52 protein-coding genes and 2 pseudogenes (1 of these 54 running past the window's edge) are annotated in these 57671 nt (G+C 65.4%); 35 read left to right on the top strand and 19 right to left on the bottom strand.

The window, feature by feature from the left end:
- The 6 genes in view from CSQ99_RS19395 to CSQ99_RS19370 are tightly spaced (at most 37 nt apart) and all read left to right on the top strand, a layout consistent with a single transcriptional unit that may run on beyond the window.
- Positions 1–19 carry the end of an LLM class flavin-dependent oxidoreductase gene (locus CSQ99_RS19395; RefSeq protein ID WP_099040639.1) on the top strand. Its footprint begins 1091 nt before the window's first position, so only the last 19 of its 1110 coding nucleotides appear in the window; the start codon falls outside the window, past its left edge; the stop codon is at positions 17–19.
- Positions 20–40: 21 nt separating this feature from the next.
- Positions 41–2578 (top strand): FAD-binding oxidoreductase, encoded by a 2538-nt coding sequence (locus CSQ99_RS19390; protein WP_099040638.1) that lies wholly within the window; start codon positions 41–43, stop codon positions 2576–2578.
- Between the two features lie 24 nt (positions 2579–2602).
- Positions 2603–3658: an alpha/beta fold hydrolase gene (locus tag CSQ99_RS19385; protein WP_099040637.1), complete on the top strand. Its 1056-nt coding sequence runs from the start codon at positions 2603–2605 to the stop codon at positions 3656–3658.
- Positions 3659–3669: 11 nt separating this feature from the next.
- Entirely contained in the window at positions 3670–4188 is a 519-nt protein-coding gene (locus CSQ99_RS19380; RefSeq protein ID WP_099040636.1) for a flavin reductase family protein, read from the top strand.
- Complete coding sequence (locus CSQ99_RS19375; protein ID WP_099040635.1) at positions 4185–5282, top strand: 3,4-dihydroxy-2-butanone-4-phosphate synthase; 1098 nt, start codon at positions 4185–4187, stop codon at positions 5280–5282. Before CSQ99_RS19380 ends, CSQ99_RS19375 begins: the two co-directional genes overlap by 4 nt.
- Positions 5283–5319: 37 nt before the next feature.
- Positions 5320–6090, top strand: coding sequence for an SDR family oxidoreductase (locus CSQ99_RS19370; RefSeq protein WP_099040634.1), 771 nt, complete (start codon positions 5320–5322; stop codon positions 6088–6090).
- Here the strand turns inward: CSQ99_RS19370 and CSQ99_RS19365 are convergent.
- Both CSQ99_RS19365 and CSQ99_RS19360 read right to left on the bottom strand, forming a co-directional pair.
- A complete protein-coding gene (locus tag CSQ99_RS19365; RefSeq protein WP_099040633.1) occupies positions 6051–7280 on the bottom strand; it encodes a TetR/AcrR family transcriptional regulator in 1230 nt (409 codons plus the stop codon). The genes CSQ99_RS19370 and CSQ99_RS19365 overlap by 40 nt on opposite strands.
- A gap of 135 nt (positions 7281–7415) precedes the next feature.
- Positions 7416–7808: a limonene-1,2-epoxide hydrolase family protein gene (locus tag CSQ99_RS19360; RefSeq protein WP_099040632.1), complete on the bottom strand. Its 393-nt coding sequence runs from the start codon at positions 7806–7808 to the stop codon at positions 7416–7418.
- 554 nt (positions 7809–8362) lie between these two features.
- Between CSQ99_RS19360 and CSQ99_RS19355 the strand changes: the two genes are divergently transcribed.
- The 8 genes from CSQ99_RS19355 (at position 8363) to CSQ99_RS19320 (ending at position 17730) form a co-directional block, all read left to right on the top strand.
- On the top strand, positions 8363–9136 hold the full coding sequence (locus tag CSQ99_RS19355; protein WP_099040631.1) for an MlaE family ABC transporter permease: 774 nt from the start codon (positions 8363–8365) through the stop codon (positions 9134–9136).
- A gap of 9 nt (positions 9137–9145) precedes the next feature.
- A complete protein-coding gene (locus CSQ99_RS19350; protein ID WP_099040630.1) occupies positions 9146–10000 on the top strand; it encodes an ABC transporter permease in 855 nt (284 codons plus the stop codon).
- A 4-nt stretch (positions 10001–10004) separates the two neighbouring features.
- Positions 10005–11381 carry an MCE family protein gene (locus CSQ99_RS19345; protein WP_099040629.1) on the top strand — a complete coding sequence of 459 codons (1377 nt, stop codon included), beginning with the start codon at positions 10005–10007 and terminating at the stop codon, positions 11379–11381.
- A gap of 63 nt (positions 11382–11444) precedes the next feature.
- Positions 11445–12470, top strand: a complete 1026-nt coding sequence (locus tag CSQ99_RS19340; RefSeq protein WP_099040628.1) for a virulence factor Mce family protein — start codon at positions 11445–11447, stop codon at positions 12468–12470.
- Positions 12467–13822 carry an MCE family protein gene (locus CSQ99_RS19335; protein ID WP_141562703.1) on the top strand — a complete coding sequence of 452 codons (1356 nt, stop codon included), beginning with the start codon at positions 12467–12469 and terminating at the stop codon, positions 13820–13822. Before CSQ99_RS19340 ends, CSQ99_RS19335 begins: the two co-directional genes overlap by 4 nt.
- Positions 13822–15138 carry a virulence factor Mce family protein gene (locus CSQ99_RS19330; protein WP_245908992.1) on the top strand — a complete coding sequence of 439 codons (1317 nt, stop codon included), beginning with the start codon at positions 13822–13824 and terminating at the stop codon, positions 15136–15138. Before CSQ99_RS19335 ends, CSQ99_RS19330 begins: the two co-directional genes overlap by 1 nt.
- Before the next feature lie 44 nt (positions 15139–15182).
- Positions 15183–16292, top strand: a complete 1110-nt coding sequence (locus tag CSQ99_RS19325) for a virulence factor Mce family protein (RefSeq protein ID WP_425437838.1) — start codon at positions 15183–15185, stop codon at positions 16290–16292.
- 1 nt (position 16293) lies between these two features.
- Complete coding sequence (locus CSQ99_RS19320) at positions 16294–17730, top strand: MCE family protein (RefSeq protein WP_099040625.1); 1437 nt, start codon at positions 16294–16296, stop codon at positions 17728–17730.
- 132 nt (positions 17731–17862) lie between these two features.
- Here the strand turns inward: CSQ99_RS19320 and CSQ99_RS19315 are convergent, their stop codons facing one another.
- From CSQ99_RS19315 to CSQ99_RS19295, 5 genes are all read right to left on the bottom strand, one after another.
- On the bottom strand, positions 17863–18321 hold the full coding sequence (locus tag CSQ99_RS19315; protein ID WP_099040624.1) for a TspO/MBR family protein: 459 nt from the start codon (positions 18319–18321) through the stop codon (positions 17863–17865).
- Positions 18322–18415: 94 nt separating this feature from the next.
- Positions 18416–19276 (bottom strand): alpha/beta fold hydrolase, encoded by an 861-nt coding sequence (locus CSQ99_RS19310; RefSeq protein ID WP_099040623.1) that lies wholly within the window; start codon positions 19274–19276, stop codon positions 18416–18418.
- Positions 19277–19314: 38 nt separating this feature from the next.
- A complete protein-coding gene (locus CSQ99_RS19305; RefSeq protein WP_099040622.1) occupies positions 19315–19515 on the bottom strand; it encodes a ferredoxin in 201 nt (66 codons plus the stop codon).
- Entirely contained in the window at positions 19512–19919 is a 408-nt protein-coding gene (locus CSQ99_RS19300; protein WP_176561101.1) for a nuclear transport factor 2 family protein, read from the bottom strand. Before CSQ99_RS19300 ends, CSQ99_RS19305 begins: the two co-directional genes overlap by 4 nt.
- Positions 19916–21151, bottom strand: a complete 1236-nt coding sequence (locus CSQ99_RS19295; protein ID WP_099040621.1) for a cytochrome P450 — start codon at positions 21149–21151, stop codon at positions 19916–19918. The genes CSQ99_RS19300 and CSQ99_RS19295 overlap by 4 nt, the downstream gene beginning before the upstream one ends.
- Before the next feature lie 122 nt (positions 21152–21273).
- On the opposite strand from CSQ99_RS19295, the gene CSQ99_RS19290 reads away from it, so the two are divergent.
- Positions 21274–22461 (top strand): LuxR C-terminal-related transcriptional regulator, encoded by a 1188-nt coding sequence (locus tag CSQ99_RS19290; RefSeq protein WP_099040620.1) that lies wholly within the window; start codon positions 21274–21276, stop codon positions 22459–22461.
- On the opposite strand, the gene CSQ99_RS19285 is transcribed toward CSQ99_RS19290, so the two are convergent.
- The 4 genes from CSQ99_RS19285 to CSQ99_RS19270 are packed head-to-tail and all read right to left on the bottom strand — an operon-like array spanning position 22458 to position 26485.
- Complete coding sequence (locus CSQ99_RS19285) at positions 22458–23420, bottom strand: Gfo/Idh/MocA family protein (RefSeq protein WP_099040619.1); 963 nt, start codon at positions 23418–23420, stop codon at positions 22458–22460. The genes CSQ99_RS19290 and CSQ99_RS19285 overlap by 4 nt on opposite strands.
- 10 nt (positions 23421–23430) lie before the next feature.
- Positions 23431–24312: a sugar phosphate isomerase/epimerase family protein gene (locus tag CSQ99_RS19280; protein WP_099040618.1), complete on the bottom strand. Its 882-nt coding sequence runs from the start codon at positions 24310–24312 to the stop codon at positions 23431–23433.
- Entirely contained in the window at positions 24309–25316 is a 1008-nt protein-coding gene (locus tag CSQ99_RS19275; protein WP_099040617.1) for a Gfo/Idh/MocA family protein, read from the bottom strand. The genes CSQ99_RS19280 and CSQ99_RS19275 overlap by 4 nt, the downstream gene beginning before the upstream one ends.
- Positions 25313–26485: a phytanoyl-CoA dioxygenase family protein gene (locus tag CSQ99_RS19270; RefSeq protein ID WP_176561099.1), complete on the bottom strand. Its 1173-nt coding sequence runs from the start codon at positions 26483–26485 to the stop codon at positions 25313–25315. The genes CSQ99_RS19275 and CSQ99_RS19270 overlap by 4 nt, the downstream gene beginning before the upstream one ends.
- 72 nt (positions 26486–26557) lie before the next feature.
- Here CSQ99_RS19270 and CSQ99_RS19265 point away from each other — a divergent pair, with 72 nt between their 5' ends.
- The 6 genes and pseudogenes from CSQ99_RS19265 to CSQ99_RS31440 form a co-directional block, all read left to right on the top strand.
- Positions 26558–27562 carry a LacI family DNA-binding transcriptional regulator gene (locus CSQ99_RS19265; RefSeq protein WP_099040615.1) on the top strand — a complete coding sequence of 335 codons (1005 nt, stop codon included), beginning with the start codon at positions 26558–26560 and terminating at the stop codon, positions 27560–27562.
- Between the two features lie 314 nt (positions 27563–27876).
- A complete protein-coding gene (locus CSQ99_RS19260; protein WP_425437837.1) occupies positions 27877–29847 on the top strand; it encodes a 2-oxoacid:acceptor oxidoreductase subunit alpha in 1971 nt (656 codons plus the stop codon).
- The gene (locus CSQ99_RS19255; RefSeq protein WP_099040614.1) at positions 29844–30914 is read left to right on the top strand and encodes a 2-oxoacid:ferredoxin oxidoreductase subunit beta; all 1071 of its coding nucleotides are present in this window, start codon (positions 29844–29846) and stop codon (positions 30912–30914) included. The genes CSQ99_RS19260 and CSQ99_RS19255 overlap by 4 nt, the downstream gene beginning before the upstream one ends.
- A 10-nt stretch (positions 30915–30924) precedes the next feature.
- The gene (gene mobA / locus CSQ99_RS19250; RefSeq protein ID WP_099040659.1) at positions 30925–31515 is read left to right on the top strand and encodes a molybdenum cofactor guanylyltransferase; all 591 of its coding nucleotides are present in this window, start codon (positions 30925–30927) and stop codon (positions 31513–31515) included.
- A 1133-nt stretch (positions 31516–32648) separates the two neighbouring features.
- Positions 32649–32882 (top strand): annotated as a pseudogene (locus CSQ99_RS19245) (transglycosylase family protein); the annotation flags it as partial.
- Positions 32883–33209: 327 nt separating this feature from the next.
- A pseudogene (locus tag CSQ99_RS31440) lies at positions 33210–33440 on the top strand (transglycosylase family protein); the annotation flags it as partial.
- A 163-nt stretch (positions 33441–33603) separates the two neighbouring features.
- On the opposite strand, the gene CSQ99_RS19235 reads toward CSQ99_RS31440, so the two are convergent.
- Positions 33604–34770: an FAD-dependent oxidoreductase gene (locus CSQ99_RS19235; protein ID WP_099040611.1), complete on the bottom strand. Its 1167-nt coding sequence runs from the start codon at positions 34768–34770 to the stop codon at positions 33604–33606.
- Between the two features lie 113 nt (positions 34771–34883).
- On the opposite strand from CSQ99_RS19235, the gene CSQ99_RS19230 reads away from it, so the two are divergent.
- From CSQ99_RS19230 to proB, 13 genes are all read left to right on the top strand, one after another.
- Positions 34884–36878, top strand: coding sequence for a S9 family peptidase (locus tag CSQ99_RS19230; protein ID WP_099040610.1), 1995 nt, complete (start codon positions 34884–34886; stop codon positions 36876–36878).
- A 10-nt stretch (positions 36879–36888) separates the two neighbouring features.
- On the top strand, positions 36889–38142 hold the full coding sequence (locus CSQ99_RS19225; protein ID WP_099040609.1) for a saccharopine dehydrogenase family protein: 1254 nt from the start codon (positions 36889–36891) through the stop codon (positions 38140–38142).
- 98 nt (positions 38143–38240) lie between these two features.
- A complete protein-coding gene (locus CSQ99_RS19220) occupies positions 38241–38858 on the top strand; it encodes a DUF937 domain-containing protein (RefSeq protein ID WP_099040608.1) in 618 nt (205 codons plus the stop codon).
- 135 nt (positions 38859–38993) lie between these two features.
- The gene (locus CSQ99_RS19215; protein ID WP_099040607.1) at positions 38994–41645 is read left to right on the top strand and encodes a valine--tRNA ligase; all 2652 of its coding nucleotides are present in this window, start codon (positions 38994–38996) and stop codon (positions 41643–41645) included.
- Positions 41642–43066, top strand: coding sequence for a bifunctional tetrahydrofolate synthase/dihydrofolate synthase (folC, locus tag CSQ99_RS19210; RefSeq protein ID WP_099040606.1), 1425 nt, complete (start codon positions 41642–41644; stop codon positions 43064–43066). Before CSQ99_RS19215 ends, folC begins: the two co-directional genes overlap by 4 nt.
- Entirely contained in the window at positions 43063–43464 is a 402-nt protein-coding gene (locus tag CSQ99_RS19205; RefSeq protein ID WP_099040605.1) for a DUF4233 domain-containing protein, read from the top strand. Before folC ends, CSQ99_RS19205 begins: the two co-directional genes overlap by 4 nt.
- Positions 43465–43473: 9 nt before the next feature.
- Positions 43474–43893: a nucleoside-diphosphate kinase gene (gene ndk / locus CSQ99_RS19200; protein WP_099040604.1), complete on the top strand. Its 420-nt coding sequence runs from the start codon at positions 43474–43476 to the stop codon at positions 43891–43893.
- A gap of 315 nt (positions 43894–44208) precedes the next feature.
- Complete coding sequence (rne, locus tag CSQ99_RS19195; protein ID WP_099040603.1) at positions 44209–47001, top strand: ribonuclease E; 2793 nt, start codon at positions 44209–44211, stop codon at positions 46999–47001.
- Positions 47002–47004: 3 nt separating this feature from the next.
- Complete coding sequence (locus tag CSQ99_RS19190; protein ID WP_099040602.1) at positions 47005–47415, top strand: PPOX class F420-dependent oxidoreductase; 411 nt, start codon at positions 47005–47007, stop codon at positions 47413–47415.
- 164 nt (positions 47416–47579) lie between these two features.
- Entirely contained in the window at positions 47580–47903 is a 324-nt protein-coding gene (rplU, locus tag CSQ99_RS19185; RefSeq protein WP_099040601.1) for a 50S ribosomal protein L21, read from the top strand.
- A 14-nt stretch (positions 47904–47917) separates the two neighbouring features.
- Positions 47918–48187, top strand: coding sequence for a 50S ribosomal protein L27 (rpmA, locus tag CSQ99_RS19180; RefSeq protein WP_099040600.1), 270 nt, complete (start codon positions 47918–47920; stop codon positions 48185–48187).
- 100 nt (positions 48188–48287) lie between these two features.
- On the top strand, positions 48288–49733 hold the full coding sequence (gene obgE / locus CSQ99_RS19175; RefSeq protein WP_099040599.1) for a GTPase ObgE: 1446 nt from the start codon (positions 48288–48290) through the stop codon (positions 49731–49733).
- Positions 49730–50827: a glutamate 5-kinase gene (proB, locus tag CSQ99_RS19170; protein ID WP_099040598.1), complete on the top strand. Its 1098-nt coding sequence runs from the start codon at positions 49730–49732 to the stop codon at positions 50825–50827. The genes obgE and proB overlap by 4 nt, the downstream gene beginning before the upstream one ends.
- A gap of 176 nt (positions 50828–51003) precedes the next feature.
- Here the strand turns inward: proB and CSQ99_RS19165 are convergent, their stop codons facing one another.
- The 4 genes from CSQ99_RS19165 to CSQ99_RS19150 form a co-directional block, all read right to left on the bottom strand.
- Positions 51004–51669, bottom strand: a complete 666-nt coding sequence (locus CSQ99_RS19165) for a hypothetical protein (protein ID WP_099040597.1) — start codon at positions 51667–51669, stop codon at positions 51004–51006.
- A complete protein-coding gene (locus CSQ99_RS19160; protein ID WP_099040596.1) occupies positions 51666–52514 on the bottom strand; it encodes an NAD-dependent protein deacetylase in 849 nt (282 codons plus the stop codon). Before CSQ99_RS19160 ends, CSQ99_RS19165 begins: the two co-directional genes overlap by 4 nt.
- A 15-nt stretch (positions 52515–52529) precedes the next feature.
- The gene (locus CSQ99_RS19155) at positions 52530–53081 is read right to left on the bottom strand and encodes an Hsp20/alpha crystallin family protein (protein ID WP_425437836.1); all 552 of its coding nucleotides are present in this window, start codon (positions 53079–53081) and stop codon (positions 52530–52532) included.
- Between the two features lie 137 nt (positions 53082–53218).
- Positions 53219–53758, bottom strand: a complete 540-nt coding sequence (locus tag CSQ99_RS19150) for a cysteine hydrolase family protein (protein ID WP_099040658.1) — start codon at positions 53756–53758, stop codon at positions 53219–53221.
- A gap of 43 nt (positions 53759–53801) precedes the next feature.
- Between CSQ99_RS19150 and CSQ99_RS19145 the strand changes: the two genes are divergently transcribed.
- On the top strand, positions 53802–55844 hold the full coding sequence (locus CSQ99_RS19145) for an NAD(+) synthase (RefSeq protein WP_099040594.1): 2043 nt from the start codon (positions 53802–53804) through the stop codon (positions 55842–55844).
- Here the strand turns inward: CSQ99_RS19145 and CSQ99_RS19140 are convergent.
- Genes CSQ99_RS19140 through CSQ99_RS19130 form a run of 3 tightly spaced genes read right to left on the bottom strand, consistent with a single transcriptional unit; the run spans position 55841 to position 57416 of the window.
- Complete coding sequence (locus CSQ99_RS19140; protein ID WP_099040657.1) at positions 55841–56455, bottom strand: methyltransferase family protein; 615 nt, start codon at positions 56453–56455, stop codon at positions 55841–55843. The genes CSQ99_RS19145 and CSQ99_RS19140 overlap by 4 nt on opposite strands.
- A gap of 20 nt (positions 56456–56475) precedes the next feature.
- On the bottom strand, positions 56476–57087 hold the full coding sequence (locus CSQ99_RS19135) for a cation efflux transmembrane domain-containing protein (protein ID WP_099040593.1): 612 nt from the start codon (positions 57085–57087) through the stop codon (positions 56476–56478).
- Positions 57087–57416 (bottom strand): ArsR/SmtB family transcription factor, encoded by a 330-nt coding sequence (locus CSQ99_RS19130; RefSeq protein WP_099040592.1) that lies wholly within the window; start codon positions 57414–57416, stop codon positions 57087–57089. The genes CSQ99_RS19135 and CSQ99_RS19130 overlap by 1 nt, the downstream gene beginning before the upstream one ends.
- Between the last annotated feature and the right edge of the window lie 255 nt (positions 57417–57671).

Here is a 57671-nt window from a genome sequence, read left to right as displayed (position 1 = left end):
GGCAACCGCGATCGTCTGAGCTCAGGAAGGGGCAGCTGGCATGGAGACTTGTCAGATCACCATCCGTTATTCGGATGGCACCCAGAAGGACATGCCGGTGCAGCGGGATCAGTCGATCCTGGATGCGGCGGAGGAGCACGGCGTCGCCATCGTCAACGAATGTCAAAGCGGGATCTGCGGCACCTGCGTCGCGACCTGCGTCTCCGGCGACTACGAGATGGGGCGCACCGAAGGGCTCTCCGATGTGGAGCGGGCGGCGCGAAAGATATTGACGTGCCAGACCTACGCGGAAACGGATTGCCAAATCGACCTGCAGTACCCGGTCGACGACAACGCGGCACGGCTGGTCACCGGACACGGCGTGGTGACCACCGTGAATCAGCTGTCAACGACGACCGCCATTCTGCGCGTGGATGTTTCGGGCATGGACGACGCGATCGTATACAGGGCCGGTCAGTTCGCCCAGTTACGGGTTCCCGGCACCGACGCGTGGCGCAACTACTCCTACGCGCATCCCTCCGACGGCCGCGACGAGCTGGAGTTCATCATCCGGCTGCTGCCCGACGGGGTGATGTCGGACTACCTGCGTGACCGCGCGCAACCGGGTGACCGTATCGCGTTGCGGTGCAGCAAGGGCGGCTTCTACCTGCGTCCCGTGGTGCGACCCGTGATATTGGTCGCGGGCGGCACCGGACTGTCGGCGATCCTGGCGATGGCTCAGAGCCTTGACGCCGACATCGGGCAGCCCGTCCACCTGCTGTACGGCGTGACCTCCTCCGATGACTTGTGCAAGCTCGACGAACTCGACGCGCTCACGCAACGCATCCCCGGCTTGACGTCGCAGATCATCGTGTCCCAACCGGCAGCGGACTGGGATGGTCCGGTCGGGCTCGTCACCGACCTACTGGATGCGCGGATGCTGGACGACGGAGATGCCGACATTTACCTCTGCGGTCCGGCGGCAATGGTCGAATCGACTCGAAACTGGCTGGACAACAACGGTGTCCACCGCATCGGCCTGTACTACGAGAAGTTCGTACCCAGTGGTTCGGCGCGCCGGAGAACCCCACCGTATCTGGACTACACCCAGCTCGATCTGCCGGACGTGCGACGACGCGGCCGCGGCACCGCCGTTGTCATCGGCGGCAGCATTGCGGGGATCGCCGCGGCCAAGGTGCTCAGCGACTCGTTCGAAAAGGTGATCGTCCTCGAGAAGGACGGCCGTCACTCGCGCCGGGAGGGCAGGCCCGGCGCGGCACAGGGCTGGCATCTGCACCACCTGCTGACCGCGGGACAGATCGAGCTCGAACGCATCTTTCCCGGCATCGTCGACGACATGGTGCGTGAGGGCGCGTTCAAGGTCGACATGGCCGATCAATACCGCATTCGATTGGGCGGTACCTGGAAGAAGCCCGGCACCAGTGATATTCAGATCGTCTGTGCCGGACGTCCGCTGCTCGAATGGTGCGTGCGGCGCCGGTTGGACGGCGAACCACGCATCGAATTCCGCTATGAGTCGGAGGTGGGCGACATCGTCTACGACCGCGGCAGCAACACCGTCATCGGTGTCGCGGTGGACCGCGACGGCGAATTGAACGTGATACCCGCCGAGTTCGTCGTGGATGCCTCGGGTAAGAACACCCGCATCCCGGAGTTCCTGGACCGCAGCGGGATCGGTGCCCCCGAAGTCGAGCAGGACATCATCAATTGCTTCTATTCCACCATGCAGCATCATGTGCCACCGGAGCGTCAGTGGCAGGACAAGGTGATGGTGATCTGTTACGCGTACCGGCCCTATGAGGACACCTACGCCGCGCAGTACTACACGGACAGCTCGCGCACCATCCTGTCCACGTCGCTCATCGCGTACAACTGTTACTCACCCCCGCGCACCGTACAGGAGTTCCGTCAGTTCGCCGACCGCATGCCCTCGCCAGTGGTGGGTGAGAACATCGACGGACTGGAGCCGGCGTCGCCGATCTACAATTTCCGCTATCCCAACATGCTTCGGCTCCGGTACGAGAAGAAGCGCAACCTTCCGCGCGCATTGCTCGTGGTCGGCGATGCCTACACCAGCGCCGACCCCGTTTCAGGGCTCGGTATGAGCCTGGCGCTCAAGGAAGTACGCGAGATGCAGCTGCTGCTGGACAAATACGGTGCGGGACACCAAGAGCTACCGCGGCGCTACTACCGCAAGATCAGCCGGATGGCCGATACCGCCTGGTTCGTGATCCGCGAGCAGAACCTGCGTTTCGACTGGATCAAGGACGTGGCCGACAAGCGCCCGTTCTACTTCGGTGCGCTCACCTGGTACATGGATCGGGTACTGGAACTGGTCCACGACGATCTCGACACCTACCGAGAGTTCCTCGCGGTCGTGCATCTGGTCAAGCCGCCCGCGGCGCTGATGATGCCGAAGGTCGCCGGCCGGGTGCTCGGCAAGTGGGCTCGCACGAGATTGTCGGGGCAGAAGACACTGATCGCGCGCAACTACTCCGACCGCACCGTGCCGGCTGCCGATCACATGATCCGAACCGACGAAATGGCAGTCGGTTTGGCCGGCACTCCCACACACTGAACAGCAAGCAGAGAGGCGACTGAGATGGGCCAGATTCATCGGATGCTCGACTGCCGCGGCACCCGGATCCACGCCGTGGAAGAGGGTGAAGGGCCGCTGGTGGTATTGATCCACGGGTTTCCCGAGTCGTGGTACTCCTGGCGGCACCAGCTTCCCGCGCTTGCCGAGGCAGGCTACCGCGCGGTCGCCATCGACCAGCGTGGCTACGGGAGCTCGTCGAAATATCGCGTGCAATCGGCCTATCGCATAAAGGAATTGGTCGGCGACATACTCGGCGTCATCGACGCCTACGGCGAGCAGCAGGCGATAGTGGTCGGGCATGACTGGGGCGCGCCGGTCGCCTGGACATTTGCCTGGCTGCACCCCGATAGATGCGCAGGCGTGGCCGGACTCAGCTGCCCCTTCGCCGGGCAGGGTGTGATCGCGTTGCCCGGCAGTCCCTTCGGGGAGCGGCGTCCGAACGACTATCACCTCGAGATCGCCGGGCCGGGCAAGGTCTGGTACCAGGATTACTTCTCGGCGCAGGACGGCATCATCGCCGAGATCGAAGAGGATCTGCGCGGCTGGTTGGTGGGGCTCACCTACACGGTGTCCGGGGACGGCGTGAGCGCCGCCACCCGGGCAGCCGAGGCGGCCGGGGTCGACCTGGCGGCCATGGACCCGCTCGACGTGATCCGTGCGGGTCCGTTGTGCATGGACGAAGGCGCACGGCTCAAGGACGCCTTCACCTATCCGGAGAAGTTGCCCGACTGGTTCACCGAGGAGGACGTCGACTTCTACACCGGCGAGTTCGAACGGTCGGGCTTTGGCGGACCGCTGAGCTTCTATCACAACATCGACAACGACTGGCATGACCTGGCCGATCAGGCAGGTACGCCGCTGACCCCGCCCGCGGTGTTCATCGGCGGGCAATACGACGTCGGTACCACATGGGGCCTCGAAGCCATCGAACGCGCCGACGAGGTGATGCCGAACTACACCGGCACCCACATGATCGACGATGTCGGGCACTGGATCCAGCAGGAGGAGCCAAAGGAGATCAACCGGCTGCTACTCGATTTCCTGCACGGGCTGCGCTGAGATACAACGACATGGAACCCATCAGCACCCGCCCTCCCGATGACGCGGAACTACGCCGGGTCTTCGGATGCTTCCCGTCCGGTGTGATCGCCGTCTGCGCGACCATCGACGGTGAGCCGGTCGGGATGGCGGCGAGCTCGTTCACCTCGGTTTCGGTTGCCCCGCCCTTGGTGTCGATCTGCGTGCAGAACACCTCGACCACGTGGCCGAGGTTGCGGCGTCGTGCGAAGCTGGGGGTCAGTGTGCTGGCCGAGGACCATGGCGATGCCTGCCTGAGCCTGTCGCGCAAGGTCGGCGACCGGTTCGCGGGGGTGCGCTGGAGCGAGCAGTCCGGCGGGGCCGTGTTCGTCCACGGTGCGACGGCGTGGCTGGACTGCCGCCTGCACAGCGAACTTCCCGCTGGCGACCACACCATCGCCCTGCTGGAGATCAGCGGGCTGAGTGCCGATCCCGGCACTCCGCCACTTGTCTTCCACGGCAGCCGGTTTCATCGACTCGCCATGGCAGGCGCGTCAGGTGCGGGCGGATGAGAACCGCCGATATTCGTGTGCGGCGCGCCATTGCGGCGGTCGGCGCAGGCCGCCCGGTCGTCGTCACGGACGGCGCCGCACAGGGATACCTGGTCTTCGCCGCCGAGGCCGCGACGCCCAAATTGCTGGCCTTCACCGTCCGGCATACCTCGGGCTACGTTCGAGTTGCACTGCCGGGCAGCGAGTGCGACCGGCTCGACTTACCGCCGATGTGTCACGGCGGGCGACCGGGCGTCTCCCATCGGGTGGCAGTCGACTCTTCTAGCGCAGGCACCGGCATTTCGGCGACCGATCGCGCCGGCACCATCGCGGCGCTCGCTGCGGAATCTTCGTCGGCCACCGACTTCCGGCGGCCGGGTCACGTGGTGCCGGTACTAGCCGGCGACGACGGGGTGTTGGGGCTGCCGGCACCCGCCGAGGCCGCGGTGGACCTCGCCCGGCTTGCGGGCCGTCGACCCGCAGGAGTGCTGTGCGAGATCATCTCGGGCGAGCCGGGTGGCGCGATCGCCGATGTCGCCGGGTCGATCCAGTTCGCCGACCGGCACCAACTGAGCATGATCTCGATCGCCGACCTCGCGCAGTATCGCCGCCGCACCGAACCGCAGGTCGTCCGGTCGGCCGAGACGATCCTTCCCATGAGAGCCGGAATATCTCGTGCCATCGGTTTCCGCGACGTACACCCGACCGCTGCTGGCGGCGAGCATCTGGTCGCAATCATCGGCGCTGCAGGATCAGATCAGGCGATGCCGCTGCACGTGCACGTCGAATGTGTCACCGGAGATGTTTTCGGGTCGACGGCCTGCCGATGCGGCGATGATCTCGACCGCGCGGTGACGACGATGACCCGAAGGGGCAGCGGCATGATCGTGTACCTGCGTCCTCCGGGGCGCCTGCGGGCGTGCGGCCTGCTCGCCCGTGAAGTCATGGGGGCGGAGCGGGTTTCACAGATCGTGGCATGGATCCTGCGCGATCTCGGTGTTCATTCGGTCAGGTTGTCCGATGACGCACCGGGGTTCGGCCTCGTGATGTTCGGGGCGATACGCGAACACGGCTTGCAGGATGCTCGGCGCTCAGTCTTGGCGGTCGCGGGTTGAGAAACGTTATGGCTCAAAAACAATCGCAAGGGACCTTATGACGCACTCAGACCTGGCCGGAAAGGCCGCGATTGTGACTGGTGCAGGGGCCGGGATCGGCCTTGCGATCGCGCAGCGCCTCGCCGACGAGGGCTGCCTCGTGCTGTGCGCCGACATCGACGGTGGCGCGGCCGAAGCCGCGGCGGTGAAGATCGGCGGCGGCGCAATCGGTCACCAGGTCGACGTCAGCGATGAGGGACAGGTCGTCGGCATGGTCGAGGCCTGCGCCGCCGAGTTCGGTGGCGTCGACAAGCTCGTGGCCAATGCGGGCGTCGTTCATTTCGCCCCGCTCACCGACACCACCGTCGACGACTTCGATCGGGTCATCAGAATCAACCTGCGTGGCGCGTGGCTGTGCACCAAACATGCCGCGCCCAAGATGGTCGACCGAGGCGGCGGCGCCATCGTGAACATGTCATCGCTGGCGGGCCAGATCGCTGCGGCCGGCTCCGCCGCATACGGCATGTCGAAGGCCGGGATCATCCACCTCAGCCGCGTCACCGCCGCCGAATTGCGCTCGAGCAACGTGCGTTCCAATGCGGTGCTGCCCGCATTCGTCGACACATCGATGCAGCAGACCGCGATGACGATGTTCGACCAGGCGCTCGGCGACGGAGGTGCGAGCACGATGATCGACCGACTTCAGGGCCGGATGGCCGGCCCCGAGGAGATCGCGGCCGTCGTGGCCTTCCTGCTGTCGGACGACGCGGCGATGGTGAACGGGACGGCTCAGCTGGCCGATGGCGGAACGCTCTGCGCGCTGTGGTGACGTCGGCTGGTCACGATTGACAGTGCGAGGGCGGTGATCTCATCCTCGACACCGGCGTAACGCCTCAGGTGCCAGGTCCGGACAGCGTCGTCGATGAAGTTGATCGCGGCCGCGACGAGCAGTCGCGCCTGTGGGGTGCTGGTCTCGGGAATCTGCTTGCGGACGAGGTCGATCCACACCGCCTCGCGGTCGGCCTGGTTACGTGTGTAGCCGTCGTTCACCTCGGTCGATGCGTGTGAGAGCTCGGTGATCGACACCGAAACGAGGTCGGGGTCGTCAAGGCTGATGCGAACGCGGCCCTCGACGAGTGCCCGCAGGCGTCCGGCAACATCCTGATCGCCGCGCAACGCGCGGATGCTTTCGAGGTTCCACCACTCATCGAGCCGCCGGATGAGCGCATCGAGGATCGCCTGTTTGGACGAAAACGTACGGTACAGACCGGGTCCCGCAATTCCCGCGCCCTTCCCGATCTCGCTGGTGCTGACGGCCGGGTACCCCCGAGCACGGAACAGGCGTGCACCGGTGGCCAGCAAGGTCTCGTGCCTGGAGAACAGCGCACGTGCGTCGTCCGGCGCCGTATCGAGCGGCTCCAGGTCGCGCACCGGCGGGGTCAGTGCCGCCGCCATGCACGCCCGCGAAAGGAGCTCGGTCAGCTCATCTCCCGGCAGCGTCAGGTTGTGGCGGCCGAGGCTCGTCAGCGTGCTGGCCACCGCCCAGGCGCGGAGCTCGGTGTGCGCGGGGCTCAAACCACCGGTCTCGAGCCGGACACCTTCATGCATCCCCGCGACGATCGCGTTGATGCGCCTGCGCACCTCGGCTCGCTCGGCGTCGTCGAGGTAGCGAGCCTCCCGCTGCCACAGCACCGACAGCGACCGCGACGCAACGGCCGCGGCGATCAGGTCGGGTAATTCGACGCTCAGTGGCCCAGGTGTGGAAGTGGCGTCGCTCTGGGAGACCAGGCGGGCGCTCTGGTACTGCTCCTGGCCCGTCCGGATGGACGCGGCCAGCAAGGCCTGCTTGTTGTCGTAATGGCGATACAGCGCGCGGGCGGTGACACCGGCCGCTTCGGCGATGTCCTCGAGCTTGACGGAATGAAAGCCGCGTTCGATGAACAGCCGGACGGCCTGCTCCAGGATCTGCTGCTTTCGATCCTTCGGCCTGCGCTTGACGGTCGAGACCGCGGGCTCCACCGCGAGTCGCCCCCCTTCTCGCTTGTTCGAACCACCAAATCCTGCCAGACGCCTCGGCTTCGCGGCGGAGGCGACCTGCGGTGGTGCGGGGGACGGTTCGGGTGCCACGTCGGTGCCGGGGTGCTGTCGAATGTCTTAGAGCTTGAAACCGCTCTGGCCTTCAAAGTCCGCCAGATCGAAATAGTCGGAGAAGCGCGTGATTTTGCCGTTCTTGACGACGAACACCCCGTTGACGGGTAGGACGACCTTGGTGCCGTCGTTCATGGTGAAGTAGTCCACCCGCTCGGCGAGCACCAGGCCCGGTTCGGCCGCCAGCGTGACGATATCGAGCTTGGCTTCGGAGAACGCGTCCAGGAACGCCTGAAAGATCGCGCGGATTCCGGCGATGCCCTCGATCGGCTTGACGGGCACGTTGTGATAGACGGCGTCGTCGGCGAAGGCACCGCAAATGGTGTCGAGGTCGCGACCCTCCCATGAACCCAGAAAGTCGCGGACGAGCTTCTCGCTGGCCTGCTTGGTGGCGGTCATGGGGATGCCTCCTCGGGTATCGAAGCGCGAGGCGGCCCAGCAGCCTCCGCCTCAACTGTGACGTACAGAACAGTACTATCAAGATACATCACCAAGCACAAGTCGCCCTTGTCATCGTGATTTATCTATTTGGCATCACTGAAAGAGCGTATTAACTATGGACATAAACATCATCGGCCGCGTACCCTCTCGGGTGTCCCCGACCCACTACGACCCGTCCGGATGGCCGATATGAGCAGCTCCACTCGTCGCCGCGGCGTCGAACCCGTGTGGTTCGCGCGGGTGCTGCCACTCGTCGCCGCGGCGCCCTCGCGGGCTCACCAGCAAACTGGGGAAAGGCCGTTGCGAAGCGGTCCATGCCTCGTACGGGAGAGACATATACCTCTTTGTGGAAGCAGCAACCGGGCCGCAGAGGTCGATAGCGTTCCGCCTATGCCGGCCATCGATGACGATTTCTCGCGAATGCCGACGGTAGACACCTCAGAGGTGGCCGGCCGGCCGGTCGGACGTTCGCAGGATTGCCGCCTCCCGGCATCGGCGCAGCCGGCTTCGACATGGTGATGTTCGCGGAATCGGCGACCAAGCCGGTTCGGGCCGTCGGCGGATTCTTCGCCATGTCGCTGGACACCTTTGCGTTGATGTTCAAGCCGCCGTTCGCGTGGCGCGAGTATTTGGCTCAGTGCTGGTTCGTGGCGCGGGTGTCGACGCTGCCCGCGGTGTTGATGACGATCCCGTGGGCAGTGATATCGGGGTTTCTTTTCAATGTCTTGCTGGCCGATATCGGCGCCGCGGACTTTTCCGGCACTGGCGCTGCCATCTTCACGGTGTCGCAGAGCGGACCCATAGTCACGGTTTTGGTGGTCGCCGGCGCGGGTGCCACGGCGATGTGCGCCGATCTGGGTGCGCGAACCATTCGTGAGGAACTCGATGCGTTGCGGGTGATGGGCATCAACCCGATCCAGGCGCTCGTGGTCCCGCGCGTACTCGCTGCCACCACGGTGTCGCTGGCGCTGAGCTCGGTGGTGATCATGACGGGTCTTGTCGGCGCGTTTCTCTGCTCGGTGTTTCTCATGGACGTTTCGGCGGGTGCGTGGGTGGCGGGTCTGACGACGCTGACCCACGTCGCCGACGTCATCATTTCGATGATCAAGGCCACGCTGTTCGGGTTGACGGCCGGCTTGATCGCCTGTTACCAGGGCATCTCGGTGGGTGGGGGTCCGGCCGGTGTGGGTAGAGCGGTGAACGAAACCGTGGTGTTCGCCTTCATCGTGTTGTTCCTGACCAACATCATCGTCACCGCCGTCGGTGTCCCGTTCATGGTGTCGTGAGGTGAACTCATGACGGCGAGCGTTCCGAGTCGGCTTCATCCGCGGTTGCGGCGGACGAGAAATGCCTTGGTGAGCGGGTGGAATCAGATCGGCTCGCAGACGCGGTTCTACGCCACCACGCTGGCCGGGATTCCCGATGCGGTCATCAACTACCGCAGTGAATTGTTGCGGGTGATCGCCCAGATGGGGTTGGGCAGCGGGGCTCTTGCGGTGATCGGCGGAACGGTGGTGATCGTGGCGTTCCTGACGATGACCACCGGCGCCATCGTCGCGGTACAGGGCTATAACCAGCTGGCGTCAGTAGGTGTCGAGGCACTCACGGGGTTCGCGTCGGCATTTTTCAACACTCGCGAGATCCAGCCGGGGACGGTGATGGTGGCGCTGGCGGCCACCGTCGGCGCCGGAAGCACCGCTCAGCTGGGCGCGATGCGGATCAGTGAGGAGATCGATGCGCTCGAGGCCATCGGTATCCGCACCGTGAGCTACCTGGCATCCACCAGGGTGCTGGCCGGGGTGATTGTCGCGGTTCCGTTGTTCTGCATCGGGCTGATGACGGCATATTGGGCCGCTCGTATCGGCACCACCGCCATCTACGGCCAGGGTTCGGGCGTCTATGACCACTACTTCTATACGTACCTCAGTCCAACCGACGTGTTGTGGTCGTTGGCCGAGGTGGCAGCGGTTGCGCTGATGATCATGTTGTTGTGTACCTATTACGGCTACACCGCGCGCGGCGGGCCTGCGGGGGTTGGTGAGGCCGTCGGACGTGCCGTACGTGCTTCGATGGTCATCGCGTCCATCTTGATCGTGATCATGACACTGGCCATTTATGGCCAGTCCGGCGACTTCCACCTGGCTGGTTAGCGGGATGAAGCGCAGGGCAGGAACACACCGCATCGCCAGTGCCTGGTGGACGCTCATCTTGTTGACGGCGATCGTCGTGTTCCTGGCGGTGACCGCGGCGTCGTTTCGGGGCAGCTTCACGTCGTACGTGCCCGTGACGCTGACGTCGGATCGAACCGGGCTGGTGATGGAGACCAACGCCGATGTCATGTTGCGTGGTGTCCAGGTCGGCCGGGTGAGCCAGATCGGCGGCGGTACGGACGGGGCCAGTCTGAAGCTGGAGATCGAGTCGGACCAGATCCGCTACATCCCGGCCAACGTGGGAGCGCAGATCAGTGCCACCACCGCGTTCGGCACCAAATTCGTCGAGCTCGTGTATCCGCCCAATCCGAGCGCCAAGCGGCTGACCGCCGGCGCCGTGCTGCGTTCGACGAATGTGAGCACAGAGATCAACACGGTCTTCGAAAACGTTGTCGAGCTGCTGAAGCTGGTTGATCCGCTCAAGCTGAACGCGGTGCTGACCGCAGTGGCCGACGGCGTGCGCGGACAGGGCCCGCGGATGGGCCAAGCCGCCACAGATCTCAATGAGGTCTTGCTGGCCCTCAACGCGCGCGCCGAAACCATCGGAGGCAACTGGCGCTCGCTCAAGAGATTCGCCGACACCTATGACGCAGCCGCCAACGACATCGTGGCCATCCTGGACGCTGTCAGCACCACCAGCGCTACCGTCACCGACCACGCCGCCGCATTGGATGGGTTGCTGCTGAACGTCATCGGTTTGTCGCAGGCCGGCACGAACCTGCTTGCCACAAGCAAGGACGATCTCGTCGAGGCGGTCAACACCCTCGAGCCGACGACGAACCTGCTGCTGCAGCACAGCCCCGTGTACACGTGCTTCCTGAAGGGCACCACGTGGTATCTCGACAACGGCGGCTATGCGGCGTGGGGCGGCGATGGCCGCACTCTTCAGCTCGATGTGGCCTTGTTGCTGGGTAACGATCCCTACGCGTACCCGCAGAATCTGCCGATCATTGCCGCCAAGGGCGGACCCGGCGGAGCGCCGGGGTGCGGATCGCTACCCGACGCCACCAAAAACTTCCCGGTGCGCCAGCTGATCACCAACACCGGCTGGGGGACCGGCCTGGACATTCGGCCCAACCCCGGTATCGGACATCCCTGCTGGGCGAACTACTTCCCAGCGACCCGCGCTGTACCGGAGCCGCCCAGCATTCGCCAATGCCTTCCGGGCCCGGCGATCGGGCCGGTGCCCTACCCCGGGGCGCCGCCGTATGGCGCGCCGCTGTACGGGCCGGGCGGGGTGCCGTTGTGGCCGGGAGTGCCGCCGGCGGCCCCGGGACCGGGCCCGGCGCAACTCGATCACAACGGGCAGGGCCCACCGTGATCGCCATCATCCGCACCGTCGTCGCCGGGACCGTCGACCATCCGCACACGCAGGAGAAAAGCCATGGCTGATCTCAGGGGCACCATTTGGCGGTTGGGCATCTTCATGGCTGTCTGCCTCTTCGTCTCGTTCCTGACGTTGGCGATCTTCGGGCAGTTTCGCTTCGACGCGGGCAAGAGCTACTACGCCGAGTTCAGCAACGTCTCGAATCTGCGCACGGGCACGATTGTGCGGATCGCCGGGGTGGAGGTCGGCAAGGTCGAAAACATCTCCATCAACCCCGATGCGACGGTGCGGGTCGGGTTCTTCGCCGACGAGTCGGTCGTGCTCACGCAGGGCAGTCGGGCAGTGATCCGTTATGACAACCTGTTCGGTGATCGCTACCTGGCGCTGGAGGAAGGCACCGGCGGACTCGAGACATTGCGTCCAGGTCAGACCATCCCGCTGACTCGCACCCAACCCGCGCTGGATCTGGATGCGGTGATCGGTGGCTTCAAGCCGCTGTTTCGGGCGCTGAACCCGGAGCAGGTCAACGACCTGACCCAGCAGTTGATCGAGGCGTTCGAGGGGCAGGGCCCCGCGATCGGGACGTTCCTGCAGCAGGCCGCGGTGGTGACAAATACCTTGGCTGACCGTGACCTGCTGATCGGGCAGGTGATCGACAACCTCAACGTGGTGTTGGGGTCGCTGGGCGGTCAGAGCGACCGGCTGGACAAAGCCGTGACATCGCTCTCCGAGCTGATCGGCAGCCTGGCCGAACGCAGGACCGATATCTCGAACGCGGTGGCCTATACCAATGCCGCCACCGGTTCGCTCGCTGACCTGCTGGCGCAGGCCAGGGCGCCGTTCCAGAAGGTGGTCGCCGAGACCGACCGGGTGGCCGGGATCGCCCTGGCTGACCACGAATACCTCGAAAATCTGCTCCAGACGCTGCCGGACCGGTATCAGGCCCTGGTGCGGCAGGGGATGTATGGCGACTACTTCAGCTTCTACCTCTGCGATGTGGTGCTCAAGCTCAATGGCAAGGGAGGCCAGCCGGTGTATGTCAAGGTGGCCGGTCAGAGCACGGGGCGGTGCGCGCCCAAGTGAGATCATTCTCCGAACGCAGCCCCTTACTCATCGGCGCCGTCGGCCTCGTGACCGTCGTCGCGATGGTGCTGGCCGCACTGCAGTGGCAGAAGCTGCCCTTCCTCAACTCGGGCAGGGAGTACTCGGCCTATTTCGCCGACGCCGGCGGGCTGAGCACGGGTGCCGGTGTAGAAGTCTCCGGCTTCGTGGTTGGCGACGTCTCGGCCATCGAACTCAACGAGACCGGTGTACTTGTCACATTCAAGATCGGCGCCGATGTCCGGCTGGGCGACCGCACCGAGGCTGCGATCAAAACCAAGAGCCTGCTGGGCGCCAAGATCATTGACGTGACACCGCGTGGGGATGGGCAGCTCGACGGTGCCATCCCGCTCGATCGCACGGTGTCGCCGTACCAGTTGCCCGATGCCCTCGGTGACCTCGCCACCACGATCAGCGGCCTGAACACCGGCCAGCTGTCTGACTCGTTGGCCACCCTGGCCCAGACCTTTTCGGCCACCCCGCCGGATCTGCAGGACGCGGTGGCGGGCGTGGCGCGGTTTGCACAGACGCTCAACACGCGCGACGCCCAACTGCGCAGGCTGCTGGACAACGCGGCCCAAGCGACGGGGGTGCTGGCCAAACGCACCGACCACATCGTGAGTCTGGTGAAAGACACCAATGCGCTGCTGGCGGCGCTGCGAACACAGAGCGCCGCATTGGACCAGATTTGGGCAAACATCTCGGCGGTGTCGCGGCAGCTACACGGGTTCATCGCCGAGAACCGTCAGCAGCTGCGGCCGGCGCTGGAAAAGCTCAACGGAGTCCTGACAATCATCGACGACCGCAAGGAACGCGTGCAGCAGGCCATCAAACTGATCAACACCTACGTCATGTCGCTTGGCGAATCGCTTTCCTCCGGACCGTTCTTCAAAGCCTATGTGGTCAACCTCTTTCCGGGTCAGTTCGTGCAACCGTTCGTCGACGCGGCGTTTTCGGATCTGGGATTGGATCCGGCCACGTTGCTGCCCTCAGAGCTGACCGACCCGCCGACCGGACAGCCGGGGACCCCGGCGTTGCCGGTGCCCTACCCGCGGACTGGCCAGGGCGGGGAACCGAGGCTGAACCTGCCCGACGCGATCACCGGCAAACCCGGCGATCAGGCGTGCGGGCCCCAGGGAATTGCGTTGCCTGGCCCCGGCTGCTACCCCTACCGCCAGCCGCTGCCGGCGCCGCCCGCCGGTGGCCCGCCACCGGGACCGCCCGCAGCGGCCCCGCCCGGGTTGGCCTCCACCCCCGAGCCGACTCCATCGCCGGTATACGTGCCTGCCCCGGGCGAGGCGCCGCCCGTCCAGCAACCGGGAGCCCGATCATGATGACCGTGGTGAGGTCGCCCCGAACCGCCCGAATCGTCCTGGCGACGGCACTTGTGCTGATCTTGGCCGCGGGTCTGTTCGTCGCGGTACGCATTCCCGCGCAGATCGCCCGAACGACGGTAGTCGCCTACTTCGAGAACAGCACCGGGGTATTTGCCGGGGACCACGTGCTCGTTCGCGGCGTACCGGTCGGCAAGATCGAAGCGATAGAACCGCAGCCCGAGCGGGCCAAGGTCACGTTCTGGTTCGACAGCAAGTACAAGGTCCCTGCCGATGCCAAGGCCGTGATCCTGGCACCGCAGCTGGTGACCGGCCGGACGATCCAGCTCACACCGCCCTACACCGGCGGTCCGACGATGGCCGACGGCGCGGTGATCCCGGCCGACCGGACCGCGGTCCCTGTTGAGTGGGACGATCTACGCGACCAACTCGAGCGGCTGACCGAGCTGCTCAAGCCCACCAAGCCCGGCGGCGTGAGCACACTGGGTGCGCTCATCGACACCGCCGCAGACAACCTGCGTGGGCAAGGTCCAACGATCCGAGACACCATCATCAAACTGTCGCAGACGGTTTCGATCCTCGGCGACCACAGCAACGACATCTTCGCCACGTTCAAAAACCTCTCGACGCTGGTGTCCGCATTGAGCGACAGCGCCGATCTGCTCGAAGCGCTCAACCACAACCTGGCCGCGGTGACCGCACTGCTGGCCGACGACCCGAACAAAGTCGGCTACGCGGTCGAGGACCTCAACGCGGTCGTGGCCGACGTGGGTGACTTCGCCGCCGAGAACACCGAGGCGATCGGCACCGCGTCCGACACGATGACCTCGATCACCCGCGTACTGGTTGAAAGCCTCGACGACATCAAGCAGACGTTGCACATCGCCCCCTCGACGTTGCAGAACTACAACAACATCTACGAGTCGGCCAACGGTTCACTGACGGGCGCGCTGGCCATCAACAACTTCGCGAACCCGGTCTCCTTCCTGTGTGGTGCAATTCAGTCGGCATCCCGCCGGGGTGCTGACCAATCGGCGAAACTGTGCGCGCAGTATTTGGCGCCGATAGTGAAGAATCGGCAATTCAACTTTCCGCCGTTGGGCGAGAACCTCTTCGTCGGCGCGCAGACGCGACCGAATGAAGTCACCTACAGCGAGCCCTGGATGCGGCCTGACTTCGTGCCGCCGGCAGCAGATCCGCCGCCCGGCGTCCCCTTGCCCGCAGAAGCGTCCGACGCGGCGTTCACAGCGGCGCGGGCCACCGACCCCACCCACGGCCTGCCCGGGATGATGGTGCCTGCAGGAGGTGGCCCGTGACACGGCGACGCTTTCAGCGGATAGCGACCAACCTGATCCTGGTCATGATCGTGGCTGCGATGCCCGGCTGCGGCTGGCGCGGCCTGAATTCGTTACCCCTGCCCGGCACGCAGGGCACCGGCTCGGACTCTTTCCTGATCCAGGCACAACTGCCTGACGTCAACAACATTGAGCCGAACTCGCGGGTGCGGGTTTCAGACGTAACCGTCGGCCATGTCACCAAAATCGAACGCCAAGGGTGGCACGCATTGCTGAGCATGCGCTTGAACGGTGACGTCAACCTGCCCGCCAATGCCACCGCCAAGATCGGCACAACCAGCCTGCTGGGTTCCTTGCACATCGAGCTTGCGCCGCCAACGAACGAACCGCCACAGGGCAGGCTGCGAGACGGCTCGCTCATTCCGCTGCAACAGGGCGGTTCCTACCCGAGCACCGAGCAGACGCTGGCGGCGTTGTCGATGGTGCTCAACGGCGGTGGCCTGGGCCAGGTACAGGACATCACCGAGGCGTTCTCCACCGCGCTTCGGGGACGCGAGCAAGACGTACGAAGCTTGATCGCACAGCTGAGCGAATTCACCGGCCACCTCAACGACCAGACCGACGACATCATCGCGGCCACCGAAAGCCTCAACAGCCTGGTCGGGAAATTCGCCGTACAGCAGCCCGTCCTGGACCGTGCGCTGGCCACCGTCCCCGACGCGCTGGCAGTGCTCAACTCCGAACGGGACAACCTGGTGCAAGCGGCTGATGAGCTCGGCAAGTTCAGTGCACTGGCCGTCGACACGGTCGATCAGACCAAGGAGAACTTGGTGAAGGAACTGAGGCAGGTCGGACCGGTGTTGGAGTCGCTGGCAAACGCCGGTCCCAGCCTGACCCGGGCTCTCAGCCTGCTGCTGACTTTCCCGTTTCCGAATGAAACCTTCCAAAACTTCCAACGCGGTGACTACGCCAATCTGACCGCCATCGTCGATCTCACCCTCAGCCGTATCGACCAGGGCATCTTCACCGGTACGCGATTCGAGTGCGAACTGACCGAGCTCGAGCTCCAGTGGGGCCGAACCATCGGCCAGTTCCCCAGCCCCTGCATGGCCGGTGGTCCGAACGGGCCCGGCAATCCGCTGGCGATTCCCTACCGATGGGATCAGGGGCCTTAACATGCGCTTGAACCGACGGATAAGAATCCAGCTGGCCATCTTCACGGTCGTTGCGCTCGGCACGGTTGCGTTGATGGTGCTGCACTTCATCCAACTGCCCGCCATGTTGTTCGGCGTCGGCCGGTACACCGTGACGATGGAACTGCCGAAATCCGGTGGGCTATATGAATCCGGCAACGTCACTTATCGCGGTACCAAAGTCGGCCGGGTCGAGACGGTGCGGCTGACCGATAGCGGCGTCGAGGCGGTGCTGTCACTGAAATCCGGCATCGACATCCCCTCAGACCTTCGAGCCGAAGTGCACAGCCAATCCGCGGTCGGTGAATCCTATGTCCTGCTGCTACCCCGCAACGGCACCTCAGCGCCGCTGCAGAACGGTGACGTGATTGCACTCGCCGACACCTCGGTGCCGCCGGACGTCAACGCGCTGCTCGCCGCTGCAAACACCGGTCTGCAGGCCATACCGCGCGACAACCTCAAAACTGTGATCGACGAGTCCTACACCGCGGTAGGTGGTCTCGGCCCAGAGCTGTCCCGGGTGGTCCAGGGCGCCTCCACCCTGGCCATCGACGCCCGTAAGAATCTCGACCCGCTGACCACGCTGATCGACCAAGTCCAGCCCGTGTTGGATTCGCAGACCGACACCTCCGCTGCGATTCAGGCATGGGCATCGCAACTGGCCACGGTGACCGCCGAATTGCAGACCCACGACGAGGCGGTTGCCGGCGTCATCGTCAAGGGCGGCCCAGCGGCAGCGCAGGTGCGCGGACTGGTCGACCGGCTGCAGCCCACCTTGCCGATCCTGATGGCCAACCTCGTCAGTGTGGGGCAAGTCGCGCTCACCTACCAGGACAGCATCGAACAACTGCTGGTGGTGTTCCCCCAAGCCATCGCCGCCGGGCAGGCCGGGATCCTCGGCAACCTCAACACCAAACAGGACTACAAGGGCCAATATCTGAGCTTCAACCTGAACCTCAACCTGCCGCCACCGTGCACCACGGGGTTTCTGCCGGCCCAGCAACAGCGCGTTGCCGCGTTGGAGGATTATCCTTCGCGTCCGGCCGGTGACCTCTACTGCCGCGTCCCGCAAGAGTCACCATTCAACGTGCGCGGAGCTCGTAACATCCCGTGCGAAACCGTGCCGGGAAAGCGCGCGCCGACGGTCAAGCTATGCGAGAGCGACGAAGTCTTCGTGCCGCTCAACGACGGATTCAACTGGAAGGGGGACCCCAATGCCACGTTGTCGGGGCAGGCCATCCCGCACTTGCCGCCCGAGCCTGCGTCTGCCGTCGCGCCGCCGCTAGCCGCGGCCGAATACGACCCGGCGACCGGGAGCTACATCGGACCCGACGGCAAGCGGTACACCCAATCGGATCTCGCAAAGGGTGCGCCGGAGAACAAGACATGGCAGACGATGCTGTTGCCCCCGGGGAACTGATTGATCGGGCGTGCCGCGAATACTCCGCGGGCGTCAGGTGCTCTCAGGTAGACCGCCCCCAAGTCGGCGAGAACAACGTATCGGTCTTGCTTGGTCGCGTCCGCGTGCACGGAGCCGGCGCGAGCGTGCACGCTATGAGGCGTTGAGGCGCCATAGTCGATACGTCCACGGAAGGTCGTAGCAGACCACCCAAACCGTGTACGGTGCGAGCGCAGAACGCGATGGACGATCTCCGGACACCGATGCTTGAAGCAGACTCAGTGGGACGAGAAACGCAATAATTCCCAGGAAAGCTTCGCGCGGGCTCCGCCGGCCGAAGAGCAAAACATTCCATAACTCATTGCCGCCGAGCACCACCATCGCAAGCCGATACGACCGGCGGTCACTTTGAATCACACTGCGATGGAGTACTACGCCCATCAAGGCGTAGTAGGTGAGGCCGACAATGTAGAAGCCGGGCATCGGCAGTTGCATCGCCGGTCGGCGCAGCGCCGAGAACCACTCCATTGATTTGCCGCCGACGAAGGCATTGCCCAGAACGGCTGCAGCCATCACTGGAAGCACAGTCTTGGCGAGCCGGGCCTTGTGCACGGGGGGACCTTACCTACGAGGCGGAACTTGGGAGTTCGTTTGGTTCAGCGGCCTGGCCGCCGACAGTTGGATCGCGAGATCGGCAAGGTTGCTGTTAGGCCAGGAACGTTCGTATTGCGCCGATGATGTCGGCTTGAGCTTCGCCGATCCAGTAGAGGTGTGTCGGAGTTGTCGTCTCGTGCAGATGGGCGTGCGGGATCGTGTCAACGAAGTTCTCCGCATGCTGAAATGACACACCGCCGTCACTGCGAGACGCCGTGACGAGAGTCGGAACTGCTACCTGTCTCTGGGTGTGCGCGCGGTAAGCGCTCAACCGGCCGTTGGCCTGGCCGAGGTCGTTGAGGAATCCGTGACCGGATTCCATCGCAGTGAACAACGCCCGCGCGGCAATCCGGTCGGTTTCAGACATTTGCGGCCACCACTGATCAGCGCGCAGCCGCGTCAGCGACTTCATCATCATCTTGAGCCCGACATCGCGAGCCACGATCCGGCGGATGGCAGCCCACGTGGTCTTCTCGATCGCGGGCCCGAAGACCAGTGGCGCGGCGACACGTTCGAGCCAGGTGTCCGGGTAGGGCAGCGCCGAAGGTGCGCAACTGTGCAGGATCAGCCTTGGGGCCAGCTCAGTTGTCGAGATGGCGGTGTGGATCGCCTGCAATCCGCCGAACGACACTCCGACGACAGCGGCTGAACGCTGAACTCCCAACAGCCGGCATGTTTCGACGACCAGTGTCGTGAACTCAGCGGCGGTCAGGGGTCCGACGTCGGTGCCGCCGTACCCGGGCCGCGAGAAGCGCAACACCCCGTGTCCGAGCTGCGTGTAGAGGTGTTCGCCGATCGGTGTTGCCGCGGTCGTGTGTCCGCCGCCGAACAGCAGCACCGGCGGCTTCTCCCCGGCCGAGTAGTGGACCTCAACGGGTCCACCGCTGGTGCCCACGATCTGGGTGGTCGTCACGCGTCCATGATGGCGGCCGCACGGTGGTGGTGGTGGGGCTAACCGTCATCGGCCACGATGCGAAGCGCGCCTGACGGGCACATCCTCACCGCATTGCGCACGACCTTCTCCTCGCCGGCGGTCACGCGTTCGGAAGCAAGCACAACGATGCCGTCGTCGTCCTGATCGAACGTGCCGTCCGCCGTCATCACGCAGACCCCCGCGCCCATACAAATCTCACGGTCGCCTGCGACTCTCATCGGGTGAACGCCTGCAGCGTCAGCGCCGAGTTCATGAAGTCACGGAAGTACAACCAGCGGCCGCCGCGCATTGTGATGATGTGCGCGAACTCCGATTCCCATTCGTAACCCGTGTCGAGGCGGCGGAATCGTTGGCGGCCCCACGACGCCAGCTCGTCGCCCTGGGCGATGAACTTCCACGCCTCCATCTCGGTGATGGCGATCGATTCCCCAACTCTGGTGAAGAACGTCACGGCCTCGTCGAAGCCGCGGTAGTCGCCCGCGTAGGGAATGCCTTCGGTCCCGTAGTAGGTGATGCGCACTTCCGGATCAAGCAGATCCAGTGCGGTTTGGAGATCACCCGCAGGCACCGCAGCGTAGATGGCCTTCGTCGCCGCGATATTGGCGGCCTCTTCGGGAGTCATGACAGATGAAGGGGGAGACGGACATAGGCGTGGGTCAGCAGGCTGGCGGTCTGCTTGGTTCCCGGATCGTCGGTGAGTGCGATCGTCTGATACCGATCGAGCACCGCGTTGATCACCGCCACGACCTCCAGGCGGGCCAGCGACGCGCCGAGGCAGAAGTGCAGGCCGTGTCCCATCGAGAGCTGCTGGCGGATGTTGGGCCGGTCGACGTCCAACTTGCCGGGGTCTTCGAACACTTCCGGATCTCGATTGGCCGAACCGAAAAACAGTGCGACCCAGTCACCTTTGCGGATCAACTTGCCGCCGACCTCGACATCACGGGTGGCGATGCGGAACAGACGCTGTGGCGGTCCGTCGACCCGCATCGACTCTTCGACAAAGACGTTCACCAGTGTGCGGTCGGCGCGCATCCGCTCAGTGACCTCGGGTTCGCGGGCCATCGCCTGCAGCAGATTGCCGATCAGGAACGTGGTCGTTTCGCTGCCCGCGACCACCAGCGTCACACAGAATCGGACGATCTCTTCGGGGGTGAGCCGTTGCCCATCGACGGCGGCGCGTAGCAGCGCCGAGATGAGGTCCTCGGCGTCCTCGACATCGTCGGTGGGTGTGCGCTCCGCCAGCCGGGCCGTGTGTTCGGCTAGCCGGGTGGCGAAGGTCATCACCATCTCCTCATTGCTCGCGATGCGCTCCTCGGGCGTCAGCGATGACGAGAGCATGAAGGCGTTGGCCCACTTCTTGAATCGGACGTGATCTCCGTCGGGCAATCCCAACAGGCGCACCATCGCGCGGGTCGGAATCTCGGCGGCGAATTCCATCACCTCGACGTCGCCGCTGCCGAGGTCGTCGAGCAGGCGCGGCACCAGTTCGTCCAGCCAGCCTTCGAGACGCTTGACCCGGCGCGGCGAGAACGCCTGGCTGACCAATTTTCGTTCGACTTCGTGTTTGGGCGGGTCGGTGTTGACCAGCATGAGGCTCGGCGCCGACGAGGCCTCCTGGAGCGGATCCCGTGACGAGAACGTCGTGCTGTCACGTGCCGCCTCGAAGATCTGGTCATAGCGGAACAGCGCCCACGCAGTGACCGGTTCATCGGCACCGGGAATGGTCCCCGGCGGCCAGTCACGGTAGCCCGGGACGGGCGAGAGCGCCCGGAGCTTGTTGTACAGCGGATACGGATCGGCGATGCCCTGGGGCGTGGTCAGAAGATCGAGGGCCGAGACGGTCGTTGATGACATGGGAAATAGCCTCTGCCAGCGACCCGGGCAAATCGATCCCCCGTTGGGGAGGACTCGTACCCCCTTATGAGGTGAATTGGCGGTTCCGGCCGCACCTGCGGACCTTTCGGAGGACAGTCTTGGTGGTGAGCGTTGTGAGCGAACAGGCCGATGCGCCCGCGATCGGCACTCTGACCGACGGTAACCACCCCGGCTGGGCGTCTCGCCCGGCCAAGGACACCGAGGCGGCGCGCCGTTATCGGGAGGCCTTCCAGAGCTGCGAGATCGACCCCTCGGAGGACCCGATGGCGGTGGTGGCCGAGGCTGTCGACGCCAAGGCGACCGTGGTGCGCAACGCGTTGGAAGGACTCGGTGACGAGAACGCGCTCACCGCACTTGATTCCCTGCTCGACCTGTCATCGCTGGAACGCGAGCTGATCGAGGACGGAGCGAGGCGGCGCACTTTCGCGCTGCTGGCTGTGCAGGAAGCCCTGAGCAAGCTGCGCGTTGTCGACGACGTCGCCACGATCGTCGACCGCGCGCCGCGCGAACTGGTCGAGTCGTGTGGGTTCGATCGCGCCGTGCTCTTCCGCGTCCATGAAGGCCGGATGGTCATGGAGGCCGCCTATTTCGGCGAAGACACCGAGGGTGCGGAGAAGATGGTCGCCTTTGCGCAATCAGTGGCGCCGCCCCTGAACCACATGTTGCTCGAGACCCAGATGATCCGCCGCCGCGCGCCGGCGATCGTGCGCGATGCCCTCAACGATCCGCGCGTGAACCGCCCGATCATCGATTTCTCGCTTACCCACGCCTATGTGGCGGCGCCGGTGATGCCGACGGGCAAGGTGATCGGATTTCTGCACGCCGATCGGCTCTACTCGGGCCGCATCGTCGACGAGATCGATCGCGACACCGTGTGGGCATTCGCGGAGGGCTTCGGCTACGCCTACGAACGCACTGTTCTCCTCGAGCGCATGCGCCGCCAGCGTGCAGAAGTCCGCCGCGCGTTGGCCTCTGCAGACGAGGCCGCCCGCGCCCTACAGGACGCAGATCTGGACCTCGCCAAGATCGAACCGGTCGAGCGCAGTCCGGCGGCACAGTCGCTGGCCGAGGTGCAGACCCGCGTCATGGCGATTCTGACCCGCCGCGAGATCGAGGTTCTTCGCCTGATGGCCGCCGGCCGTACCAATCAGCAGATCGCCGACGAGCTGGTGATTTCGGCAGGCACAGTGAAGTCCCACGTCAAACGGGTGCTGAGGAAACTCCACGCGACAAATCGCGCCGAGGCCGCCTCCGCGTACGTGCGGTTGGCGAGTATCCCCGCCGGTTAGCGGGGGTCCATCCCGGCCGCCCGGTAGCCGGCGTCGACGTAGGCCATGTTCTCCACCGAGTCGGCGAGATTCAGCGGCAGCGGCGCGCCGCGCAGGACATGGTCGGCGAACGCCTCCAGCTGATAGCTGTACGTGGTGCGGGTGCCGAGGTGCTCGACTGTGGTGCCCGCGGGTGTGCGGATGCTGACTCGGTCGTCATCTTGAGGCTTGATGAAGTTGTGCACCTTGACATCTCCCTTGGTGCCGACGATCTGAGTGGTGAAGTGGCGGTCGTCGGCCACCATCGAGTTGGTGCTCAATCCGGTCGCGCCGCCCGGGAAGCCAAGCTCGACATCACACCATGCGTCGATGCCCGGGCTGTGCTCCTTGGCGTGCGCCCGCACGATCGACGGATGCCCCAGCCGTCTCATGACGTGTAACCCGTAGCAGCCGAGGTCCATCAATGCGCCGCCGGCCAATTCGAGCGACCACCTCGGATCAGCGGCCTCCGGTTCGGGCATGGCCATGCGTACCTCGACGTGCGTGATCTCACCCAACGTGCCGTCATGGGCCAGCTCCAGGGCGCGGCGTGTCACCGGATGGAACAGGTAGTGAAAGCCTTCCACGACAGGGACACCGGCCTCTTCGGCGGCCGCTGCGACGCGCTGTGCCTCAGCACGGTTGCGGGCGAACGGTTTTTCGGTGAGCACCGGTTTACCCGCCGCTACCGCGGCGAGGTTCCACGGCGCGTGTAGCGCGTTCGCCAGCGGGTTGTAGACGACGTCGACGTCCGGGTCGTTGATCACGTCGTCGTACGAGGCCATCACGCGTTCCACGCCGTATTTGTCGGCGAACGCCCGTGCCCGTTGCGGATCGCGGGCTGCCACGGCGACCAGCCGGTGGCCGAGCTCGTGCGCCGGCGCGACGATGGCCGACTCGGCGATCCGAGACGCCCCGAGCACGCCGATGCGCAAGCTCATGCCAACACACTCATGCCGGCACGCGCCCGCTCACGTCATGCATGAACGCGACGCTGGTCCGCACGTCGCGCACCGGTCCTTCGTCGGCGGGCTCACTGTCGAGGATCGTGTCCTGCTCCATGACGAACCAACCGTCGAACCCGTTGGTGCGCAACGTCGTCACGATGCCGGCGATGTCGACGTCGCCCTGCCCCAGCGGCGTGTACATGCCCTTGCGCACCGCCTCGGTGTAGGTGAGTTCTCCGGACTGCACCCGAGCGGCAAGCGCGACGTCGACATCCTTGAGGTGCGCGTGCGCGATCCGGTCCGGCACCTGCAAGGTCAGCGAGAGCGGATCCGTCCCGCCGATCAGCAGGTGGCCGGTGTCCAAGCACAGCTTGACGGCCGAGCCTTGCAGCACCCTGTCTACATCGCTGCGGGTCTCGACCATGGTCCCGACGTGCGGGTGCAATACGGCGAGCACACCGCGGTCGTTCGCGGCGTCGGCGAGCCGGTCGAGATTGCCAAGCAGCGTGGCCCATTGGCCATCGTCGAGCGTCGGCCGCGAGTCATATCCGTCCGCGCCCGTCGCGGCCGCGAGCACGAGAACATCGGCCTCAGAAGCGATCAGCGCGTCGAGCGGACCCGCGATGTCGCCCAACGGGTCGTGTCCGGCGTCATGGAGTACGACGGGCACGAAGACCCCGACACATCGCAGACCGTTCGATCCGAGCTTCGCGGTCAACTCATCGGGGTCGGACGGCAGAAAGCCGTCGGGACCCAATTCGGTGGCGGCCAAACCGACTTCGGCCATCTCTGCGAGCACTCGATCGGCGTCGAGTTGATGCCCCCAGCCGGGTACCTCGCACACTCCCCAGGAGATTGGTGCGCCTGCGATCTTCAGGGTGTTCACTGTGACCTCACTTCCTTGATGCTCACCGGCACGCCGCGCTGCAACGACTCCGTTGCGGCGTCCGCCAACCAAGCGACCTCGACCGCGTCGGCGACCGTGCATGCCGGGGCGGCGTTTCCTTTGACGACTTCGACGAACGCGGCAAGCTCTGCGCGGAACGCCTCGGTGAACCGGTCCATGAAGAAGTGGTGCGCCGGTCCCTCGGGAAAGCTGTTGTCGGGGTCGACGTTCCGCACGGGAACTCCCTGATCCCAGCCTGCGACCACCGTGTCACCGAAACCGTGTACCTCGAGGCGGCAGTCGTATCCGCGGGCGTTGTACCGCGCCGCCGACACCACGCCGAGCGTGCCGCCCTCGAAGGTGACCACGACGGCGGCGGTGTCGACATCGCCGAATTCGGCGAACTTCGGATCGCCCTGAACGCTGCCGGTGGCATACACCTCGACGGCCTGCTGCCCGGTGATCCAGCGCAGCACGTCGAAATCGTGCACCGCACAATCGCGGAAGATGCCACCGGAGCCCTTGATGTAGTCCATCGGCGGGGGAGCCGGGTCCATCGTCGTGCTGCGCACGGTGTGCAGGGCGCCCAGCGAGCCGTCGTCAACCGCGCGTTTGGCGGCGGCGAATGCGGCGTCGAACCGTCGCTGGTAACCCACCTGAACCGGCACTCCCGAACGCGCGATCACCTCGGCCACCTGAGCGCTCTGCACCGCCGTGGAGGCGATCGGCTTTTCGCAGAATGTCGGCAGACCTCGCTCGACCGCGGCCAGCGTCAGCTCCGCATGCGCAGGAGTCGCGGCTGCGACGACGATCCCGTCCACACCGGAGGCCAACAGCGCTTCGACCGAATCAACCGGCTTCGCACCGTGTTTGGCCGCGACAGCCGCGACGACCTCGGGCCGCTCGTCGGTGACGACAAGCCCGTCGATGCTGTTCAATCCCGAAAGGGTGTCGGTGTGGAAGGCACCGATCCGGCCCAGCCCGATTACGCCGAGGGTGGTCATGGCATTCTCCGTTCTTGTTGGGCGTGCAGAACGACGTCGAGTTCGTCCGCGCTGAGGTCTTCGGCGAGCGCCGCAAGTACCGAGTCGACTTGACTGGGTGGGGCGAGGCTGCCGATGGGTTGATCGCTGTCGAGGTTGGTTGGGAAGGCGTAGCCCTCCGCAGTGGCGACCACCGCGTTGTGGAGGTCGCGCGGCGGGCGGCCGGCCGCCTTCATCGCCAGCAGCGAGGGATAGATCGCACGGACCATCGCCGTGCGGTCCAGCGCCTCCATCGCCCGCCCGAACGGTGACGAGATCTGCAGCAGGTTGGCGATCCGGCGGATGTCGCCCGAGATGTTGGACCCCGCACCGTGATACAGCGCCGGATTGAAGAACACCGCATCGCCCTTGTTCAGCGGGAGCTGCACGTGGTGCTCGGCGAAGAAGTCCACGAACTCGGGCCGATTGAAGGCCACGTAGCCGCCTGCGAACCGCTGCGAACCGGGCAGCAGCATCGTGGGGCCGCTTTCCACCGGCATGTCGCAGTGGGCGACAGCGCCTTGGAGCGTGAGCACCGGCGAGGTGCGGTGCAGATGCGCCGGATATTGAGCCAGCTGCTCGTCGGGGACGAAACCCAGGTGATAGTCACGATGCGGAATCTGCTGTGTGCCGCCGGGGTTGACGACATTGACCTGCGACGTGACTTGGTAGCGCGGACCCAGCCAGGCCTGGCACACGACGGCGAGGGTGTCGTTGGCGTAGTACTCGGCGAACGCGTTCGGTGCGTGTAGCGCGAGTTTCTGCGCGGCGTTCCAGATCCGGTCGTTGGCGCCGGGCTTACCGAAGTGATCGCCCGCCGCCGTGCCCGCGTCGCGTTGGGCGGCGATGATCGAGAAGAAGCCCTCGTTGGCCCGGTCGACGACCTCGGGGGAGAAGGCACCCTCGAACACCACCACGCCGGGGCCATCGGCGAGCGCACGAATCAGCTCGGACTGCAGCCCCTGCCGGTCGGTGCCTGCAACCCTGGAAACCTGAGCCGCCGAATAGACGAGCACGTTGCTTCGCACGTCGCGGGCGTTCGGATAGTCGGCACGATCGGTGTCGCGAAGCACCTGCGAGCGGAAGTCGTCGAGCCGACATTCCGACTCGTCGATCCACGGCGGGGCTGTCGTCCCCAGCGATGCGGCCATGACAGCTAGTCTTGCTGTGATAAGCGCCGCAATCAACGCCATAAACCCATCAAAAACACCTCAGGAATATCGATGCCGCACCGGTACAAGGTTCGCGAGATCGCCCAACAATCCGGGCTGAGCGAGGCAACGGTCGACCGCGTCCTGAATGAACGTCCCGGCGTGCGCGCGAACACCAGGGCCGAGGTCGAGCAGGCCATCGCGGATCTCGACAAACAGCGGGCCCAGCTGCGCCTCAACGGCCGCCGCTATCTCATCGACATCGTGATGCAGACGCCGGAGCGATTCTCTGACGCGTTCCGGGCCGCCGTCGAAGCAGAACTACCAGCCTTCGCACCGGCCATGCTGCGGGCCCGGTTCCACCTGTGGGAGACGGGTTCGAGTGAACAGATGGTGGAGGCGTTGAGCCGCATTCGCGGCAGTCACGGTGTAGTGCTCAAAGCGCAGGACGAACCCGAGGTTGCCGAGGCCGTCGATCGTCTGGTCGAAGGTGGGGTTCCGGTGGTGACATATACGACCGACATCCCCGCGAGCGCGCGCTGCGCCTATGTCGGCATCGACAACCACGGGGCGGGCGTGACCGCCGCGTATCTGATGCGGGAGTGGCTGGGGTCGGCGCGGTCCGACGTCCTCATCACCCTCAGCCGCGCAGTGTTCCGCGGCGAGGGCGAGCGTGAAGTCGGATTCCGTTCGGCGATGCGCGGCACCGGCCGAACGATCGTGGAAGTCACCGACAGCGACGGCATCGATGCGACCAACGAGCGGCTGGTGCTCGAGGCGCTCGAACGGCATCCTGACGTCGGGGCCGTTTATTCGGTCGGGGGAGGCAACACCGCCACGATCGCGGCGTTCGAGCGGCTCGGTCGGGCGTGCAGGGTCTTCGTGGCCCACGATCTGGACGTGGACAACAGAAAGCTGCTGCGTGACGGCCGTATCTCGGTCGTCCTGCACAACGACCTACGAGCCGACGCGCGCCTGGCGATGCGGTTGATTCTTCAGCAGCAGGGTGCGTTGCCGGACGAGCCGGCCCGGCCGGTGCCGATCCAGGTCATCACTCCGTACAACCTGCCGCCGTGACGTCAGGCGAGTGCTAGCGGTGGGCTACTGGCCGGTAGCTATTTTCCTTATTAATGACACCCAGTGCCACGTGACGTAAAACACAATTTTGTCTCACGGCGAGCGTCGGCACAAGCGCTGAGCAGCAGGTTCGACAAGTGGTCACCGCGACGTACCCCGCGAGTCGCGTGAAGGGCTGCCTAAGAGAAGTGCAATAATCGGTACTGCCAGTGACATCAAATTTCTGTGGACGTCCAGCCCATGGCGCGTCGCCTCGACTGCGACTCGGAGGACGTTCGCCGGGATAGTTTGAATTCGGACGGAAGGCGGCGGTAGTGGTGGCCAACGGCAACGGGGCCAACCCGGGCGACAAGGTGGGCGGCTCCGCAGGCTCCGCGCCGGCGCGGCAGAAGCTCGAGAAGGTTGTCATCCGCTTCGCCGGCGACTCGGGCGACGGTATGCAGCTCACTGGTGACCGCTTCACCACCGAGGCCGCCCTGTTCGGCAATGACCTTGCGACGCAACCGAATTACCCCGCCGAGATCCGCGCGCCACAGGGCACGCTGCCCGGTGTGTCGTCGTTCCAGATTCAGATCGCCGACTACGACATTCTGACCGCGGGTGACCGCCCCGACGTCCTGGTCGCGATGAACCCCGCTGCGCTGATGGCCAACGTGTCCGACCTGCCTCGCGGCGGACTGATCATCGCCAACTCCGACGAGTTCACCAAACGGAACCTGGCAAAAGTCGGCTACGAAGCCAACCCGCTGGAGAACGACGACCTGTCCGACTACGTCGTGCAGGCCGTTCCGATGACCACGCTCACCCTCGGCGCGGTCGAGGCGATTGGCGCGACGAAGAAGGACGGTCAGCGCGCCAAGAACATGTTCGCCCTCGGCCTGCTGTCGTGGATGTACGGCCGCGAGCTCGAGCACAGCGAGGCGTTCATCCGCGAGAAGTTCGCCCGCAAACCCGATGTCGCGGACGCGAACGTGCTGGCCCTCAAGGCCGGTTGGAACTACGGCGAAACCACCGAGGCGTTCGCCAGCACATACGAGATCGCTCCGGCCAAGCTGAAGGACGGCGAATACCGCCAGATTTCGGGCAACACGGCACTGGCATACGGATTGGTGACTGCCGGTCAGCTCGGCGACCTGCAGATCGTGCTCGGCACCTATCCGATCACCCCGGCGTCGGACATCCTCCACGAGCTGTCCAAGCACAAGAACTTCAACATCCTCACCTTCCAGGCCGAGGACGAGATCGCCGGCATCGGCGCCGCGATCGGCGCGTCGTACGGCGGTGCGCTGGGCATCACCAGCACTTCCGGCCCCGGTATCTCGCTGAAATCCGAGGCTATCGGCCTGGCCGTGATGACCGAGCTGCCGCTGATCGTCATCGATGTGCAGCGAGGGGGCCCGTCGACCGGCCTGCCGACCAAGACCGAGCAGGCCGACCTGCTGCAGGTGCTGTACGGACGCAACGGCGAGTCGCCGGTCGCGGTGATCGCGCCCAGTACACCGTCGGACTGCTTTGACGCCGCCATCGAGGCTGCGCGTATTGCCATCAATTACCACACTCCCGTGATCATCCTTTCCGACGGCGCAATCGCGAACGGCTCTGAGCCATGGCGGATTCCGGATGTCAGCACGTACGAGAAGATCGAGCACACCTTCGCGAAGTCAGGCGAGCCGTTCCAGCCGTACGCCCGTGACCCCGAGACTCTGGCGCGCCAGTTCGCGGTCCCAGGCACCCCCGGCCTCGAGCACCGCATCGGTGGCCTCGAGGCAGCCAACGGTTCGGGCAACATCTCCTATGAGCCGAAAAACCACGACCTGATGGTGCGGCTGCGGCAGGCCAAGATCGACGGCATCGCAGTGCCGGACCTCGAGGTCGACGACCCGACCGGCGACGCGGAACTACTGATGCTCGGCTGGGGCAGCAGCTACGGCCCCATCGGCGAGGCCTGTCGTCGCGCTCGACGTAAGGGCATCAAGGTGGCTCAAGCGCACATTCGCAACCTGAGCCCCTTCCCCGCCAACCTGGGCGAGGTGCTGCGGCGTTACCCCAACGTGGTGTTGCCGGAGATGAACCTCGGTCAGCTGGCGCTGCTGCTGCGCGGTAAGTACCTGGTCGACGTTCAGTCGGTGACCAAGGTGGAAGGTATGGCATTCCTGGCCGACGAGGTCGAAGGGATCATCGACTCTGCGCTCGACGGAACGTTGAGCGACAAGGAAACAGACAAGGCCAAGTTTGCGCGGTTGGCAGCAGCCACCGTCGAGACTGGCGTGGGAGTTAACGCATGACTGACCTGATTGGTGTGGATCTCGGACTGAGCTCCGGGATCAGCGGGGTGCCGCGCACCGACGAACCGCAGAAGGGCAAGGACTTCACCAGCGACCAGGAGGTCCGCTGGTGCCCGGGTTGCGGCGACTACGTCATTCTCAACACCATCCGCAACTTCCTGCCCGAGCTCGGGCTGCGCCGCGAGAACATCGCGTTCGTCAGTGGCATCGGCTGCTCGAGTCGTTTCCCGTACTACTTGCAGACCTACGGTTTCCACTCCATCCACGGCAGGGCGCCGACCATCGCGACCGGGCTGGCACTTGCCCGCGAGGACCTGTCGGTGTGGGTGGTCACCGGCGACGGCGACGCGCTGTCGATCGGCGGCAACCACCTGATCCATGCGCTGCGACGCAACGTCAACCTGACGATCCTGCTGTTCAACAACCGGATCTACGGTCTCACCAAGGGTCAGTACTCGCCGACCTCGGAGACAGGCAAGATCACGAAGTCCACCCCGATGGGCTCGCTGGACTACCCGTTCAACCCGGTGTCATTGGCGCTCGGCGCCGAGGCCACGTTCGTCGGTCGCGCGCTGGACTCCGACCGCAAGGGTTTGAGCGAGGTGCTCCGTGGCGCCGCTGCGCACCGCGGTGCCGCGCTGGTCGAGATCATGCAGGACTGCCCGATCTTCAACGACGGTTCGTTTGACGCGCTGCGCAAGGAAGGCGCCGAGGAGCGACTGATCAATCTGACCCACGGCGAACCCATCACCTTCGGCGCCGACGGCGAATACTGCGTGGTCAAGTCGGGGTACGGCCTCGAGGTGGCCAAGACCGCCGATGTGTCGGCCGACGAGATCGTGGTCCACGATGCACAGCTTCAGGACCCGGCGTATGCGTTCGCGCTGTCGCGGCTGTCCGAGCAGAACCTCGATCACATGGTGATGGGCATCTTCCGCCAGGTCAGCAAGCCGACCTACGACGACGCCGCCCGTCAGCAGGTCGCGTCGGCACGCGACGCCAAGCCGCACGACACGGCCGCATTGCAATCGCTGCTCCGTGGCAAGGACACCTGGACCGTCGACTAATCTCGTGGGCGTGACGACCCCCGTGCCGCTCGCAGCGGTCATTCTGGCAGGCGGGGCATCCCGCAGGATGGGCCGCGACAAGGCCACCGCCGTATACGAAGGTGAGACCCTCGTCGAGCGGACGGTATCCGCGGTGAGGCCACGGTGCGCACCGGTCTTCGTCGTCGCCGCACCGGGGCAGGCGCTGCCGAACCTGCAGGCCGAGATCCTGCGCGACGATATCCGCGGAGTAGGTCCGCTCCTGGCGACCGGCCGCGGGTTGCGTGCGGCCGCGCAGGCCGGTCTCGAACTCGCCTTCGTCTGCGCCGTCGACATGCCCCTGCTCTCTGCCGACCTGATCGACGAACTCACAGGTCCAGCCGTCCGTCTCGGAGCCGACGTGGTGCTGCCCTGGGACGGTCGCTCTCACTACCTGGCCGGGATCTACCGCACCGGCCTGCACGAACGTATTGCCGAACTCGTCGAGGCGGGGGAGCGCAGCATGCGGGCCCTGGTCGAAACCGTCGACACTCAGCGGGTCGTCATGCCCGAGCAGGCCTCGCTGACGAACGTCAACACCGTTGCCGAGCTGAGGGACGCAGCCGCTACGCGAATCGCGTAGCAAATTAAGTAGATCTCAGCAAATTCGTCGCCAACAATTCGGCGAAAGCCGTCATGAATTCGGCGCACCGAATTCCTCCGATATTTCACGGTGATATCGGCCAGTGAGCCGGCGAACCTCGCTTCCTATTCCCGACCTGCCTCCGGGGTTTATGATCGTGAAGCCTTCTGCACGCCAATGCGTTTCGGCTGTGGCCACTGGCAATGCACACCAATTCGATCACTGATCACACGCGAATTTCGTTCTGTGGCAGCGTTGACGTGGCCATCGCGTCCCTGGATCGACCCCAATAGTCCCCTCCTCGGCCTGTGCAATCTAGGCAGATGCGTCGGTCAGCCGCGCTTCATTCGCACTGTTGAACTGAAATAGGTTGGCTAGCAGTGTTTTCAGCGTTTTCACCGAGCATCTGCGGCTGGCCTCTCGAGTGCCCAATGACGCGGCTGCGTGAGATCATGCGGATGAAATCGTAAGAGATACAGAGCTTTAGGAGCATCTGCTCCGTGCTAGATGTCATTGCCGCCGGCAGCGAACAAATCCGTCAACGCCGCCTACCGGCGATTTGCCCACTTGCACTGAGTGTTTCGACGTGTACCCACATGTACGGGAGGGCCTCCGCACAGTGCGCTGGGTCACAAAATTGCAGTGAGATGGCTCACGACGACACGCCGAGACTGTGAAATCCTCAGCTTCGCCAAACATGCGGATGACCTGCGCGGACGATTGCTTTAGGCGACCGTGATCAGTCCGTGATCTGAGCGCGACATGTCCGTCACCGAAATGACTTTCGTCGAATCGGTTTGTACGGTCCTAAACGGCTTCTCAAGGAGCAAATAATTCAAAAACCACGAACCTGCGTGTGAGTGGGGCCCGGTCGGCTTACGCCGCCGACGGTCGCCGGGTCTGATCGCCCGGCGAGGCACTCTCGCCTCCCACTGCCGCACCTGACCGAGATGGTGTGGCCCATAACCCCCCCGCCTGTGACCAGGCATGTACCCGTGCGTCCGCGCATGGGTGAGGGTGGCGCGCGCTCGTCGAAAGGATCGAAGTTGAAGAACATCCGCAAGACGATTGGTCTGGCGACTTTCGCCGGTGCGCTCGCCGTGACGCCGATGGCGATGGCGGGCACCGCCAACGCTGACAGCGTGGACTGGGATGCGGTCGCGGCGTGCGAGTCGGGCGGCAATTGGGGAATCGCGACCGGTAACGGCTATTACGGCGGTCTGCAGTTCACCATGGGTACCTGGCGGTCCAACGGTGGCAGCGGTTCGCCCCACAACGCCAGCCGTGAAGAGCAGATCCGTGTCGCGGAGAACGTCCTACAGACCCAAGGCATCGGCGCATGGCCGACCTGTGGTGGACGCGGCTAGTAACAAGCACGACCTATCGAGATCTATTGAGGCGGTGTCTGGGCGAAATGCCTGGACACCGCCTCTTCTTTCTCAGAGGCCTCTTACGCCAGTTAAGTAACGACTAAAACTTTTGACGCTTCCGTAACACGTGACCTTCCTCACCCGAAACATCGGATAGCCGCATCGAAGCAAGCAACGCGCTTCACGCGGGCCTTGAGTTCGAACGGTCGGGGAAGGACCGCAGAAATGAAGATTGCCAAGCTTGTCACCAAGAGCCTGATGACCGCCGCCATCGCCGGGGCGCTCGCCCTGGTGCCGATGGCCATGTCCACCGCCACCGCGAATGCTGACTCGGTCAACTGGGACGCCATCGCCGAATGCGAATCGGGCGGCAACTGGTCCATCAACAGCGGCAACGGTCACTACGGCGGGCTGCAGTTCAAGCAGGCCACCTGGAACTCGAACGGCGGCCGGGGCAACCCGGCGACCGCCTCACGCGCCGAGCAGATCCGCGTCGCCGAGAACGTCCTGCGCACCCAGGGCATCAAGGCCTGGCCGAAGTGCGGCCCCCGTGGCGCATCGCCGGCCGTCTGGACCAACCCCGGAACGTCGTCGACGCCGGCGGTGCCCACCGCTGCGGGCGGTTGCTCGGCGATGCCTGCCAGCGCATTTCTCGGCTTCATCAACCCTCGCCAGATGTGCACGGCCCTGCTGGGCGGCTGAACTCGAGGGGCTGCTCTCACACCGCCTGGACGTCGCGGTCGGTAGGGAGTGCGAACGCTGACCGGGCCGCGATTGTCGACAAATGCCGCGTGACCAGTGCTTCGGGCCCAAGGACGGTCGCGCGGGTCGCCGCGGCGCTGAGCAACGGCGGCAGGTTCACGATCCGGCCGATCGTCTTCGACTCGCGCACCAGTGAGCGCACCCGCGGGCCGCGGAACGCCGCGAACCGGCCGAACGCCGTAGCCAGGTCGTCTGTCCTTTCGATGAAGGACGCCAGGATCGCCGCGTCCTCGATCCCCTGGCAGCCGCCCTGGCCCAGATGCGGCCGCATCGGGTGAGCCGCGTCGCCCACCGCGACGATGTGCCCGCGGGACCACCGCCGCGCTCGATCGCGGTCATAGAGGTCGTTGTGCAACACGCGCGCGGGGTCCGTCGCGGCCAGCACCGTGGGAATGGGCTCGGCCCAGGTGCCGAACTTGTCCTTGAGATAGTTCAGCTCGCCCTGCGGTGCACTGCGTCCTTCTGGGGCGCGTTCGGTGGCGAACCAATAGGTGTTGTTCCCTCCCAGCGGCACATGGCCGAATTCGATGGACGGGCCGAGGACCTCGCCGGCGAAGTCGGCGTCGATGCTGCAGTCGGCCACCCCGCGCCATGCCGTGTAGCCGACGTAACGGTTGCCCAGCGGGCCGTTGAGGTGACGCGCCACCATCGAATGCGTGCCGTCCGCGCCGACGACCGCATCGGCCTCGGTCGTCGTGTCGTCCGACAGACTGACCTGCACGCCGTCGGCCGTGGCCACCAGTGAGCGGGCCGAGACGCCGTATCGCAGGGTTTCCTCGGCAAGCGCGCCGGCCAGCACCGAGGTCAGCACATTGCGGTGAATGACCACCAGCGGTTCACCCAGCGCCTTGACCAGTCGTTGCGGCGACGGGTGACGCAGCCAGGTGCCGTCGAGCCAGCGCATCGCCCCCGCGGTGATGCGGCCGCCCGCGGCGCGGACGGCATCGCCCAAGCCGATTTCGTCGAGCGCGGCCAGCGCGTTGGGCCAGATGCTGATGCCCGCGCCGGACGACGTGTCGGTCCGCTCCTCGAGGACGGTGACGTCGTGCCCGTGCTGTTGTAGCGCGTTGGCGGTCGCCAGCCCGGCGATGCCCGCGCCGATCACCACGATCCGCTTCGGCATCCGTCGAACGTAGCGTGTGGTCCTACCGGTCGAAGACGAGAAGCGTGCTGGTCGCCGTGGCGGTAGCTCGCAGCTCGGCCGGGGATTGGCCCGGCGGGGCATGTGCTACCAACATGGACATGACCGAGCCGACGCCCTTCGGCGACCTCGATGCCTACCTCGCGCTGCAACGTGTGTCGGGGCTTGCGGTGTCGCCCGACGGAAGCCGCGTGGTGACCACCGTCGCGGAACTGAACGACAAGCGCACCGAGTTCATCAGCGCCGTGTGGGAGGTCGACCCCGCGGGCGCACAGCAGGCGCGGCGACTGACCCGTGGCGCCAAGGGCGAGTCTGCACCGGTGTTCACCGCAGGCGGGGACGTGCTGTTCGTCGCGAGCCGCCCGAACGAAGACGACGACAAGGCGCCCGCGGCGCTGTGGCGTCTACCCGCGGCAGGCGGCGAGGCTTTCGAGGCACTCGCATTGCCCGGCGGAGTCGAGACCGTGCGCACCGCAAGCGACGCCGACTTCGTTGTGGTGAGTGGGCCGATGATGCCCTCGGCCCGCAGCATCGACGACGATCGCCGCGTACGGGATCTGCGCAAGGACACCAAAGTCAACGCGATCCTGCACACGGGTTATCCGATTCGGCACTGGGACAAGGACCTCGGACCCGGCGAGCCTCACCTGTTCGGCACTGCTCTCGACGGCAGCGCGCCGCAGGACTTGACCGAATCACCGTCAAGTGCGTTGCGGGACGCGGACTTCGATGTCAGTCACGACGGCAGGTTCGTGGTCACCAGCTGGCAGCAGCCGGCCGCAGGCGCTTCCAGGCACGTCGTACTGGTGCGTATCGACACCGAAAGCGGTGAGCGGACCGTGATCGCAGACGACGCTGATGCCGACCTGTGGAGCCCGGCGATCGCACCGGGTGGGTCAGCGGTCGCCTACGCCCGCGAGTCGTACTCGACACCTGAGATGGCGCCGCGAATCACACTGTGCTTGTTGCGTTTCGGTCAGACGCCGATCGACGTGGCACTGGACTGGGATCGCTGGCCGACGTCGGTGACGTGGTCGCACGACGGTTCGGCACTGATCGTCACCGCCGACCAGGACGGCCGTGGCCCGATCTTCTCCATCGATCCGGATGGCGGCACTGTCACCCAGGTGACGTTTGACGACTACGCCTATTCCGATGTCAGCACCGCGCCCGGCGGTGTGCTCTACGCGTTGCGTAGTTCCTACGCCGCGCCGCCCCATCCGGTGCGCATCGATCCAGATGGGGCCGTCACCGAGTTGCCCTGCGTCGATCGGCCACTGCTGCCCGGCACACTCACCGATGTCGAGGCGACGGCCACCGACGGCACTCGGGTGCGGTCGTGGCTGGTGTTGCCGGACGGCGACGCTCCCGCCCCGCTGCTGTTGTGGATTCACGGCGGCCCACTCGGCAGCTGGAACGTCTGGTCGTGGCGATGGAATCCGTGGCTGCTGGCCGCCCGCGGGTATGCGGTGTTGCTTCCTGACCCCGGTCTGTCCACCGGCTACGGACAGGACTTCATCCAGCGGGGCTGGGGATCCTGGGGGAGCGCCCCATACAACGATCTGATGGCTGCCACGGACGCCGCGTGCGCGCACCCCGGGGTGGACGCCGACCGGACGGCGGCGATGGGTGGATCGTTCGGCGGATACATGGCCAATTGGGTTGCCGGACATACGGATCGGTTCGACGCCATCGTCACCCACGCGAGCCTGTGGGCGCTCGACCAGTTCGGCGTCACCACCGATTCGTCGTACTACTGGATGCGGGAGATGACGCCGGAAATGGCGGCGGCAAACTCACCTCACAATTATGTCGGTGAGATCGGCACACCGATGCTGGTCATCCACGGCGACAAGGACTATCGCGTGCCGATCGGAGAAGCGCTGCGCCTCTGGTTCGGCCTGCTGACCGAATCGCGACTGCCTGCGGCCGACGACGGCACCAGTCCGCACCAATTCCTTTACTTTCCATCGGAAAATCATTGGGTCCTGAGCCCGCAGCACGCGAAGCTCTGGTACCAGGTCGTGACCGCGTTTCTGAGCCGCCACGTCCTCGGTGAGGACATCGAATTGCCGGAGGCGCTCGGGTAGCGTCGCGCCCATGAGCACCGAGCGTGAGTTCGACATCGTCCTGTACGGAGCAAGCGGCTTCGTGGGCAAACTGACGGCCGAGTATCTGGCGAAAGCGGCCGGTGACGCGCGTATCGCGTTGGCCGGCCGGTCACCGGAGAAGCTGCTCGCGGTACGGGAGTCGTTAGGGGAGGCGGCGCAATCCTGGGAGCTGATTGCGGCCGACGCTTCACAGCCGTCCTCGCTAAACGCCATGGCAGCCCGGACGCAGGTCGTCGTGACAACCGTCGGGCCTTACCTGAAGTACGGGCTGCCGTTGGTGGCCGCGTGCGCTGCCGCGGGAACCGACTACGCCGACTTGACCGGTGAAGGCCTCTTCATCCGCGAATGCATCGACCTGTATCACAAGCAGGCGATCGACACCGGTGCTCGTATCGTCCACTCATGCGGATTCGACTCCATCCCTTCGGATCTCACCGTATTTGCACTGCACCGTAGCGCGGGACAGGACAACACGGGTCAGCTCACCGACACCAACCTGGTGGTGCGAACTTTCGCAGGAGGAGTGTCAGGCGGAACGGTCGCATCGATGCTGGAGTTGATGCGTGCGGCCTCGACCGACCACGAGGCCAGGCGTGTGATGAACGATCCCTACACCTTGACGCCCGATCGTGCCGCCGAACCGGAACTCGGCGGCCAGCCGGACCTGCGCTGGCGTCGTGGCGGTGATATTGCCCGTGAGCTCGAGGGCTACTGGGTCGGGCCCTTCGTGATGGCCGCCGCGAACACGCGAATTGTGCGCCGCAGCAATGCATTATTGGATTACGCCTACGGTCGGCGGTTCGAGTATGCCGAGCAGATGAGTATGGGCCGCTCCGTTGCCGCGCCACTGACGGCCGCGGTGAGCGCAGGGGTGAACAAGGTGACGATGGCCATGGGGAGCCGCTACTTCAACCGGCTGCCGGGCAAGCTCGTCGAGCGCATCGTCCCGAAGCCGGGCACTGGGCCCAGTGAACGCACGCGCGAACGCGGCCATTACACCGTGGAGACGTACACCACCACAACAACCGGCGCCCGCTACCGGGCGACCATGTCGCAGAAGGGCGACCCGGGATACAAGGCCACGGCGGTCTTGCTGGGGGAGTCCGCGCTGGGGCTGGCGTTCGACCGTGACCGGCTCTCTGATCTGCGCGGTGTCCTCACACCGGCGGCGGCGATGGGCGATGTGTTGATGGACCGATTGCCCGCAGCCGAAGTGTTTTTGGAGACAACGCGACTGGCCTGAAGCGCTGAACGCCTGTGCGCCAAGATCGGTTGAACTAGTTTGGACTGGTTAAGGCAACGTCACACAGTGCATATCCCAGCAATGAAGGTGGGCAGGTAATGGCTGGTCTCGACGATCTCTACGCACAAATTCCGGTACAGGACATCGCGTCCAAGATCGGCGCCGATGAAGGCGAAGTGAACAAAGCAATTCGCACCCTGGTGCCCGCATTGGTCGGCGGTCTGGCCGAGAACGTCCAGGCCAACCAGATCGACTCCAGCGACCTCGAGTCCGCCGTGGCCGAGCAGGGCGCGAGCGGTCTGCTCGACGGCGGCGTCAGCGTCGACCAGGTCGATGAGAAGCAAGGCGACCAGTTCGTCGCGAAGATCTTCGGCGGCAACGACAGCGGGGCCGTGGCTTCAGCGTTGGCGGGTCAGGGCGCAGGCGGCGGCAACTTGATCAAGCAACTGCTGCCGATCCTGGCGCCGATCGTGCTGGCCTACATCGGCAAGCAACTGACCAAGGGCTCGGCGCCGGCCGAGACTCAGGCGGCGCCGGCCGGCGGCGGGGGCCTCGGTGACATCCTTGGCAGCATTCTGGGTGGTGCCGGTGGAGCCGGTGGCGGTGGCAACAACCCGCTGGGCAGCATCCTGGGTAGCGTGCTTGGCGGTGGCGGCGGTGGTCAGAGCAACCCGATCGGAGAGATTCTCGGCGGCCTGCTCGGCGGCAAGAAGTAACTTCCTCTGGACGAGGACCCCCGGCGCGGCCTGGGGACGGACGAAACCGCACCGATGTCGCGGCGTGCTGGGCCCTTTTACGCCTGCTCGCGTCCCGCGTGGGCTCAGCCCGTCCAGTGTTTCTAGACTTGCGGGGTGACCGACAGCTCCCGCCCCGGCCTTGATGCCCTGCCCAAATCCTGGGATCCCGGCGCGGTCGAGAGCGACCTCTACGAGGGTTGGGTCGACGCCGGCTATTTCCAGGCCGATGCCTCCAGCGAGAAGCCCCCGTACTCGATCGTCCTGCCGCCTCCGAACGTGACCGGCAGTCTGCACATGGGCCATGCCCTCGATCACACGTTGATGGACGCGCTGACGCGGCGCAAGCGCATGCAGGGCTTCGAGGTGTTGTGGCTGCCCGGGATGGACCACGCCGGCATCGCCACCCAGAGCGTCGTCGAGAAGCAGCTCGCCGTCGACGGCAAGACCAAGGAAGACTTCGGTCGCGAACTGTTCGTCGACAAGGTGTGGGACTGGAAACGCGACTCCGGTGGCACCATCGCGGTGCAGATGCGGCGGCTCGGCGACGGCGTCGACTGGAGCCGAGACCGGTTCACCATGGACGACGGCCTGTCCCGTGCGGTGCGCACCATCTTCAAGAGGCTGTTCGACGCCGGGTTGATCTACCGCGCCGAGCGGCTGGTGAACTGGTCGCCGGTCCTTGAGACCGCCGTGTCGGACCTGGAGGTCAAGTACGAGGACGTCGAAGGCGAGCTGGTGTCGTTCCGTTACGGCTCGTTGCGCGACGACGAGCCGCACATCGTGGTAGCCACCACCCGGGTCGAGACGATGCTGGGCGACACGGCGATCGCGGTGCACCCCGACGACGAGCGCTATCGCGATCTGGTCGGCAAAACCCTGCCGCACCCGTTCGTCGACCGCGAGATGATCATCGTCGCCGACGAGCACGTCGACCCCGAGTTCGGCACAGGCGCAGTCAAAGTCACCCCTGCCCACGATCCGAACGACTTCGAGATCGGCATGCGTCATCAGTTGCCGATGCCGACGATGATGGACACCAAGGGCCGGATCGCCGACACCGGAACCGAATTCGACGGCCTGGACCGCTTCGATGCGCGCGTCAAGGTCCGCGAAGCGCTGGCGGAACAAGGGCGCGTTGTCGCCGAGAAGCGGCCGTACCTGCACAGCGTCGGTCACTCCGAGCGCAGCGGCGAGCCCATCGAACCGCGGCTGTCGTTGCAGTGGTGGGTCAAGGTCGAATCGCTGGCGGCCGCCGCGGGCGACGCTGTGCGTGAGCACCGGACCGTGATTCACCCACCGAGTCTTGAGCCGCGCTGGTTCGCGTGGGTCGACAACATGCACGACTGGTGCATCTCACGTCAGCTCTGGTGGGGCCATCGGATCCCGATATGGCACGGCCCCGACGGCGACATGATGTGCGTCGGTCCCGACGAAACCCCGCCTGCGGGCTGGGAGCAGGACCCCGACGTCCTGGACACGTGGTTCTCCTCGGCGCTGTGGCCGTTCTCGACCATGGGCTGGCCCGAACACACACAAGAGCTGGAGAAGTTCTACCCCACAACGGTTCTGGTCACCGGCTACGACATCCTGTTCTTCTGGGTGGCGCGGATGATGATGTTCGGCACCTTCGTCGCCGACGATCCCGCCATCACGAGCGAGGGGCGCCGCGGACCGCAGGTGCCTTTCGAGAACGTCTTCCTGCACGGGCTGATCCGCGACGAGTTCGGCCGCAAGATGAGTAAGTCGCGCGGCAACGGCATCGATCCCCTCGACTGGGTCGACAAGTTCGGTGCCGACGCGCTTCGCTTCACCCTTGCCCGCGGCGCGAGCCCCGGCGGCGACCTGTCCATCGGCGAGGACCACGCTCGTGCGTCGCGCAACTTCGCCACCAAGCTGTTCAACGCAACCCGTTTCGCGTTGATGAACGGCGCTGCACCCGCGGCGTTGCCCGAAGCCGGGCAGCTGACCGACGCCGATCGGTGGATTCTCGGGCGGCTGGAAGAGGTTCGCACCGAGGTCGATTCGGCGTTGGACAGCTACGAGTTCAGCCGTGCGTGCGAGTCGCTGTACCACTTCGCCTGGGACGAGTTCTGCGACTGGTACGTCGAGCTGGCCAAGGTGCAGCTCGCGGACGGCGAGACTCACACGACGGCGGTGCTTGCCTCGGTGCTCGACTCGCTGCTCAAGCTGCTGCATCCAGTGATGCCATTCGTCACCGAGGTGCTGTGGAAGACGTTGACCGGCGGCGAGTCGCTGGTCATCGCCGACTGGCCGCAGCCCTCCGGCTTCGCTGTCGATTCGGTTGCGACACAGCGCATCATCGATATGCAGAAGCTGATCACCGAGATTCGGCGGTTCCGCAGCGATCAGGGCCTCAACGATCGGCAGCGGGTGCCCGCGCGGCTGTCCGACGTGGCGAAGGCAGACCTAGCGGCGCAGCTTCCCGCCATCACCGCGCTGGCCTGGCTGACTGCGGCCCAGGACGGCTTCACCCCGTCGGCCGCGGTCGAGGTGAGGCTGTCGCAAGCCACGGTGGTGGTGGAGTTGGACACCTCGTCCACCGTCGACGTCGCTGCTGAACGGCGCAGACTCGAAAAGGATCTGGCCGCCGCGCAGAAGGAACTGTCGGGTACTGAAGGCAAGCTCGGCAACGACGCGTTCCTGGCCAAGGCGCCCGCCGACGTGGTCGACAAGATCCGCAATCGCCAGCAGGTGGCCCGAGAAGAGGTCGACCGGATCACGGCCCGCCTCGCCGGGATGAAATGACCGATCCCACCCCCGACGAGATCGCGTCGCTGCTCCAGGTTGAGCATCTGCTCGATCAGCGTTGGCCGGAAACAAAGCTCGAACCCAGCACGACCCGCATCTCTGCGTTGATGGAACTTCTCGGCTCACCGCAGCGGGGCTACCCGTCGATCCACATCGCGGGAACGAATGGCAAGACGTCGGTGGCCCGCATGGTTGATGCGCTGCTGACCGCGTTCAGCCGTCGCACCGGCCGCACCACCAGCCCGCATCTGCAGTCCGCGGTCGAGCGCATATCGATCGACGGACTGCCGATCAGTCCGGCGAAATACGTGGAGACCTATCGCGAGATCGAACCGTTCGTGCACCTCGTCGACCAGCAATCCGAAGCGGCAGGCGGTCCGGCAATGAGCAAGTTCGAGGTCGTCACCGGGATGGCGTTCGCCGCGTTCGCCGACGCACCGGTCGACGTGGCAGTCGTCGAGGTCGGTCTCGGCGGGCGCTGGGACGCCACCAATGTCATCGATGCGCCCGTGGCGGTCATCACCCCGATCGGGGTGGACCACGCCGACTATCTGGGCGACACCATCGCCGAGATCGCCGGTGAGAAGGCCGGTGTCATCAAGAAGCAGGAGGACGAGCTCGTGCCTTCGGGCGCAGATCTGAGCACCGTCGCGGTGATCGGCCGTCAGTTGCCCGAAGCGATGGAGGTTCTGCTCGCACAGGCGGTGAGTGCCGACGCCGCCGTGGCACGCGAAGATTCGGAATTCGCGGTGCTCGACAGGCAGACCGCCATCGGCGGACAGTTGCTCGAATTGCAGGGCCTCGGCGGGACGTATAGCGAAATCTTCCTACCTCTGCACGGTGAACATCAGGCGCACAACGCGGTGGTGGCACTGGCCGCCGTAGAGGCGTTCTTCGGGGCGGGGGCGCAGCGGCAGCTGGATATCGACACGGTGCGGGCAGGCTTCGCCGCTGTCACCAGTCCCGGTCGGTTAGAGCGGCTGCGCAGTGCCCCAACGGTTTTCATCGACGCCGCACACAATCCGGCCGGGGCTGCCGCATTGGCGCAGGCGCTGGGATCCGAATTCGACTTCCGGTTTCTCGTCGGCGTCGTCTCGGTGATGGCTGACAAGGACATCGACGGTATCCTCGCCGCGTTGGAACCGGTGTTCGACCAGATCGTGGTGACCCACAACGGTTCGCCTAGAGCGTTGGACGTCGAGACGCTGGCGATCCGCGCGGAGGAGCGCTTCGGCCAGGAGCGGGTGATCACCGCGCAGACGCTGCCCGACGCGATCGAGACGGCAACCGCGCTCGTCGAAGAAGCCGGTACCGAGGGTGAGGGTCTCGGGGGCTTCGGCGGGGTGGGCATGGTGATCACCGGTTCGGTCGTCACCGCAGGCGCGGCGCGCACGCTGTTCGGCAGGGAACCCGAATGACCGAGCAACCACAAGGCCAGCCCGACCCGTGGAAGAGCTTTCGCGGCGTGATGGCAGGCACCCTGATCCTGGAGGCGATCGTCGTGCTGCTCGCGCTGCCGGTGGTGGCGCGGATCGGCGGCGGCCTGTCGGCGGCCAGCGGCGGATATCTGGTCGGGCTCGCCCTGGTGCTGGTGATGTTCGCCGGAATCCAGGGCCGGTCCTGGGCCATCTGGGCCAACCTGACGCTGCAGGTGGTGGTGATCGCCGGCGTCGTCGTCCACGGCGCCATCGGTTTCATCGGGCTGGTTTTCCTCGGAGTTTGGCTGTTCATCGCCTATCTGCGATTCGAGGTCCTGCGCCGCCAGAAGCGCGGGCTCCTGCCCGGCCAACAGGGGCCACCCGAGACGAGCCAGTAGGCTGTCGCCGTGACTGAACCGACCGAGCGGACCCTCGTATTGATCAAGCCCGACGGCGTCCAGCGGCGTCTGATCGGAGAGATTCTCGGCCGGATCGAACGCAAAGGCCTGACTGTCGCGGCGCTGCAGTTGCAGGACGTCAACGACGAACTGGCTCGCAAGCACTACGCGGAGCACGACGGCAAGCCCTTTTTCGGGTCGTTGCTGGAGTTCATCACCTCCGGGCCCGTCGTCGCGGCCATCGTGGAAGGCCCGCGGGCCATCGCGGCGTTTCGCCAGATCGCCGGCGGAACCGACCCCGTGGAGAAGGCTGCGCCCGGCACGATCCGCGGCGATTTCGCGCTGATCACCCAGGACAACCTGGTGCATGGCTCGGATTCGCCGGAGTCCGCCGCCCGCGAAATCGACCTCTGGTTCCCCGGCGCGTAGACACCGCAAATGACCAAGCTCGGCCAGCTTGGTCAGGTGGCGCGGCGTGATGTGGGATACTGGGCGCGGGTAGCCGGCTCCTTAACCAAGGGGGGCGGATGCCCGAATGAAGACTTAGACGTGCGCGACCATCGCCACGCGCGGTGCGGCGCAGACCGTCCAGCCATCATTCAGACCGGCACCGAAACAGTTCCAACCAGGGGATTGCTCGGGGCGAGACCATAACAAGCTCGGGCGAAGTGAACCCGAGTCAATAGCGGAAGCCCTCGCGTGGCCGCGTCAAACAGGACGCGCCCGGGGGCTAAAGGAGACTACGTGGCCGACGATGCCTACACAGAAGCCCAATCAGAAGAGACACCGCCCGCCCAGGACGGTCAGCCCGACACGCTGAACGTCCAGGCGCTGGCTGAGCAGCCTGATGAGCCCGACCCTGGTATCGGCGCGCAGGCGGTGTCCGCTGAAGTGACCGAGGCTGAGTCCGCTGAAGTCGAGCCGGAGATTTCGGCGCCCGACGTCGACGGGGACGAGCCCGAATCCCGACTGATACTCGAGACCGCCCAGGACGCCCCGGAGCGTGCCCACTATCAGCCGCTGTTCATGGCGCCTCAGCCGATCCGGGTCCAGTACGACGCGGACGACGATGACGATGACGACGACGACGGCGACGCCGAGGACGCCGGGTCGGATTCCGACGATGAGCAGCCCGACAAGCCGTCCGCCCGACGTCGGCGCCGTGGACGCCGTGGGCGTGGGCGAGGTCGCGGGGAGCAGAACGGCGACGACTCGGACGAAAGCGATTCCGGTGACGATTCGGACGACTCGGACGATTCCGAGGACTCCGACGACGACAACGGTGATGACGACGGTGCGGGCGGTGACGGCACCACGCGTCGCCGTCGGCGTCGGCGACGCCGCAAGTCGGGCTCCGGCGATGACGGCGAGAGTGGATCCACAGATGATCCGCCGAACACCGTGGTCCACGAGCGCGAGCCGCGCAAGTCCGGTCGGGGAGACAAATCTTCCAAGTCCGGTGACGGCGAAATCCAGGGCATCAACGGATCGACACGGTTGGAGGCCAAGCGGCAGCGCCGTCGTGACGGCCGTGACGCCGGCCGTCGCCGTCCGCCGATCCTGAGCGAGGCCGAGTTCCTCGCCCGGCGTGAGGCCGTCGAGCGGATGATGGTGGTTCGCGACAAGGTCCGCACCGAGCCGCCGCACGAGGGCGCGCGCTACACCCAGATCGCCGTGCTCGAAGACGGCGTCGTGGTAGAGCATTTCGTGACGTCGGCGGCACAGACGTCGCTGGTCGGCAACATCTATCTGGGAATCGTGCAGAACGTGCTGCCATCGATGGAGGCTGCCTTCGTCGACATCGGCCGCGGTCGCAACGGTGTGCTGTACGCGGGCGAAGTGAACTGGGAGGCAGCCGGTCTCGGCGGAGCGGCCCGCAAGATTGAACAAGCCCTCAAGCCCGGTGACTACGTCGTCGTCCAGGTCAGCAAGGATCCGGTAGGACACAAGGGCGCCCGGCTGACCACACAGGTCTCGCTGGCCGGCCGGTATCTCGTCTACGTACCGGGCGCGTCGTCGACGGGAATCAGCCGCAAGCTGCCTGATACCGAACGGCAGCGGCTCAAGGAGATCCTCCGCGAGGTCGTACCCGCCGAGGCGGGTGTGATCATCCGCACCGCGTCGGAGGGCGTCAAGGAAGACGACATCCGCACCGACGTCAATCGGCTGCAGGAACGCTGGACACAGATCGAGTCCAAGGCCATCGAGACCAAGAAAAAGGCCGCCGGCGCCGCCATCGCGCTCTACGAAGAGCCCGACGTGCTGGTGAAGGTCATCCGAGACCTGTTCAACGAGGACTTCACCGGTCTCATCGTGTCCGGTGACGAGGCGTGGAACACCATCAACGAATATGTGAATTCGGTTGCGCCTGAGCTTGTTCCACGCATGAGCAAATACGACACCGCCGCAGCTGACGGTCCGGACGTGTTCGCGGTGCACCGCATCGACGAGCAGCTGACCAAAGCCATGGATCGCAAGGTATGGCTGCCGTCCGGTGGCACGTTGGTCATCGATCGCACCGAGGCCATGACCGTGGTCGACGTAAACACCGGCAAGTTCACCGGTTCGGGTGGAAACCTGGAGCAGACCGTCACTCGCAACAACCTCGAGGCCGCGGAGGAGATCGTTCGCCAGCTGAGGTTGCGCGATATCGGCGGCATCATCGTCATCGATTTCATCGACATGGTTCTGGAGTCCAACCGAGACCTGGTGCTGCGTCGCCTGACCGAAGCGCTCGCGCGCGACCGCACCCGTCATCAGGTCTCCGAGGTGACATCGCTGGGGCTCGTGCAGCTGACGCGAAAGAAGTTGGGTACCGGGCTGATCGAGGCCTTCTCGACGACATGTCCGGATTGCGGTGGCAGGGGCATATTGCTGCACGGTGATCCCGTGGACTCCGGGGCGACTGCCGGGCGCAAATCGGAGACGGGTGGCCGTCGCGGCAAGCGCGGCAAGCGTGGAGGCAAGGCCGAGTCCGAGGATGTCGCCCTCGCCAAGGTGCCCCCGCATCCTGCGGGCGAGCATCCGATGTTCAAGGCCATGGCGGCGGCGAACGGTCGCCCCGAGGACGACGACGATGAGAATGAGGACGAGTCGGAGACCGCGCCCGAGGAAGTCGCCGAGGTCGACACGGACACCATTCGCGAAGCCGTCGCCGAGACCGCCGACGAGGATTTCGAGGACTCGGAGGACGAAGACGAGTCCGATGAGGACGACATCGACCTCGAGGACGATGACGACGATGAAGACGATGACGACATCGAGGTCATCGGCTCCGACGACGACTCCGACGATGACGACGACTCCGACGATGACGACGACTCGGATGATGACGACGACTCGGATGATGACGACGATGACGACTCCGATGATGACGATGATGAGTCGGACGATGACGACGACTCCGATGACGATGATGACGACTCCGACGAGGAAGACTTCGACGAACCTGAACCTGCTCAGGCGGTCAATCCGGCCGGTCGGCATCGACGGCGTGCCGCCGCCAGGCCAGCTGGACCGCCGATCAACGAGGACTGAGCGGTGGGGTTCTCCGACGACGAAACGGCGTACCTCCGAACGCAGCCAGTCGCGCGACTGGCCACCGTCAACGCCGATGGCGGACCAGACGTTGTTCCCGTCGCCTTCGAGGTCGAAGATTCGGCCATCTGGGTGGGCGGCATCGGTGCGCAGGTCCTGAAGACCCGCAAGTTCCGCAATATCGGCGCGGGCCGCGCGGAGGTTTCCCTGGTGGTCGACGACGTGGTGTCGATGCAGCCGTTCATCGCCAGGTCAGTGCGCGTTTATGGGATCGCCGAACCGCCGGTCGAACGGGTGGGGGTGATGGGTCCGGGCCTCTACAGCCGGATCACCCCGCGAGTCTCGTGGAGCTGGAATCTGGCAGGTGAGCCCGCCGGTGAGCAGTGGTATCCGGCCAGACGTACGGTGCATTAGGCGTGACCTGCGGTGATTTGACCCTCGGCGCGCGACTCAAGTAATCTTGAGCAGTTGTCGCCAGGCTTGAAGGCCGGCGGCCCGGAAAGACCAGTAAGACCCGGAAACCCAGACATGCGCAGCTTCCAGTAGCGCGCGCCCAGAGACGACAAGAAGAAGGACCGATGGCAGCCGAGAAAGCCACGTACGCAATCGTCAAGACCGGTGGCAAGCAGTACAAGGTCGCGGTTGGAGACGTGGTCAAGGTCGAAAAGCTCGACTCCGAGCCCGGCGCGAAGGTGTCGCTGCCCGTGGCCCTGGTGGTCGACGGCGCGAAGGTCACCAGCGACGTCAAGGCGCTGGAGAAGGTCGCCGTCACCGGCGAGATCCTCGAGCACACCAAGGGCCCCAAGATCCGCATTCACAAGTTCAAGAACAAGACCGGCTATCACAAGCGGCAGGGCCACCGTCAGCAGCTGACGGTCCTCAAGGTCACCGGAATCAAGTAGCAGGAGGCGAACAGATGGCACACAAGAAGGGCGCTTCCAGCTCACGTAACGGTCGCGATTCGAACGCTCAGCGGCTGGGCGTCAAGCGCTTCGGCGGCCAGATCGTCAAGGCAGGCGAGATCATCGTCCGCCAGCGCGGTACCCACTTCCACCCCGGTGTGAACGTCGGCCGCGGCGGCGACGACACGCTGTTCGCCACGGCACCCGGTGCCGTCACCTTCGGCAGCAAGCGCGGCCGCAAGACGGTCAGCGTCGTGCGACCGGCGGTCTCTCAGGAGGCCTAGTACTCGCTCCTTGATGTCGAAATCGACGTTTTGCAGCTGGGTACTCGCGGTTTCTCTGCAAACGTAGTTTTCGGCACGGACAAAGGACGGAGTAGCGCACATGCCCCGGTTCGTCGACCGCGTCTTGATTCACGCGAAGGCGGGCAACGGTGGTCACGGCTGCGCCTCGGTCCATCGCGAAAAGTTCAAACCCCTCGGGGGTCCCGACGGCGGCAACGGCGGGCGCGGCGGAAGCGTCGTGCTGGTCGTCGATCCGCAGGTGCACACCCTGCTCGATTTCCACTTTCATCCCCATGTCGACGCTCCGTCTGGCAAGCAGGGCATGGGCGGCAACCGTGACGGGGCCGCAGGCGCCGACCTAGAGGTCAGGGTGCCCGATGGCACCGTCGTCCTCGATGAGAAGGGCCGACTGCTCGCCGACCTGGTCGGTGCCGGGACGCGCTTCGATGCGGCGGCGGGCGGTCGCGGCGGGCTCGGCAATGCCGCGCTGGCGTCACGAGCGCGTAGGGCGCCGGGGTTCGCGCTGCTCGGCGAGAAGGGGCAGATTCGCGATCTCACCCTGGAACTGAAGACGGTCGCCGACATCGGCCTCGTCGGATTCCCGTCCGCTGGGAAGTCGTCGCTGGTCTCGGCCATTTCTGCGGCGAAGCCCAAGATCGCCGACTATCCGTTCACCACGCTGACGCCCAATCTGGGGGTGGTGTCGGCGGGGGAGCACACCTTCACCGTCGCCGACGTCCCCGGCCTGATCCCCGGCGCCTCCGAAGGACGTGGACTCGGACTGGAATTCCTGAGGCATATCGAGCGATGCGCGGTGCTGGTGCACGTCGTCGACTGCGCGACGTTGGAACCCGGCCGCGATCCGGTTTCCGATATCGAGGCGCTTGAGGCCGAGCTGGCTGCGTACACCCCGACGCTGCAGGGTGATACGACGTTGGGCGACCTGGCGTCGCGGCCGCGGGCCGTTGTGCTCAACAAAATCGACGTGCCGGACGCGCGCGAGCTCGCCGACTTCGTGCGCGAGGAGGTCAGCCGTCGCTTCGGTTGGCCGGTTTTCGAAGTGTCAACGGTGTCGCGAGAGGGTTTGCGGCCGTTGACGTTTGCACTGTGGGACATGGTGTCTGCTTATCGGGAGTCGCAACCGGCCGTTGTGCCCCGCAGGCCGGTGATCCGGCCTGTCCCGGTGAACGAAAGTGGATTCACCGTCGAATCGGACGGAGACGGCGGCTTCATCGTGCGCGGCGCGCGTCCCGAACGCTGGATAGCTCAAACGGATTTCACCAACGACGAGGCCGTCGGCTACCTGGGCGACCGGCTGGCTCGCCTCGGTGTCGAAGACGAATTGCTGCGCCTCGGCGCCAAACCCGGATGCGCGGTCACCATCGGCGACATGACGTTCGATTGGGAACCGCAAACCCCGGCAGGCGTCGACCTGCCGCTGTCCGGGCGCGGGACCGACGTGCGGCTCGAGCAGACGGATCGGCCGCGGGCCCCAGAGCGAAAGGCCGCCCGTCGCGAGCGACGCCGCCCCGGCGGTGAGTCGTGACCCACCGGGAGGCCATCCGGACGGCACGCCGCATCGTCGTCAAGGTGGGCACCACCGCGCTGACCACACCGTCCGGCGTTTTCGACGTCGGCAGGTTGGCGACCTTGGCCGAGGCCATCGAGGCCCGCATGAAGGCGGGTTCGGACGTGGTGATCGTGTCGTCGGGCGCGATCGCCGCGGGCATCGAACCGCTGCGGCTGTCCAAGCGGCCCGCCGATCTGGCCACCAAACAGGCTGCGGCCAGCGTCGGACAGGTGGCGCTGGTGAATGCGTGGAACACCGCGTTCGCCCGCTACGAGCGCACCGTCGGTCAGGTGCTGCTGACCGCACATGACATCTCGATGCGGGCACAGCACACCAATGCGCAGCGCACGCTGGACCGGCTGAGAGTGCTCCACGCGGTCGCGATCGTCAACGAGAACGACACCGTCGCCACCAATGAGATCCGCTTCGGCGATAATGACCGGCTCTCCGCCCTGGTCGCCCATCTTGTCGGGGCCGATGCGCTGGTGCTGCTGTCGGATGTCGACGGTCTCTACGACTCTGATCCGCGCAAGGTCAACGCGCGCTTGATTTCTGAAGTATCCGGACCGGCCGACCTCGACGGGGTCGTCGCAGGGCGCGGCAGTCACCTGGGTACCGGAGGGATGGCGTCGAAGTTGTCGTCGGCGCTGCTGGCAGCGGACGCGGGCGTGCCGGTGCTACTGGCCGCGGCGAGCGACGCCGCCACCGCGCTCGTCGACGCATCGGTGGGCACCGTATTTGCGCCGCGCCCCGAACGCATGTCGGCGCGGAGGTTCTGGGTTCGTTACGCCGCGGAGGCATCCGGGGCGATCACGCTTGACGACGGTGCGGTGCGCGCTGTTGTCCGCCAGCGGCGGTCGCTGCTGCCGGCCGGCATCACCGCCGTATCGGGCCGCTTCTACGGCGGCGATGTCGTCGAACTGCGATCGCAGGACGCGACGATGGTGGCGCGCGGCGTGGTGGCCTACGACCACGCGGAACTGGCCACCATGTTGGGCCGGTCGACGTCGGACCTGCCGGCCGAGATGCGCCGGCCCGTAGTGCACGCCGACGATCTGGTCGCCGTCTAGCGTTGCGATTTGTGGAGTCGTAGCCGCGCTGACCGCGGTGTGGTGTCTCGGGACATCGCTGACACTTATGTCGCGGGACATCGCTGACACCTGAGTAGGGCCGCGACCACGATGGTTCATGGCCCAGAAGGTGACGGCGATGGACATTCGGATGGCGGCGGCTACGACTCCACAAATCACTGGTGGAGGCGGTCCTGGAGCTTGGCGAGCATCGACTTGATCTGCTCGGCACGCTCGTCCGCGTCCTCCATGACGTCGTCCTCGGCGGGAGTCACGCTCACACCGTGGGCCTCCGCCGTCGCCTCGAAGCATGCCCGCACGGCGGGGTCCGCCAGGATGACCGCGGCAAGCATGCCCGGCGTCAACTCGCGGGAGCGCAACATGCCGCGGTAGTGCACCTCGGCGGGTATGCGGATGTCCATCGCGCCACCCTCGAGCTGCTGCTTCGCCGCTGCCAGTAGCAGCGTCAGCGCCGCCCGGGATATCGCCCCGATCACGTGTCTGCGGAACGGGAACCACGGCAACGGCAGCTTGTCGATCTGACTGTCCAGACCGCCGGTGAACATGTACTCGATCAGGCTGCGGGTGCGGATCTCTTCCACATCGGCCCACTTGACATCGTCGCCGTCGAATTCCACCGCATCTTCGCTGATCGCAACGCCGCCGAAGTAGTTGAGCCTGCGGAGCAACCCGCCCAGCTTGCGTGGCGTCAGCGAGTGATTCGCGATCATGTCACCGACGCCAAGCGCCCATCGGCCGGAGACGGGGCCGGGCTCGGGTCGATGGCTGTTCAGGACGGACTGCAGCCAGGAGGCGTCGTCATCGTCTGTGGCTGTTGTCACCGATTCATTCCAGCCGAGCTTGCGGCCGCAGGTAGTTCGTCGGCCAGCAGTGCGAGCATCTCCGAGCAGCCGGTGTCGATCTTGACCGTCGCAAAGTCGTCGCCGCGAGTGCGTCCACGGTTGATGATCGCGACCGGGATGCCCAGCGCGGCCGCGTGCCGGACGAATCGGAAACCCGAATAGACCGTCAGTGACGAGCCGGCGACCAGCAGGGCATCCGCATTGTCGACAAGTGAATATGCCTGTTGGACACGATCTTTCGGCACATTCTCGCCGAAGTAGACGATGTCGGGCTTGAGCATGCCGCCGCAGCGCGGACAGTCGATGATCGCGAACGTCGCGGTGTCGTCGACGATCGCATCGGCATCCGGGGCCACGGCGATGCCGCCCACCGCCTCCGCGCGCTCGAGGAAGCCCGGATTCGCGCCTTCCAGAAGGTCGGCAAGCGCGGCGCGGGGCATCGTGAATCCGCAGTCGAGACAGATCACTTCTGCATACGTGCCGTGCAGGTTGACGACGGTGTTGCTGCCCGCCTTGGTGTGCAGGAGGTCGACGTTCTGGGTGATCAGTCCGGAGACGACGCCTCCGCGTTCCAGCGCCGCCAGTGCCCGATGCCCGGCGTTGGGCAACGTTTCGGCCATGTGCCGCCAGCCGACGTGATTACGCGCCCAGTACCGCTGCCGAAACTCAGGGTCGGAGGTGAATTGCCGAATGGTCATCGGGTTGCTCGGCGGTGAGTCCGGCCCGCGGTAGTCAGGAATCCCGGAATCCGTGGACATCCCGGCGCCCGTCAGCACGGCAACCCGACGACCCCGCAGCAGGGCTACGAGCTCAGGTGCGTCCACCCCGTCCAGGGTAGTTCAGCCGGCGGGCTGCTCCTGTTCGTCGTCGGCCGGGCGCTCAGCCGGCGCGTCTTCGTCCTCGTCGTCGTTTTCGTCGTCGTCGTCCACGAGGATCGTCTCGATCACCTCGACGTGCTTCTCGGCCGACGCCTCTTCGGACAGCGGAACCAAGACGGTGAGGATGCCGCGATCGTAGGTGGCGTTGATCTCGTCTTCCTCGGCGTCGGCGGGCAGCATGATCGTGCGCGCGAAGGATCCGTAGGAGAACTCCGAGCGCCCGTTCGTATCGTCCGACTGGCTCCGGTCGGCCTTGATCGTCAGCTGTCCGTCGCGGACGGTGACCTCGATGTCCTCGATCGGGTCGAGCCCGGGAAGTTCAGCGCGGACCAGGTAGAGGCCTTCGCGGGTCTCGTCCTCCATGCGGAGGAGATTGCTGTCGAAGAACGGACGCAGACCGGCGATCGACGGCAGAGTGGCGAACGTCGGAAAACCAGTTGAGAAGTTGTTGAAAAGCTCAGACAGCTCAGGAAGTAAGGGACGTGACTGACGTTGCACGGCAAGCTTATTCACGATTCCTCCAGGATGGCACGCGGTGACGGATACGAGCGAACGGTCGCCGACCTACAATGCGCGGCGCAGGGAAAATCGCCGAATCCGCTGTGGTGCGTGTGAGCGAACTGCAAGCCAACACAAGGTCGACGACGGCGTCAGCGCAGGCACTTCTCGGAGGGGACGAGCTCGGCGTGCATGTTCTTGTCCATCATGGTCAGCGCGGCATCGCCGAGCTCGGGATCGATGGTCGCCACACAATCGGGTGGGACGATGAACGAGAAGTGCCGCACATAGGCGTCGAGCGCGCTGTAAAGGATGCACTGTTCGGTGACCTGCCCGGTGATGATCAGTCGCTCGGTCGCCAGCCGGCGGAGTAGATACGCGAGTGAGCTGGCGTAGAACGCGCTGTGACGCACCTTGAGCACCCGCAAGCTGTCATCGCCGGGGGCGAGGGGTGAGACCAGATCTGAACGTTTCCCGTTCAGGGCGGCCCTGACGATGTCCTCGAAGTCCGCGGTGAAGTCGCCGTAGTTGTCGTTGACGTAGATGACGTCGACGTCGTCTCGGTCGCGAGCCCGTGAGATCAGGCGCGCCAACGGATCGACGATCCTGGCGACACTGGTCGCGAGCGCGTCAGCATCCTTGTGTTCATAGGTGTTCATCACGTCGATGACCAGCAGCGCAGTCTTACTCACGGTGAGTTGCATACCCCGATCCGATTTCGCGCAACAATGTGTCATGGACTTTTTCTCGGCGTATGGGCAGGGCTTCGTCCGCGTGGCCGCCTGTACTCACCGGACGGCCCTCGCCGACCCCGCCGCCAACGCGGGGTCGGTGCTGCGGATCGCGCGGGAGTGTCACGACGACAGCGTCGGGTTGGCGGTGTTCCCCGAACTGACGCTGTCGGGATATTCGATCGAGGACATCCTGCTGCAGGACACGCTGCTCGACGCGGTCGAGGACGCGCTGCGCGACGTCGTGGTGGCCTCCGAGGAGTTGCTGCCGGTTCTCGTCATCGGGGCGCCGCTGCGGTACGCGCACCGGATCTACAACACCGCCGTGGTCATCCACCGCGGCCGCGTGCTCGGCGTCGTGCCGAAGTCTTACCTGCCGACCTATCGCGAGTTCTATGAGCGACGCCAGATGGCGGCAGGCGATGTGGTGCGCGGGGCGATCCGGATGGGCGATTCGGACGTGCCATTCGGTCCCGATCTGCTGTTCACCGCGACCGACGTGCCCGGCTTCGTGTTGCACGTCGAGATCTGCGAGGACATGTTCGTGCCCGTGCCTCCGAGCGCAGAGGCCGCGCTCGCGGGCGCGACGGTGCTGATCAACCTGTCCGGCAGCCCGATCACGATCGGCCGCGCCGATGACCGTGCCCTGCTGGCTCGCTCCGCGTCGTCGCGCTGCCTCGCCGCGTATGTCTACGCGGCGGCCGGCGAAGGCGAATCCACCACGGATCTGGCCTGGGATGGCCAGACGATGGTGTGGGAGAACGGCCGTTGCCTCGCGCAGTCCGAGCGTTTCCCCAAGGGGGAGCGACGTTCGACTGCCGATGTCGACCTCGAACTGTTGCGCTCCGAGCGGCTGCGGATGGGCACCTTCGACGACAACCGCATCCATCACGGCATAACCCCCGAATCCTTCCGGCGCGTCGAGTTCGCGCTCGATCCGCCCGCCGGTGACATCGGACTGCTTCGCGAGGTGGAGCGCTTTCCCTTCGTTCCCGCGGATCCGACACGGCTGCAACAGGATTGCTATGAGGCCTACAGCATTCAGGTCGCCGGGCTCGAGCAGCGACTGCGCGCACTGGACTACCCGAAAGTAGTACTGGGAGTTTCGGGCGGACTCGACTCGACGCACGCGCTGATCGTCGCCGCCCACGCCATGGATCGAGAAGGCCGGCCCCGCAGCGACATTCTCGCGTTCACGCTGCCGGGATTCGCGACCGGCGATCGCACCAAGGCCAACGCCACCCGGCTGGCGGCCGCACTCGGAGTCACATTCGAAGAACTCGACATCAGATCCACGGCGGAACTGATGCTCAAGGAGATGGGCCACCCGTTCGCGCGCGGCGACAAGGTCTATGACGTCACCTTCGAGAACGTGCAGGCCGGCCTTCGCACCGACTACCTGTTCCGCCTGGCCAACCAGCGCGGCGGAATCGTCCTGGGCACCGGCGATCTCTCCGAACTCGCACTCGGCTGGTCCACCTACGGTGTCGGCGATCAGATGTCTCACTACAACGTCAACGGCGGCGTGCCCAAGACGTTGATCCAGCACCTGATCCGCTGGGTCGCCTCGTCACACCAGTTCGACGACACCGTCAACGAGCTGCTGCAGTCGGTGCTGGACACCGAGATCACCCCCGAATTGGTGCCCACCGGCGAGGACGAGGAGATCCAGAGCAGCGAGGCGAAGGTGGGGCCGTATGTGCTTCAGGACTTCTCGCTGTTCAGCGTGCTGCGGTACGGGTTCAGGCCGTCGAAGATCGCGTTCCTGGCGTGGCATGCCTGGAGCGACCCCGAGCGCGGCGACTGGCCGGCCGGTTTCCCGGAGGACAGACGCCCGGCTTACTCGCTCAAGGAGATTCGCCACTGGCTGCAGGTGTTCGCGCAACGGTACTACTCGTTCTCCCAGTTCAAGCGGTCGGCGATGCCCAACGGCCCGAAGGTGTCGCATGGCGGATCGTTGTCGCCGCGCGGCGACTGGCGGGCGCCGTCGGACATGTCGGCGCGCATCTGGCTGGACGAGATCGAACGCGAAATCCCGGAAGACTAGCGCTGATTCGCGAGGCGCCCGATGCCGGGGACGAACCGGCCGACGCTTGCGAGATAGTCGCGATAAGCGTCGCCGTGCGTGGACAGCAGGTAGGGCTCCTCGACGGTGCGGACCTGAAGTTCGATCGTGATGACGAGGATCGCGAAACCGGCCAGCGCCACCAGGTTCGGTGCCAGCAGCGCGATTCCGAGACCGAACGTCATCATCGCCGTGAAGATCGGGTTGCGGACCCATCCGAAGACGCCACTTCGCACCAATGTGGTCGTCTCGCTCTTGTCGACGCCGATCCGCCACGAGTCGCCCATGTCCAGTTGGGCGTAGACGGTGGTGGCGATACCGAGCACCGCGATGGCGGCGCCGGCGATCTGTATCCATGGCGTGTGCAGGAAGTCCAGCGGCGACACCACGCCGAGCAGCTGCAGAATCAGCCCAAAGACCGCCACACCCTCGGCCACGATGAACCCCACTCCGGCGAACCATTCGATGGACCCCGGGCGGCCGGAGATGCCGCGGAATCCGGTAGATCCGGTTCGGCGTCGCTGTTCCCAACTGCGCCAACCGAATCCGAGTACCGCGAACACTGCGAACAGTACGAGCGCGACGATGGGCATATCTGGTCCTTCCTGGATGTTTACGGGCAGCACGGGTCTCCACGCCATGCGTTGACGCCTTCGCGTACGGCGATCGCGGCGATGCCGAGCGCCGCGACAGGGTCGGCCCACGACCATCCGAGCAGGCTGTTGAGCAGCAGGCCGGCTAGCAGGATCGCGGACAGGTAGGTGCACAGCAGCGTCTGCTTGGAATCCGCGACGGCCGAACGGGATCCGAGTTCACGGCCGGCGCACCGTTGGGCCAGCGACAGCACTGGCATGATCGCGAGGCTGAGTGCCGCGAGCACGATGCCGACGGTCGACGGGCGCGCCTCACCTACGCCGGCCAAAGCGCGCACCGCGTCGACGGTGACGTAGGCCGCGAGTGCGAAGAACGAGAACGCGATGAAGCGCAGCGCCGTCTTCTCGCGGGTCTCGGGGTCGACGGCCGAAAACTGCCACGCGACGGCGGCCGCCGACGCGATCTCGACCACGGAATCGAGTCCGAAGCCGATGAGCGCCGACGACGACACTCTGGTGCCTTCGGCCAGCGCGACTACCGCCTCGACCACGTTGTAGGCGATGGTCGCGGCGACGAGCAGGCGGATGCGGCGGGTGAGGAGCGCTCGCCGCGTCGCGGGTGCGGCCGTCATCAGCAGCAGTTGTCGGTTTCGGCGGCGGGGCAGCAGGCCGGGTCGACGTCGAGCACCAAGCCGATCAGATCGTCGAGGGCGTGGGCGATGCGCGTGTCGGCCAGTTCGTACCGGCTGCGGCGGCCCTCGGGTTGGGCGACCACCAATCCGCAGCCCCGCAGGCAGGCGAGGTGATTGGACAGGATCTGGCGCGACACCCCGATCTTGTCGGCCAGGTCGGACGGGTAGCCCGGCCCCTCGCGCAGCGTCAGCAGGATCTCGGCTCGGGTGGAGTCGGACAGTGCGTATCCGAATCGTGAGAGCGCATCGATGCGAGTGGCCGTCTGCATGAGACAGATAGTACATAAATGGCTGTATTCAAAATAGACTGAACTAAGGCCGGTTGTGATTTCGGTGCGCAGACGACCGCTCAGCGACTTGTGGTGTCTCGGGACATCGCTGACACTTATGTCTCGGTACATCGCTGACACTCATGGTGCCGGTTTGGGTTCGCGGGTGCGGTAGGTACGGGTGTTTGTCTCGGCGCGTTGGTGGTATCGGGTGGGGTCGGCGGTGAATGCGCGGACGAGTCGGTTGCCGCTGAA

Source organism: Mycobacterium neglectum (assembly GCF_002591975.1).
In the GTDB taxonomy this organism is placed as follows: domain Bacteria; phylum Actinomycetota; class Actinomycetes; order Mycobacteriales; family Mycobacteriaceae; genus Mycobacterium; species Mycobacterium neglectum.
This window is presented reverse-complemented; position numbering and strand designations above follow the sequence as displayed.

Bases quoted from the DNA above. Each gene is read 5' to 3' on its own strand.
- CSQ99_RS19375 (WP_099040635.1), top strand. From the start codon at position 4,185: ATGAGAACCGCCGATATTCGTGTGCGGCGCGCCATTGCGGCGGTCGGC.
- CSQ99_RS19135 (WP_099040593.1), bottom strand. From the start codon at position 57,087: ATGACGGCCGCACCCGCGACGCGGCGAGCGCTCCTCACCCGCCGCATC.
- CSQ99_RS19225 (WP_099040609.1), top strand. From the start codon at position 36,889: ATGAGCACCGAGCGTGAGTTCGACATCGTCCTGTACGGAGCAAGCGGC.
- CSQ99_RS19385 (WP_099040637.1), top strand. From the start codon at position 2,603: ATGGGCCAGATTCATCGGATGCTCGACTGCCGCGGCACCCGGATCCAC.
- CSQ99_RS19275 (WP_099040617.1), bottom strand. From the start codon at position 25,316: ATGACCACCCTCGGCGTAATCGGGCTGGGCCGGATCGGTGCCTTCCAC.
- CSQ99_RS19330 (WP_245908992.1), top strand. From the start codon at position 13,822: ATGACCGTGGTGAGGTCGCCCCGAACCGCCCGAATCGTCCTGGCGACG.
- CSQ99_RS19130 (WP_099040592.1), bottom strand. From the start codon at position 57,416: ATGCAGACGGCCACTCGCATCGATGCGCTCTCACGATTCGGATACGCA.
- CSQ99_RS19285 (WP_099040619.1), bottom strand. From the start codon at position 23,420: ATGAGCTTGCGCATCGGCGTGCTCGGGGCGTCTCGGATCGCCGAGTCG.
- CSQ99_RS19145 (WP_099040594.1), top strand. From the start codon at position 53,802: ATGGACTTTTTCTCGGCGTATGGGCAGGGCTTCGTCCGCGTGGCCGCC.
- obgE (WP_099040599.1), top strand. From the start codon at position 48,288: ATGCCCCGGTTCGTCGACCGCGTCTTGATTCACGCGAAGGCGGGCAAC.
- CSQ99_RS19360 (WP_099040632.1), bottom strand. From the start codon at position 7,808: ATGACCGCCACCAAGCAGGCCAGCGAGAAGCTCGTCCGCGACTTTCTG.
- CSQ99_RS19325 (WP_425437838.1), top strand. From the start codon at position 15,183: ATGATCGTGGCTGCGATGCCCGGCTGCGGCTGGCGCGGCCTGAATTCG.
- CSQ99_RS19235 (WP_099040611.1), bottom strand. From the start codon at position 34,770: ATGCCGAAGCGGATCGTGGTGATCGGCGCGGGCATCGCCGGGCTGGCG.
- rplU (WP_099040601.1), top strand. From the start codon at position 47,580: ATGGCAGCCGAGAAAGCCACGTACGCAATCGTCAAGACCGGTGGCAAG.
- CSQ99_RS19265 (WP_099040615.1), top strand. From the start codon at position 26,558: ATGCCGCACCGGTACAAGGTTCGCGAGATCGCCCAACAATCCGGGCTG.
- CSQ99_RS19295 (WP_099040621.1), bottom strand. From the start codon at position 21,151: ATGTCATCAACGACCGTCTCGGCCCTCGATCTTCTGACCACGCCCCAG.
- CSQ99_RS19205 (WP_099040605.1), top strand. From the start codon at position 43,063: ATGACCGAGCAACCACAAGGCCAGCCCGACCCGTGGAAGAGCTTTCGC.
- CSQ99_RS19350 (WP_099040630.1), top strand. From the start codon at position 9,146: ATGACGGCGAGCGTTCCGAGTCGGCTTCATCCGCGGTTGCGGCGGACG.
- CSQ99_RS19300 (WP_176561101.1), bottom strand. From the start codon at position 19,919: ATGACTCCCGAAGAGGCCGCCAATATCGCGGCGACGAAGGCCATCTAC.
- rpmA (WP_099040600.1), top strand. From the start codon at position 47,918: ATGGCACACAAGAAGGGCGCTTCCAGCTCACGTAACGGTCGCGATTCG.
- folC (WP_099040606.1), top strand. From the start codon at position 41,642: ATGACCGATCCCACCCCCGACGAGATCGCGTCGCTGCTCCAGGTTGAG.
- CSQ99_RS19255 (WP_099040614.1), top strand. From the start codon at position 29,844: ATGACTGACCTGATTGGTGTGGATCTCGGACTGAGCTCCGGGATCAGC.
- CSQ99_RS19305 (WP_099040622.1), bottom strand. From the start codon at position 19,515: ATGAGAGTCGCAGGCGACCGTGAGATTTGTATGGGCGCGGGGGTCTGC.
- CSQ99_RS19355 (WP_099040631.1), top strand. From the start codon at position 8,363: ATGGTGATGTTCGCGGAATCGGCGACCAAGCCGGTTCGGGCCGTCGGC.
- CSQ99_RS19370 (WP_099040634.1), top strand. From the start codon at position 5,320: ATGACGCACTCAGACCTGGCCGGAAAGGCCGCGATTGTGACTGGTGCA.
- CSQ99_RS19220 (WP_099040608.1), top strand. From the start codon at position 38,241: ATGGCTGGTCTCGACGATCTCTACGCACAAATTCCGGTACAGGACATC.
- CSQ99_RS19230 (WP_099040610.1), top strand. From the start codon at position 34,884: ATGGACATGACCGAGCCGACGCCCTTCGGCGACCTCGATGCCTACCTC.
- CSQ99_RS19320 (WP_099040625.1), top strand. From the start codon at position 16,294: ATGCGCTTGAACCGACGGATAAGAATCCAGCTGGCCATCTTCACGGTC.
- CSQ99_RS19390 (WP_099040638.1), top strand. From the start codon at position 41: ATGGAGACTTGTCAGATCACCATCCGTTATTCGGATGGCACCCAGAAG.
- CSQ99_RS19345 (WP_099040629.1), top strand. From the start codon at position 10,005: ATGAAGCGCAGGGCAGGAACACACCGCATCGCCAGTGCCTGGTGGACG.
- CSQ99_RS19380 (WP_099040636.1), top strand. From the start codon at position 3,670: ATGGAACCCATCAGCACCCGCCCTCCCGATGACGCGGAACTACGCCGG.
- CSQ99_RS19340 (WP_099040628.1), top strand. From the start codon at position 11,445: ATGGCTGATCTCAGGGGCACCATTTGGCGGTTGGGCATCTTCATGGCT.
- CSQ99_RS19270 (WP_176561099.1), bottom strand. From the start codon at position 26,485: ATGGCCGCATCGCTGGGGACGACAGCCCCGCCGTGGATCGACGAGTCG.
- CSQ99_RS19140 (WP_099040657.1), bottom strand. From the start codon at position 56,455: ATGCCCATCGTCGCGCTCGTACTGTTCGCAGTGTTCGCGGTACTCGGA.